At 66.2% G+C, this 54,480-nt stretch carries 60 protein-coding genes (2 of these 60 running past the window's edge); 27 read left to right on the plus strand and 33 right to left on the minus strand.

Annotated elements, in window-relative coordinates; all coding sequences use genetic code 11:
• Positions 1-28 carry the 5' portion of a cytochrome-c oxidase, cbb3-type subunit II gene (ccoO, locus tag AOA14_RS09500; RefSeq protein ID WP_003041545.1) on the minus strand. The gene continues 746 nt to the left of window position 1, outside the view, so the window shows 28 of its 774 coding nt (coding positions 1-28); the start codon lies at positions 26-28; its stop codon lies beyond the left edge, outside the window.
• 14 nt (positions 29-42) lie between these two features.
• Positions 43-1,701 carry a cytochrome-c oxidase, cbb3-type subunit I gene (gene ccoN / locus AOA14_RS09505; protein WP_003041542.1) on the minus strand — a complete coding sequence of 553 codons (1,659 nt, stop codon included), beginning with the start codon at positions 1,699-1,701 and terminating at the stop codon, positions 43-45.
• A gap of 171 nt (positions 1,702-1,872) precedes the next feature.
• Between ccoN and AOA14_RS09510 the strand changes: the two genes are divergently transcribed.
• Positions 1,873-2,544 carry an OmpW/AlkL family protein gene (locus tag AOA14_RS09510; RefSeq protein ID WP_003041537.1) on the plus strand — a complete coding sequence of 224 codons (672 nt, stop codon included), beginning with the start codon at positions 1,873-1,875 and terminating at the stop codon, positions 2,542-2,544.
• Between the two features lie 69 nt (positions 2,545-2,613).
• Here AOA14_RS09510 and AOA14_RS09515 read toward each other — a convergent pair whose 3' ends face one another.
• Complete coding sequence (locus AOA14_RS09515) at positions 2,614-3,306, minus strand: Crp/Fnr family transcriptional regulator (RefSeq protein WP_003041534.1); 693 nt, start codon at positions 3,304-3,306, stop codon at positions 2,614-2,616.
• Positions 3,307-3,487: 181 nt separating this feature from the next.
• Between AOA14_RS09515 and AOA14_RS09520 the strand changes: the two genes are divergently transcribed.
• Genes AOA14_RS09520 through AOA14_RS09535 form a run of 4 tightly spaced genes read left to right on the plus strand, consistent with a single transcriptional unit; the run spans position 3,488 to position 5,362 of the window.
• Positions 3,488-3,967, plus strand: coding sequence for a response regulator transcription factor (locus AOA14_RS09520; protein ID WP_231292865.1), 480 nt, complete (start codon positions 3,488-3,490; stop codon positions 3,965-3,967).
• A gap of 48 nt (positions 3,968-4,015) precedes the next feature.
• On the plus strand, positions 4,016-4,396 hold the full coding sequence (locus tag AOA14_RS09525) for a hypothetical protein (protein WP_062901618.1): 381 nt from the start codon (positions 4,016-4,018) through the stop codon (positions 4,394-4,396).
• Between the two features lie 27 nt (positions 4,397-4,423).
• Complete coding sequence (locus AOA14_RS09530; protein WP_003041525.1) at positions 4,424-4,837, plus strand: hypothetical protein; 414 nt, start codon at positions 4,424-4,426, stop codon at positions 4,835-4,837.
• Positions 4,838-4,867: 30 nt separating this feature from the next.
• Positions 4,868-5,362, plus strand: a complete 495-nt coding sequence (locus tag AOA14_RS09535; protein WP_003041520.1) for a MarR family winged helix-turn-helix transcriptional regulator — start codon at positions 4,868-4,870, stop codon at positions 5,360-5,362.
• Between the two features lie 54 nt (positions 5,363-5,416).
• On the opposite strand, the gene AOA14_RS09540 is transcribed toward AOA14_RS09535, so the two are convergent.
• From AOA14_RS09540 to AOA14_RS09565, 6 genes are all read right to left on the minus strand, one after another.
• Positions 5,417-6,163, minus strand: coding sequence for a sigma-70 family RNA polymerase sigma factor (locus AOA14_RS09540; RefSeq protein ID WP_062901619.1), 747 nt, complete (start codon positions 6,161-6,163; stop codon positions 5,417-5,419).
• Positions 6,153-8,273: a flagellar biosynthesis protein FlhA gene (gene flhA / locus AOA14_RS09545; RefSeq protein WP_058812245.1), complete on the minus strand. Its 2,121-nt coding sequence runs from the start codon at positions 8,271-8,273 to the stop codon at positions 6,153-6,155. Before flhA ends, AOA14_RS09540 begins: the two co-directional genes overlap by 11 nt.
• Positions 8,270-9,091, minus strand: a complete 822-nt coding sequence (locus AOA14_RS09550) for a transglycosylase SLT domain-containing protein (RefSeq protein WP_062901620.1) — start codon at positions 9,089-9,091, stop codon at positions 8,270-8,272. Before AOA14_RS09550 ends, flhA begins: the two co-directional genes overlap by 4 nt.
• Before the next feature lie 78 nt (positions 9,092-9,169).
• Positions 9,170-9,475, minus strand: coding sequence for a hypothetical protein (locus AOA14_RS09555; protein WP_058812243.1), 306 nt, complete (start codon positions 9,473-9,475; stop codon positions 9,170-9,172).
• Positions 9,475-9,780 (minus strand): flagellar biosynthesis anti-sigma factor FlgM, encoded by a 306-nt coding sequence (flgM, locus tag AOA14_RS09560; RefSeq protein ID WP_062901621.1) that lies wholly within the window; start codon positions 9,778-9,780, stop codon positions 9,475-9,477. Before flgM ends, AOA14_RS09555 begins: the two co-directional genes overlap by 1 nt.
• Positions 9,781-9,949: 169 nt before the next feature.
• Positions 9,950-10,456: a flagella basal body P-ring formation protein FlgA gene (locus tag AOA14_RS09565; protein ID WP_062901622.1), complete on the minus strand. Its 507-nt coding sequence runs from the start codon at positions 10,454-10,456 to the stop codon at positions 9,950-9,952.
• Positions 10,457-10,791: 335 nt separating this feature from the next.
• On the opposite strand from AOA14_RS09565, the gene flgB reads away from it, so the two are divergent.
• The 14 genes from flgB to AOA14_RS09635 all read left to right on the plus strand — a co-directional run bounded on the left by flgB (position 10,792) and on the right by AOA14_RS09635 (position 21,643).
• On the plus strand, positions 10,792-11,145 hold the full coding sequence (gene flgB / locus AOA14_RS09570; RefSeq protein ID WP_062766137.1) for a flagellar basal body rod protein FlgB: 354 nt from the start codon (positions 10,792-10,794) through the stop codon (positions 11,143-11,145).
• Positions 11,142-11,549 carry a flagellar basal body rod protein FlgC gene (flgC, locus tag AOA14_RS09575; protein ID WP_003041494.1) on the plus strand — a complete coding sequence of 136 codons (408 nt, stop codon included), beginning with the start codon at positions 11,142-11,144 and terminating at the stop codon, positions 11,547-11,549. The genes flgB and flgC overlap by 4 nt, the downstream gene beginning before the upstream one ends.
• A gap of 3 nt (positions 11,550-11,552) precedes the next feature.
• The gene (locus AOA14_RS09580; RefSeq protein ID WP_003041492.1) at positions 11,553-11,879 is read left to right on the plus strand and encodes a flagellar hook assembly protein FlgD; all 327 of its coding nucleotides are present in this window, start codon (positions 11,553-11,555) and stop codon (positions 11,877-11,879) included.
• Positions 11,880-11,883: 4 nt separating this feature from the next.
• Entirely contained in the window at positions 11,884-12,714 is an 831-nt protein-coding gene (locus AOA14_RS09585) for a flagellar hook-basal body complex protein (protein WP_003041489.1), read from the plus strand.
• Positions 12,715-12,746: 32 nt separating this feature from the next.
• Positions 12,747-13,490 (plus strand): flagellar basal-body rod protein FlgF, encoded by a 744-nt coding sequence (gene flgF / locus AOA14_RS09590; RefSeq protein ID WP_062901623.1) that lies wholly within the window; start codon positions 12,747-12,749, stop codon positions 13,488-13,490.
• A gap of 12 nt (positions 13,491-13,502) precedes the next feature.
• Positions 13,503-14,291, plus strand: a complete 789-nt coding sequence (flgG, locus tag AOA14_RS09595) for a flagellar basal-body rod protein FlgG (RefSeq protein WP_062901624.1) — start codon at positions 13,503-13,505, stop codon at positions 14,289-14,291.
• The gene (locus AOA14_RS09600) at positions 14,272-14,955 is read left to right on the plus strand and encodes a flagellar basal body L-ring protein FlgH (RefSeq protein ID WP_062901625.1); all 684 of its coding nucleotides are present in this window, start codon (positions 14,272-14,274) and stop codon (positions 14,953-14,955) included. Before flgG ends, AOA14_RS09600 begins: the two co-directional genes overlap by 20 nt.
• A 23-nt stretch (positions 14,956-14,978) precedes the next feature.
• Positions 14,979-16,091 carry a flagellar basal body P-ring protein FlgI gene (locus tag AOA14_RS09605; protein WP_062901626.1) on the plus strand — a complete coding sequence of 371 codons (1,113 nt, stop codon included), beginning with the start codon at positions 14,979-14,981 and terminating at the stop codon, positions 16,089-16,091.
• On the plus strand, positions 16,088-16,381 hold the full coding sequence (locus AOA14_RS09610) for a rod-binding protein (RefSeq protein ID WP_082819888.1): 294 nt from the start codon (positions 16,088-16,090) through the stop codon (positions 16,379-16,381). Before AOA14_RS09605 ends, AOA14_RS09610 begins: the two co-directional genes overlap by 4 nt.
• On the plus strand, positions 16,378-17,706 hold the full coding sequence (gene flgK / locus AOA14_RS09615; RefSeq protein ID WP_062766134.1) for a flagellar hook-associated protein FlgK: 1,329 nt from the start codon (positions 16,378-16,380) through the stop codon (positions 17,704-17,706). Before AOA14_RS09610 ends, flgK begins: the two co-directional genes overlap by 4 nt.
• A gap of 39 nt (positions 17,707-17,745) precedes the next feature.
• Positions 17,746-18,576, plus strand: coding sequence for a flagellin N-terminal helical domain-containing protein (locus AOA14_RS09620; RefSeq protein ID WP_062901627.1), 831 nt, complete (start codon positions 17,746-17,748; stop codon positions 18,574-18,576).
• A 93-nt stretch (positions 18,577-18,669) separates the two neighbouring features.
• Positions 18,670-19,533, plus strand: a complete 864-nt coding sequence (gene motA / locus AOA14_RS09625) for a flagellar motor stator protein MotA (protein ID WP_003041465.1) — start codon at positions 18,670-18,672, stop codon at positions 19,531-19,533.
• Complete coding sequence (locus AOA14_RS09630) at positions 19,533-20,393, plus strand: flagellar motor protein MotB (protein WP_062901628.1); 861 nt, start codon at positions 19,533-19,535, stop codon at positions 20,391-20,393. The genes motA and AOA14_RS09630 overlap by 1 nt, the downstream gene beginning before the upstream one ends.
• A gap of 179 nt (positions 20,394-20,572) precedes the next feature.
• On the plus strand, positions 20,573-21,643 hold the full coding sequence (locus AOA14_RS09635) for a sigma-54 interaction domain-containing protein (protein ID WP_120694154.1): 1,071 nt from the start codon (positions 20,573-20,575) through the stop codon (positions 21,641-21,643).
• A 152-nt stretch (positions 21,644-21,795) separates the two neighbouring features.
• Here the strand turns inward: AOA14_RS09635 and AOA14_RS09640 are convergent, their stop codons facing one another.
• From AOA14_RS09640 to fliE, 17 genes are read right to left on the minus strand one after another with little or no spacing between them, the layout of a single operon-like run.
• Entirely contained in the window at positions 21,796-22,185 is a 390-nt protein-coding gene (locus AOA14_RS09640) for a flagellar export chaperone FliS (protein ID WP_062766132.1), read from the minus strand.
• 11 nt (positions 22,186-22,196) lie between these two features.
• The gene (gene fliD / locus AOA14_RS09645; protein ID WP_062901629.1) at positions 22,197-23,579 is read right to left on the minus strand and encodes a flagellar filament capping protein FliD; all 1,383 of its coding nucleotides are present in this window, start codon (positions 23,577-23,579) and stop codon (positions 22,197-22,199) included.
• Between the two features lie 56 nt (positions 23,580-23,635).
• Entirely contained in the window at positions 23,636-24,775 is a 1,140-nt protein-coding gene (flhB, locus tag AOA14_RS09650) for a flagellar type III secretion system protein FlhB (protein WP_062901630.1), read from the minus strand.
• Between the two features lie 2 nt (positions 24,776-24,777).
• Complete coding sequence (fliR, locus tag AOA14_RS09655) at positions 24,778-25,557, minus strand: flagellar biosynthetic protein FliR (protein ID WP_003041447.1); 780 nt, start codon at positions 25,555-25,557, stop codon at positions 24,778-24,780.
• Positions 25,558-25,564: 7 nt separating this feature from the next.
• Complete coding sequence (locus AOA14_RS09660) at positions 25,565-25,834, minus strand: flagellar biosynthetic protein FliQ (RefSeq protein WP_058812234.1); 270 nt, start codon at positions 25,832-25,834, stop codon at positions 25,565-25,567.
• A 4-nt stretch (positions 25,835-25,838) separates the two neighbouring features.
• The gene (gene fliP / locus AOA14_RS09665) at positions 25,839-26,624 is read right to left on the minus strand and encodes a flagellar type III secretion system pore protein FliP (RefSeq protein ID WP_062766124.1); all 786 of its coding nucleotides are present in this window, start codon (positions 26,622-26,624) and stop codon (positions 25,839-25,841) included.
• Positions 26,614-26,892: a flagellar biosynthetic protein FliO gene (locus AOA14_RS09670; RefSeq protein WP_003041439.1), complete on the minus strand. Its 279-nt coding sequence runs from the start codon at positions 26,890-26,892 to the stop codon at positions 26,614-26,616. The genes fliP and AOA14_RS09670 overlap by 11 nt, the downstream gene beginning before the upstream one ends.
• Positions 26,892-27,230, minus strand: a complete 339-nt coding sequence (fliN, locus tag AOA14_RS09675; protein ID WP_003041437.1) for a flagellar motor switch protein FliN — start codon at positions 27,228-27,230, stop codon at positions 26,892-26,894. The genes AOA14_RS09670 and fliN overlap by 1 nt, the downstream gene beginning before the upstream one ends.
• A complete protein-coding gene (locus AOA14_RS09680) occupies positions 27,223-28,152 on the minus strand; it encodes a flagellar motor switch protein FliM (RefSeq protein WP_062901631.1) in 930 nt (309 codons plus the stop codon). The genes fliN and AOA14_RS09680 overlap by 8 nt, the downstream gene beginning before the upstream one ends.
• A complete protein-coding gene (locus AOA14_RS09685; RefSeq protein WP_062901632.1) occupies positions 28,149-28,766 on the minus strand; it encodes a flagellar basal body-associated FliL family protein in 618 nt (205 codons plus the stop codon). Before AOA14_RS09685 ends, AOA14_RS09680 begins: the two co-directional genes overlap by 4 nt.
• Before the next feature lie 20 nt (positions 28,767-28,786).
• On the minus strand, positions 28,787-30,211 hold the full coding sequence (locus AOA14_RS09690) for a flagellar hook-length control protein FliK (RefSeq protein WP_202988220.1): 1,425 nt from the start codon (positions 30,209-30,211) through the stop codon (positions 28,787-28,789).
• Positions 30,208-30,651, minus strand: a complete 444-nt coding sequence (locus tag AOA14_RS09695) for a hypothetical protein (protein WP_062901634.1) — start codon at positions 30,649-30,651, stop codon at positions 30,208-30,210. The genes AOA14_RS09690 and AOA14_RS09695 overlap by 4 nt, the downstream gene beginning before the upstream one ends.
• Complete coding sequence (locus AOA14_RS09700) at positions 30,648-31,979, minus strand: FliI/YscN family ATPase (RefSeq protein WP_062901635.1); 1,332 nt, start codon at positions 31,977-31,979, stop codon at positions 30,648-30,650. Before AOA14_RS09700 ends, AOA14_RS09695 begins: the two co-directional genes overlap by 4 nt.
• A complete protein-coding gene (locus AOA14_RS09705) occupies positions 31,976-32,572 on the minus strand; it encodes a FliH/SctL family protein (RefSeq protein WP_062901636.1) in 597 nt (198 codons plus the stop codon). Before AOA14_RS09705 ends, AOA14_RS09700 begins: the two co-directional genes overlap by 4 nt.
• Positions 32,565-33,611, minus strand: coding sequence for a flagellar motor switch protein FliG (locus tag AOA14_RS09710; protein ID WP_062901637.1), 1,047 nt, complete (start codon positions 33,609-33,611; stop codon positions 32,565-32,567). Before AOA14_RS09710 ends, AOA14_RS09705 begins: the two co-directional genes overlap by 8 nt.
• Positions 33,604-35,256 carry a flagellar basal-body MS-ring/collar protein FliF gene (gene fliF / locus AOA14_RS09715; RefSeq protein ID WP_062901638.1) on the minus strand — a complete coding sequence of 551 codons (1,653 nt, stop codon included), beginning with the start codon at positions 35,254-35,256 and terminating at the stop codon, positions 33,604-33,606. The genes AOA14_RS09710 and fliF overlap by 8 nt, the downstream gene beginning before the upstream one ends.
• 3 nt (positions 35,257-35,259) lie before the next feature.
• On the minus strand, positions 35,260-35,601 hold the full coding sequence (fliE, locus tag AOA14_RS09720) for a flagellar hook-basal body complex protein FliE (protein WP_003041419.1): 342 nt from the start codon (positions 35,599-35,601) through the stop codon (positions 35,260-35,262).
• 246 nt (positions 35,602-35,847) lie between these two features.
• Between fliE and AOA14_RS09725 the strand changes: the two genes are divergently transcribed.
• A complete protein-coding gene (locus AOA14_RS09725) occupies positions 35,848-36,666 on the plus strand; it encodes a flagellin N-terminal helical domain-containing protein (protein ID WP_003041418.1) in 819 nt (272 codons plus the stop codon).
• Positions 36,667-36,787: 121 nt separating this feature from the next.
• Here AOA14_RS09725 and AOA14_RS09730 read toward each other — a convergent pair whose 3' ends face one another.
• The 7 genes from AOA14_RS09730 to AOA14_RS09760 all read right to left on the minus strand — a co-directional run bounded on the left by AOA14_RS09730 (position 36,788) and on the right by AOA14_RS09760 (position 49,191).
• A complete protein-coding gene (locus AOA14_RS09730) occupies positions 36,788-40,072 on the minus strand; it encodes an error-prone DNA polymerase (RefSeq protein WP_062901639.1) in 3,285 nt (1,094 codons plus the stop codon).
• Positions 40,069-41,613 carry a Y-family DNA polymerase gene (locus tag AOA14_RS09735; RefSeq protein WP_062901640.1) on the minus strand — a complete coding sequence of 515 codons (1,545 nt, stop codon included), beginning with the start codon at positions 41,611-41,613 and terminating at the stop codon, positions 40,069-40,071. The genes AOA14_RS09730 and AOA14_RS09735 overlap by 4 nt, the downstream gene beginning before the upstream one ends.
• Entirely contained in the window at positions 41,522-42,307 is a 786-nt protein-coding gene (locus AOA14_RS09740; protein WP_062901641.1) for an ImuA family protein, read from the minus strand. The genes AOA14_RS09735 and AOA14_RS09740 overlap by 92 nt, the downstream gene beginning before the upstream one ends.
• A 79-nt stretch (positions 42,308-42,386) precedes the next feature.
• Positions 42,387-43,796, minus strand: a complete 1,410-nt coding sequence (locus tag AOA14_RS09745) for an efflux transporter outer membrane subunit (RefSeq protein WP_062901642.1) — start codon at positions 43,794-43,796, stop codon at positions 42,387-42,389.
• Positions 43,793-46,987: an efflux RND transporter permease subunit gene (locus tag AOA14_RS09750; RefSeq protein WP_062901643.1), complete on the minus strand. Its 3,195-nt coding sequence runs from the start codon at positions 46,985-46,987 to the stop codon at positions 43,793-43,795. Before AOA14_RS09750 ends, AOA14_RS09745 begins: the two co-directional genes overlap by 4 nt.
• Positions 46,988-46,993: 6 nt before the next feature.
• On the minus strand, positions 46,994-48,184 hold the full coding sequence (locus AOA14_RS09755; RefSeq protein WP_062901644.1) for an efflux RND transporter periplasmic adaptor subunit: 1,191 nt from the start codon (positions 48,182-48,184) through the stop codon (positions 46,994-46,996).
• Positions 48,185-48,288: 104 nt separating this feature from the next.
• On the minus strand, positions 48,289-49,191 hold the full coding sequence (locus tag AOA14_RS09760; protein WP_062901645.1) for a LysR family transcriptional regulator: 903 nt from the start codon (positions 49,189-49,191) through the stop codon (positions 48,289-48,291).
• Positions 49,192-49,292: 101 nt separating this feature from the next.
• On the opposite strand from AOA14_RS09760, the gene AOA14_RS09765 reads away from it, so the two are divergent.
• From AOA14_RS09765 to AOA14_RS09795, 7 genes are all read left to right on the plus strand, one after another.
• Complete coding sequence (locus AOA14_RS09765) at positions 49,293-50,789, plus strand: CoA-acylating methylmalonate-semialdehyde dehydrogenase (RefSeq protein WP_062901646.1); 1,497 nt, start codon at positions 49,293-49,295, stop codon at positions 50,787-50,789.
• Between the two features lie 87 nt (positions 50,790-50,876).
• Positions 50,877-51,452, plus strand: a complete 576-nt coding sequence (locus AOA14_RS09770; protein WP_238929623.1) for a hypothetical protein — start codon at positions 50,877-50,879, stop codon at positions 51,450-51,452.
• Positions 51,453-51,473: 21 nt separating this feature from the next.
• A complete protein-coding gene (locus tag AOA14_RS09775) occupies positions 51,474-51,782 on the plus strand; it encodes an I78 family peptidase inhibitor (protein WP_062901647.1) in 309 nt (102 codons plus the stop codon).
• Positions 51,775-52,176 carry a RidA family protein gene (locus AOA14_RS09780; protein WP_062901648.1) on the plus strand — a complete coding sequence of 134 codons (402 nt, stop codon included), beginning with the start codon at positions 51,775-51,777 and terminating at the stop codon, positions 52,174-52,176. The genes AOA14_RS09775 and AOA14_RS09780 overlap by 8 nt, the downstream gene beginning before the upstream one ends.
• The gene (locus AOA14_RS09785) at positions 52,173-53,318 is read left to right on the plus strand and encodes an acyl-CoA dehydrogenase family protein (RefSeq protein WP_062901649.1); all 1,146 of its coding nucleotides are present in this window, start codon (positions 52,173-52,175) and stop codon (positions 53,316-53,318) included. Before AOA14_RS09780 ends, AOA14_RS09785 begins: the two co-directional genes overlap by 4 nt.
• Positions 53,315-54,361, plus strand: coding sequence for an enoyl-CoA hydratase/isomerase family protein (locus tag AOA14_RS09790; RefSeq protein WP_062901650.1), 1,047 nt, complete (start codon positions 53,315-53,317; stop codon positions 54,359-54,361). Before AOA14_RS09785 ends, AOA14_RS09790 begins: the two co-directional genes overlap by 4 nt.
• A gap of 74 nt (positions 54,362-54,435) precedes the next feature.
• On the plus strand, positions 54,436-54,480 hold the beginning of the coding sequence (locus tag AOA14_RS09795; RefSeq protein ID WP_062901651.1) for an enoyl-CoA hydratase-related protein. It continues 738 nt past the right edge of the window; the window shows 45 of its 783 coding nt (coding positions 1-45); its start codon is at positions 54,436-54,438; its stop codon lies beyond the right edge, outside the window.

Genomic DNA, 54,480 nt, shown 5'->3' on the forward strand with positions numbered 1-54,480 from the left:
AGCGCTTTTCGGTGGATTGGGTGGCCATGGCCTGGAGGCTCCTTATTCGGCGGGAACGGGCGCCAGCGGGCGGTCCGCGGCGGCGTTATAGGGGGTCTCGGTCATCGGCTTCTCTTCGCGGACCTTGCCAGCAATCGTCGCCCAGACGTTGACGATCAGCAGGACAAAGCCGGCGAGATACATCGCCCCGCCGGCAGCGCGGATCAGATACATCGGGTGCATCGCCGCGACGGTTTCGGCAAAGCTGTAGACGAGGTAGCCGTCGGCGCCATATTCGCGCCACATCAGACCCTGCATGATCCCGGCGACCCACATCGAGGCGGCGTAGAAGACGATCCCCAGTGTCGCGAGCCAGAAGTGCCAGTTGACCATGCGCAGCGAATAGAGGCGCGGCCGTCCCCACAGGCGCGGCACCAGATAATAGACTGCGGCAAAGGTGATCATGCCGTTCCAGCCCAGCGCGCCGGCATGGACGTGCGCGATCGTCCATTCTGTATAATGGCTGAGCGAGTTGACCGCCTTGATCGAGAGCATCGGCCCCTCGAAGGTCGCCATGCCATAGAAGGCGAGGGCGATCACCATCATGCGGATGATCGGATCGGTGCGGATCTTGTCCCATGCGCCGTTCAGCGTCATCAGCCCGTTGATCATGCCGCCCCAACTCGGCATCCACAGCACAACCGAAAAGACCATGCCCAGCGTCTGCGCCCAATCGGGCAGCGCGGTATAGTGCAGATGGTGCGGACCCGCCCAGATATAGAGGAAGATCAGCGACCAGAAGTGGATGATCGACAGGCGATAGCTGTAGATCGGCCGTTCGGCCTGCTTGGGGACGAAATAATACATCATCGCAAGGAAGGGTACGGTCAGGAAGAAGGCGACCGCATTGTGCCCGTACCACCATTGCGTCAGCGCATCCTGCACCCCCGCGAAAGCCGAATAGCTTTTTGACCCGAAGATCGTTGCCGGCACCGACAGATTGTTGACGATGTGGAGCATCGCGATGGTGATGATGAAGCTGAGGTAAAACCAGTTGGCGACATAGATATGCGGCTCGCGGCGTTTGACGATCGTGCCGACGAACACGACAAAATAGACGACCCATACGATGGTCAGCCACAGATCGACATACCATTCGGGTTCGGCATATTCGCGCGCTTCGGTGACGCCCATCAGATAGCCGGTGGCTGCGAGCACCAGAAAAAGCTGATAGCCCCAGAAGACGAAGCGGGCGGCGCCCGGAAAGGCGAGCCGCGCGCGGCAGGTGCGCTGGACGACATAGAAGCTGGTCGCGATCAGCGCATTGCCGCCGAAAGCAAAAACCACGCCCGAGGTGTGCAGCGGGCGCAGCCGTCCGAAGGTCGTATATTCAAACCCCAGGTTAAGCGCGGGATAGGCAAGCTGGAGCGCGATATAAAGGCCCGCGATAAGACCCGCGGCGCCCCAGAAGATCGTCGCGATCACCCCCCAGCGGATCGGGTCGTCGTCATAGACGCCTTCGTCCGCGGGCATTTTCAATATGCCGCGCGCGATGCCGTCGAAATCGGCGCGCGAGACGGTGGCCCACAGGACGGCGAGGCAGGCGACCGCGACGATCCCCATATGCACCGCAAAGGGCGCATCGACCGCGAGCGCCGCCATCACGAGCGCGAGAAGGGCGAGGCCCAGCCAGCCGCCCGCTTTCAATACCACACCGTCCATAATGCTTGTCCCTGCTTGGCGCGGTCCCTTCGACCGCACGGCTGGGAACCGCTCATGGACGGGGACGGTGGCCAAAACATTGACCAGGATCAAGCAATTTTTTGCGTTCCATCAATGCGCGGTGCGGCGGGCAAGCGCAGGGAGGCGCTCGTCAACGCAAGGAGTCACGACATGAAGACGCATTATCTCTCCCTCGCCGCTCTGGCCGCCGCGATGGTGGTTCCGGGCCAGGCCCAGGCCAAGGCCGGGGACGTTCAGGTGAAGCTGCTCGCGACCCTCGTCGCGCCCGACGGCAAGATCACCGACGTTAAATATGACGGCCTCAGCCTGCCCGCCGGGACGCAGAGCAAGGCGAACGACAATGTCACGCCGACGATCGCGGTCGAATATTTCGTCACCGACAATGTCTCGCTCGAAACCATTGCCGGCGTGACCCAGCACGACGTCGATGGCGCCGGGGCGCTGGCGGGTGCCGAGCTGGTGTCCGACGTCAAGATCATCCCGGCGACGCTGACGCTGAAATATCATTTCGGCCGCGACGGCGGGATTCAGCCCTATGTCGGCGCCGGCCCGAGCTATTTCTTCTTCATCGACGAAAAGCCGGGCGTGACGACGCGCGGACTGGGCGCGACGCGGCAGAAGATCAACGACAAGTTCGGCGCCGCGGTGCAGGCCGGGATCGATATTCCCGTGAATGACAAGGGGCTGGCGGTCTCGTTCGATGCGAAGCGCTATTTCCTGCGTCCGACCGCGACCTGGTATGCGGGTACGACCGAAGTGCTGCAAACCAAGCACAAGCTCGACCCGTGGGTGATCAGCGCGGGGGTGGCGTTCCGCTTCTGAAGCGGCGCGCGGCGCTGATCGGCGACATGTCCCCGCCGGGTGGTGGGGGTGTGTCGCCGACGCCGCCGGCTATCCCGCCATCGCTTCCATCGCGTCGCGATCGGTAATCACGATCTCGCGGCGCGAGGGGAGGTCCAGAAGACCGTCGGAGCGCATCCGGGTGAGCTGACGGCTCGTCGTTTCGATCGTCAGCCCCAATATGTCGGCGATTTGCTGGCGTCCGAAGGGTAACTCGAAACCGTTACGCGTGCCGCCGACCTGGCATCCCTGCCCCGAAAGCCGTTCGGACATTTCGAGGAGGAAGGAGGCGACCTTTTCCGACGCCGATTTGCGACCGAGCAGCATCATCCAGTGCCGCGCCCGGTCGAGTTCGTCGAGCGTGCGGCGCAAGAGCTTCTGTTGCAGGTCGGGATGGTTGCCTGCAAATTCGTCGAAGGCGTTGCGGTTGAAAATGCAGACTTCGGCATCGGTCATCGCGGTGACGCTGTACGGGCTTTCCTTGCCGAACGGGCGGCCGATGAAATCCGACGGAAAAACGATGCCGACGATCTGCTCGCGCCCGTCGGCGGTCGCGACGACCAGTTTAAGTACGCCTTCGAGGACATTGGCGACCACCGGTGCGTCGTCGCCTTCCCAGAGCAGCGTCTGGCCCGCCTTGACGCGCTGCTTGCGCCCCATCTTGCCGAGCAGCAACAGCTCCTCGGGATTGAGGCTCGCACAGATCGCGCGGTTTCGCACGACGCAGGATGCACAGTCGGTCACGCCGTTCGCCTAGCCGAATGCGCGGCATTTGGAAATAGCGAGAGCTTCCGCTCTGGCGGGATGAGGCGCCGTCGCGGAATCCCGGAAATTCGCGCCTCGGGCGTGCCGGTGACGCAGGATGATACGCCTATCGCGCCCCTCGTAACTTGATTTCGAATCATGATCCTCTATGCCCTTTTGTGTGCAGGGTGACCCAGACAATTACATCAGTCTCCTTTCGGCCGCGCAAATCGAAACGCTGCGGCTGGTTTTTGAGCACAAAAATTCCAAAGAGATTGCTCGCATTATGGATGTATCCCCGCACACGGTTGATGAGCGTGTGCGGCGCGCTTTGAAAAAACTCAATGCATCCAACAGGATAGAGGCTGCGACGATTTTGGCACGTAACGGTGTATTCGACCAAGTTACTCCCTATCAGCCATTGAGATATCAATTGATCAGCCTAGGCGACGAGGCGCCCGCCGATGAAGCCGGTGTGGGGCGCAGTTCGATCCGGCGGCTTTTCGATATCGGTTCGCCATTTCCTACCGCGTCCCAGCCGGCCAACCGGCACGGGTTGATGGAAAGGATTATCTGGCCAATCCTGATCGCATTTGCGACCATTTTGGCTTTTTCCGCCCTCTATTCGATCCTTGTCGGTCTTGGTCGTGTGTTGACCTGAATGCTGCGGGGGGGATTCCGTCGGCATTCGTATACAAGGACCAGGATTATGCTGAATGAACGCATGTCTGCCGCCAAGAAGATCGCCTCGGACCTCCATCAGGCCGAAGATGCGATCGACGATACGATGATCAGCATCGCGCGTCTCGCCGCGACGCTGCCCACCGCACGGCGCGATACCAATATGTCGGCGATCGTCGGCCAGGAAGCGATGGCCAAGGTTGCGCAGGCGCTTGCCGCGGCCGGCGAAGTCCGTCAGCTGCTGACCGACGCGCATCTCGCGCTCAGCGTCACGCAAAAGCAGGTCGGTCTCGGCACGCGCATGTTCGGTGCAGGCGTCAAGCCGCCGGCGGCAACGCTGGTCGAGGATGGCAGCAACGATCACGGCGATCCCGCGGTGGCGCATCTGCCGCTCGCCAAAGCGTCGTAAGTTCAAGAGCGGGGGTGGACGAACCACATGTGGACCGTAGCGGGCTATTATGCGGTTCTGCTGACCACGGTGGCCGTCGCGATGTGGCGCGGCGGTCCCCTCGAGCGCTGGGCCGCCTATACGGCCCTGCTCGCGTCGGTGTGCACCACCCTCCTCGCACCCAATCCGGATTGGTCGCATATTGAATATAATATCTTTGCGATAGACCTGGTCGCGCTCGCGAGCTTTTGGTTCATCGCATTGAAAACGCAGCGTTTCTGGCCCTATTGGATCACGGGATGGCAGTTGATCGCCATTTTCGGCCATGTCCAGAAGCTGATGTTTTCGGAGATATTGGCGCGTCCCTACGCGCTGCTTTCAATGTATATCTCTTACCCGATCTTGTTCGTCATTCTGTACGCATCGGGTTCGACCAGGCGGAGGGGTGGTGTCGGAGTGTAGCGCCTGAAGGCGCACCAGGGGTCCCATCACATGCAGCAATTTTCCAACCAAGAAATTGCCGATCTGAAATCGCGTATCGACGAAATTCACGAGCTGCTCGCCGCGCGCGGCGGCGACGAGTCGGCGGCGCCGGTCCGCGTCGAGCTCGAACCGCGCAGCGACGTGGCGGCGCCGCGGCTGGTCGACCAATTGTCGTTCAGTATCCAGGCCCGCCGTATGCGGCGCCATCATTTCGGCAGCGCGCAGATGTCGGGCCCGACGTGGGACATGATGCTCGACCTGATGCTGGCCAATGCCAATGGCCGTATCCTGAGCGCGAGTGACCTCGCGACGGGGGCCGGCGTGCCGTTGTCGTCGGGGCTGCGGATGATCGCCTCGCTCGAGGCGATGGGGCTCGTCAAACGGTCGATCGACGAACGCGACCGCCGCCGGACCATCGTCCGCCTGACCGATGCGGGGACCGAGCGGATGGCCAGCTATTTCGAGAAAGTCGGCCTGGCGTTGCGGAGCAATCGCGCAGGTTGACCGGCGCGGCCGGATGCGGCTTCTGCTGGTCGCCGCCGCATCCGGCCGTTCGCGTCATTCGGTCATTTCGCGCATCATGCGGTCGATCCTGGCCATCGCGTCGCGCTTGATCTGGCAGACCCGCGCCGCGCTGACGTCGAGCGTCAGCCCGATTTCCTGCAGATTGAGCTCTTCGAAGAAATAGAGCTGCAGGACCATCTGTTCGCGGTCCGACAGGCGCCCGATGCAGGCGCGCAGCGCGTCGAGCATTCCTTCCTGTTCGAGCAGCTCGCCGGCGCCGAGCCGGTCGTCGGCGAACAGGAAATCGCCTTCGTTCATCATTTCGTCGAGCGAGGTCGAGCGGCCGTGCGTCGCGCTGCGTTCGAACTCGAAATATTCCTCGGCACCCATCCCCATCGCTTTGGCCATTTCGGCGGCGCCCGGCGCCCGCATCAGCTGTTGTTCGAGCGCGGCGCGCGTCGCCGCGAGCCGCTTGGCGGCCGCCATCGCGGCGCGCCCGACATCGGCCTCGCGCCGCTGCTGGTCGATCATTGCGCCGCGAATCCGCGTGGATGCATAGGTGGTGAAGGCGAAGCCGCGCTCTTCATAGGTACGGCTCGCTTCGATCAGCGCGATCAGCCCGACTTGGATCAGATCCTCAAGATCGCTCGTCCGCGACACGCGCGAATGAACCTGCCAGGCGATCTTGCGCACGAGCGGCGCATGTTCGGCGATCAGCGCCTCGACATTCTCGCCATAGCCTTGCGGCCGCAGGGCGTGCGCGGTCTTTCCCGCAAATTGCTCGGCGGGCTCAATTTTCATGGGGCTCGTCCTTCTGATAGGCTTCTTCGCCGCTGGTCAGCCGCGGTTGATCGGCACCGATCGTCGCGACGATTTCGGTTGCCTTGGTCGCCGGGATTTCGAGGTAGGAGATCACCGCAACATCGGGGAATGTCGCGCGCACCAGCCGCGACAGCGCCGGGCGACAGATGGGGGAGGCGACGAGCGCGAAGCTACGCGTCTGGAGCAGCAGCGGCTCGACCGCCTGGCCGATCTGTTCGACGATCTTCATCGCCATGCCATGTTCGAACGGCCATTCGGCGCCCGGATTTGCGCGCACCGCCTGATTGAGCAGCACTTCGATATCGGGGGTGAAGGTCACGACAGGCAGCGGCATGCGGCTCGGCACGATCGTCTGGACGATCAGCGCGCCGATGCGCTGGCGCACCGCTTCGATCAGGTCGCCATCGCCGAGCTGCTGGCCGACGAGCGCGACCATAGCCTCCGCAATCTTGCGGAAGTCGCGCAGCGGCACGCGCTCGATGAGCAGCGCCTTGCACAGCGCGGCGACGCGCGGCAGCGCATAGCCCTGGGGGCTGAGGTTCGCCGCAAGCTGCGGATAATGGGTCTTGAGATTGTCGATCAGCGACTGGGCATCGTCGATGCCGAACAGTTCGGCGGCCGAAGCGATGATGCTGTTGTTGAGGTGCGTCGCGACGACCGTGGCGGGATCGACGACGGTATAGCCCGCCGCGATCGCGTCATTCTGCGCGCTTTTGGGAATCCACAGCGCGTCGAGGCCGAAGGTCGGATCCTTGCAGGGGCGGCCCGTCACCTTGGTCACCAGTTCGCCCGAATCGAGCGCGAGCATTTCGTTCGGGAAGACCTCGTCCTCGCCGACGATCACCCCGGCGATCGAGATGCGATAGACGTTGCCGGGCAGCGACAGGTCGTCGGCGACCTTAACCGGCGGCACGACGAAGCCGAGTTCCTTCGACAACTGGCGCCGGATACCGGTGATCCGCGTCATCAGCGGCGCGCCCTTGCGTTCGTCGACCAAGCTGACGAGTGCATAGCCGATTTCGAGCTGGCACGGGCCGATGTCGCTGACATCCGCCCACTCGATATGATGAGGGTCGGGCGCCGGGGCCGCGGGTTCGGGCTGGGCAGCGACTTCGGCCGCTGCGCGCCGGAGTTGCCAGCCGATGGTGAAGGCCAGCGCCGCAGCAGGCAGGATCAGCATCTGCGGCATTGCGGGGACAAGGCCGAGGATGAACAGGATACCGCCGACCGCCATCCATACATGGGGGGAAGCGAACTGGCTGCCGATCTGGCCCGACAGGTTGTGGGGCGACGACACGCGCGTGACGATGGCGGCGGCCGCGATCGAGAGCAGCAACGCCGGAATCTGGGCGACGAGCGCGTCGCCGATCGCCAGCGTGACATAGGTGCTGCCCGCCTGCGAGAAGGACAGGCCGTGGCTGAACATGCCCAGGATCAGGCCGCCGACGATATTGACGAACAGGATGAGCAGGCCGGCGACCGCGTCGCCCTTCACGAATTTCGACGCACCGTCCATCGAGCCGTAGAAATCGGCCTCGGTAGCGACTTCCTGACGCCGCGCCTTGGCTTCGTCGGGGGTCAGCAGGCCGGCGTTGAGATCGGCGTCGATCGCCATCTGCTTGCCAGGCAGGGCGTCGAGGGTGAAGCGCGCCGACACTTCGGACACGCGCCCTGCGCCCTTGGTGATGACGACAAGGTTGATGATCATCAGCACGCCGAAGACGAACAGGCCGACGACATAGTCGCCGCCGATCAGCACCTGGCCGAACGCTTCGATCACATGGCCCGCCGCTGACGTGCCTTCGTGGCCGTGGACCAGCACGACGCGCGTCGAGGCGACGTTGAGGGCGAGACGGAACAGCGTCGCGAGCAGCAAGACGGTCGGAAAGGCGGAAAAATCGAGCGGCTTCGACGCAGACAGCGCGACCATCAGGATCGCGAGGCTGATCATGATATTGCCGATGAAGCTGATGTCGAGGATGATCGGCGTGACCGGGATCACCATCAACGCGACGAGAATCAGCATCGCCGCGGGCAGTGCCGCGGCAGTCGCGAAGCGCGCCGCATTGCGGACGTCGAGCCCGGTCATGCGGTGTCTCCCGACAGCGAAGCGAGCCGCTGATAGGCACTGGCGGCAAAGTCCATCGACAATTTCCTGGGCATGGGTTGAATATCCATCATCGGTAGCGGCGGCCGTCCGGCGGCTTCGCCCGAAAAACTGGTTGCGGCGCTGCGCCATGTCGAAACGGGCGCTGCCGCGGCGGGCAGCGGTGCCCCGCCGCCGGCGTCGAGCTTGGCGCGGAACAGATGGCGGATCTCGCCGACGCTGCGCATGCTGCCGTCGGGCGCATAAAAGATCGGACGGTTTGCCGCAGCGGCTTCGGGCAACAGCGTGGCGCCCGGCTGGTCGGGGTTCGCGTCGAGCGCGGTCAGAAAGCGCGCGGCCCCCGCGCTGCCAAGGAAATGCGCGAGGTAGAGATCGACCGGTTCGGCGGTGCGGCCCATCCGGCTTTCGAGGAACTCGCGATTATCGGCGGTCAGCGCCGCCGCCATGTTCGATGCGGCAAAGGGATCGTCGCGCAGCGCCATGATCTGGTTGCGCAGCGCCGGATCGCTGACCGACAGGCGGCCCGCGCCATCGCGGCGGATCGCGTCGGCCGCCCAGGCGAGCCCGTGATTGGCGCCGTGGCGTTCGAGCGTTGCGAGCCAGGTCTGATTGGTGAACTGATAGAGGCCGCGCGCCGACGAGGTTGCGGCCTTGGCGCCGGGATTGAAGCGGCTTTCGACGCGGGCGACATCGACCAGATAGTCGAAATCGACCCCCGTGCGCGCCGACGCCGTCTGCACCGCATCCATGACGGGTGCGGCGATCCGGTTCGCTGCCTGGGGGTTGTTGATTGCGTTCATTGCCTCTGTTCCGCTGTTTCAGCAGGAGAGAAGCAATCATCGTGCCATTTCCAGGAAAGCCCCCGAAAATCTTGCTTATCAATAGGTTAAAGCGGGGCCTCTGGGTTGCGTGCCGCGGATTGCATGGTTCATGTCAATCCTCTGACGCGTCCAGTTCTTCAGGACATTGATACGGATCGCGGCCGCTTCGAGCTGGCCCAGCGTCTTGCCGATCAGCGCCCGTGCCTGCATTTCGCTGCCCGCCGGAACGCCGGCGCCGCGAAACAGGATGACCGCCGTCGCCAGATCCTCGGTCGCCGACACGATCGCCCCGGCATCATGCCCGTCGAGCGCGCCGACGAGCAAATCGAGCTTGGCCTGAACTTCGTGCATCTGTTCGATCATCACGAATTGCCGCCCGTGCTGTGGAAAAGCGCCATCGACTTGGCGATCGCGACGGGATCGACGCTATATTCGCCGCTCGCAATGGCGGCGCGCAGCGATGCGATACGGGCATAGTCCACCGGCGGCTCCTGCGCGGCCATTTCGTTGGCAAGGCTGATCAGCCGCGCGACGGGCACCGCCGTCGGAGCGGGCTGGGCCGTCGTGCGCGGATTCGCCGAAGCGATGGAACCGCTTGCCGTCCTGCGCACGGGTGTCGCTCGCGTGACACCGCCGACCTGCAGGACGAGTTTGTCGTCACCTGCCATCTTAGCCTCCATCATGCACCGTCGGAAAATCGACGGCACTGCTTCAGAGCCTTTAACGGCGGGTGGGGCGGCGCTTTAAGGGGCGGGTTGCCAAAAAATTAAAAAAAGAGGCCCGGCGGCGTCGAAAAATCGACAACCACCGGGCCAGTGGGGCTTAACTGATTGAAAATCAGTCCTGAAGGCTCGCGCGGCCCGGACCGGTGACGGTGGCGCTGATCATGTTTTTCGCGTCATTGCCGCGCAGGGCAATCGTTTCGCCGACGCGGCCGTCTTCGGTCGCGATGGCGTTGTAGCTTACCGAAAAGCTGTCGGTGTCGATCGAGACGCGGACATTGTCGCCGCGGCGGATGACCGGCGCGGCGGCCGGGGCGGAGCGGGCGAAGACGGCGGAGGTCGCCGCGCCCGCCTGCGCCGCCATCGGCACCCGCAAGCGCCAGCCAAGCGATTCGCAGCGCACAGCGAGCGTCTGGCTGTCGATCGCGGTGATCGATGCCTGTTCGGGGCAGCGCGCCAGCTTGATGCGCCGGTCGATCGGTGTCGCGGTACGCCCCATCGCATTTGCGACCATCGCGGTCAGCGTGTCGATGGTCTGCCAATCCTCGGTCGCCTGCTGCGCGGTTGCGGCGGGCGCCATCGCGATGCCGGCGGCGAGGGCAGCGATCGTCCTGCGATACATGACCCAATCTCCTTTGCTGGTCCTTTGTCGCCGGTCACGGTGCAGGATGCGTGCCAATCGCGGGCAACCGCCGAATTTGCGGCCTGCGCACCCATTGCCGTCAATCTTTTGACGAGCGCCTGGCGGGCCGGGCCTGCTCCCGCCGCCACGTTGCCCCAGAGCACTGAAAAACAAGCGATAATGCAATTTGGCACGGCGATTGCATCATGCCTTGGTGATTCATCGCGCCCCTGCGCCGGACCGCCGGCAGCGAGGCGGGGCGACGGATCGAAGCCCGCCACTTGATGGCGGCAAGCGAAGGCCCGCTACCGAAAGGTGGCTTGCGAAGGAAAGTGATGATGGCATCCGAGAAGCTCTTTGGCCTGCATGCGACAGCGCTCCAGCTGCGCAGCCAGCGCATGATGATGCTCGCGTCGAACATCGCCAACGCCGCGACCCCCAATTACAAGGCGCGCGACCTTGATTTTACCAAGGCGCTCGATCTGGCCCAGCAGGGCGCATCGACCGACGGCGCGATCGAAGGCGCCATCGCCTACCGCGTGCCGGTGCAGGCCTCGCTCGACGGAAACACCGTCGAAATGGCGACTGAACAGACCGCCTTTGCCGAAAACGCGCTCGCCTACCGCTCGAGCCTGTCCTTTCTGCAGGGCCGGATCGGCACGTTGACGCGCGCGCTGAAGGGCGAATGACGATGAGCGCGCTCTCGATCTTCGACATCAGCGGCCGCGCCATGTCGGCGCAGCTAGTCCGCCTCAACACAACGGCATCGAACCTGGCCAACGCCGGCACGGTCGCGGGCAGCGAAAAGGAAGCCTTCCGTTCGCTGAAGCCCGTGTTCCGCACCGTCATGGACGGCGCGGGGCGCGCGACCGTCGCGGTCGACCAGGTGACGGTCAGCAAAATGGCCCCGTCGAAACGGCACGACCCGTCGAACCCGCTCGCCGACAAGGACGGCAACGTCTGGGAGGCCGCGGTCGATAGCGCCGCCGAACTGGTCGAGATGGTCGAGACGGCTCGCCAGTATCAGAACAACGTCCAGGTCCTCGAAACCGCAAAGGGCCTGATCAACGAAACGCTGCGGTTGGGACAATAAGCCATGACGACCACCTCTGCCGTTAACGGAAGCAATATCACGGTGGTGCCGAAGAACAGCGGCACCCAGCTCGGCCAGCAGGATTTCCTGCGGCTGATGACCGCTCAGCTGTCGCAGCAGGACCCGTTCAACCCCGTCGACAACCAGCAGATGGTTGCGCAGATGGCGCAATTCTCGAGCCTGGCCGGCGTCACCGAAACCAACACGACGCTGAAGACGATCTCGGACCAGCTCACGGCGCAGACCGCGCTGCTTCAGGACATCAAGACCGCTCAGGACGCCGCCGCGGCGGCCGCCGCAGCCACTCAATCGACCACGCAGGAAGGATAAGTCCATGTCATTCTATACTTCGCTTTCGGGCCTCAAGGGTGCCCAGACCGACATGTCGGTCATCTCGAACAATATCGCCAACGCCAGCTCGACGGGCTTCAAGCGCAGCCGCGCCCAGTTCGGCGATCTGTTCGCCTCGTCGCCGACCCAGTCGACGCGCATGGTCGCAGGTCAGGGCCAGCGCCTGAACGGCATCATCCAGCAGTTCACGCAGGGTACGCTCGAGGCGAGCGAAAAGACGCTCGATCTCGCGATCGCGGGCGAAGGCATGTTCGTCGTCAAGGGCGAGCCGCCGCGCGAGCAGGTGACCTACACCCGCAACGGCGCCTTCACCCCGACTGATGACGGCCATATCGTGGACACCACCGGCCAGAAGCTGCAGCTGCTCCCGGTAGATGCGTCGGGCAATGTCACCGACCGCACGCTTGCCGGCATGACCGACTTCGTGCTCCCCGCGGGCGCGCCGTCGGATCCGACCTCGGCGCTGGTCAATGTGTCGGTCGGCCTCGACGGCCTTGTGACCGCGACCTTCGCCAATGGCGAGGGCCAGGTGCTCGGCAAGGTCGCGATGGCGAGCTTCCCCTCGATGGAAGGGCTGCGCCCCGTCGGCGACGCGCATTACCAGTCGACGGGCGAAAGCGGCCAGCCGACGATCGACGCCGCGACCAACGGCCCGATGGGTACGATCCGCTCGGGCGCGCTCGAACGCTCGAACGTCGACATCACCGAAGAGCTGGTGCTGCTGATCGCCGCCCAGCGCAACTTCCAGGCGAACGCGAAAGCGATCGAGGGCGCGTCGACGCTGACGCAGACCCTGATCAACATGCGTTCGTAATTTCCGATTAGCCGTCTGCCGGGAGCCAGAAGATGGACCGTCTCATCTACACCAGCCTCACCGCGATGCGGGGCAGCCAGGCCCGGCAGACGGCGATCGCCAACAATCTTGCCAATGCTCAGACGCCCGGCTTTCGCGGCGACATGGCGGAGGCGCAGTCGCTCTGGCTTCAGGGCAGCGGCGTCAATGCCCGTGCCATGTCGTCGGAGGAAGTGATCGGCGCCGACATGCGCGCCGGTGCGGTATTCGCCACCGGCCGCGACCTCGACGTCGCGGTGACCGGCGACGCGCTTCTCGTCGTGCAGGCCGAAAATGGCGAAGAAGCCTATACGCGCCGCGGCGATCTGCAGGTTTCGGCGAGCGGGCTGCTCACCACCGGCGACGGCCACCCCGTCCAGGGGGCGCAGGGCCCGGTGACCATTCCGCCCGCCGACAAGGTCAGCATCGACAGCGAAGGGCGCATCTGGGTCGTGCCCACGGGCGGCGATCCGCAGAACCCGCAGGAAGTCGACCGACTGCGTCTGACGACCCCCGCGGGATCGGACATCGTCAAGGGGCTCGACAATCTTTTCCGCGTCAAGGGCGGCGGCATCCTGCCCGACGATCCCGAAGCGCGCGTCGTCACGCGGTCGCTCGAGGGATCGAACGTCGCCGCCACCAGCGCTCTCGTCGAGATGATCGAGGCGAGCCGCAGCTGGGATTCGCAACTCAAGCTCATCAGCGACGCGCGCGACATGGACAGCGCGACCGCGAACCTGATGCAGCTCCCCCGTTAAGGAGAATAGACAATGAGCTTCGGTGCCTTGCACGTCGCGCGGACCGGTCTGGATGCCCAGGGCTTCCGGATGCAGGTGATCGCGAACAACCTCGCCAACGTGAACACCACGGGCTTCAAGCGCGACCGCGCCAATTTCGAAACGCTGGGCTATCAGATGATGACCCAGCCGGGTGCGCCGTCGTCGTCGGAAAACCGCTACGCGACCGGCCTCAACCTCGGCACCGGCGTCGAACTGGGTGGCACCGCGCGCATCGATACGCAGGGTTCGCTCAACGCCACGGGCAACGGGCTCGACATGGCGATCGAAGGCGCCGGCTTCTTTCAGGTGCTGCTGCCCGACGGCCGCACCGGCTATACCCGCGCCGGCAATTTCACCATGTCGGCCGATGGCACGATCGTCACGCCCGACGGCAAGCCGCTGCAGCCCAACATCCAGGTTCCTGAAGGCGCGACCGGCGTGTCGGTCGGAGCCGACGGCACCGTCTCGGCGACCGTTCCCGGCCAGGCCGAGGCAACCGAGCTCGGCCGCATCGAAATCGCGCGCTTCGTCAATCCGTCGGGCCTGCAGGCGATCGGCGACAATATGCTCGTCGAAACCGCCGCTTCGGGCGCACCGCAGGTCGGCGCTGCAGGCGAGGAGGGCCGCGGCATCCTGCGGTCGGGCATGCTCGAAGGATCGAACGTCAATGTCGTCGAGGAACTGGTCGACATGATCGAGACGCAGCGCGCCTACGAAGTCAATTCGAAGATGATCCAGGCCACCGACGAGATGATGAAAAATGCCACGCAAACGCTCTAAGGCCCTGCTCCTCGCATCGGCGCTGCTGCTGCCCTTCGGCACGCTGGCACCGGGCGCTGCGCAGGCGAAGGACAAGCTTGCACCCGACGCCTTTGCCGTCGCGATGCCCGTCGATCCCGCGCCGCCGCCGACGCCCAACGGTGCAATCTTCCAAGGGGGCTATACGCCGCTCACCTCGGGTGGCCGCGCCGGCCGGGTCGGCGACATCGTCACGATCCAGCTCGTCGAACGCACCGCGGCGACCAAGAGCAACAGCGCGACGACGCAGCGCGGCGGCAGCATCGGCCTGACCCCGCCATCGACCGGTCCCCTGTCGCTCTTTTCGCCCAGCGACATCGGCGCGAGCGGCGACCAGCAGTTCAAGGGCAAGGGCGATGCCGCCCAGTCGAACGCGCTGTCGGGCGAGATCAGCGTCACCGTCGCCGAAGTCTATCCCAACGGGATGATGCTGGTGCGCGGCGAAAAGCTGCTGACGCTCAATCGCGGCGACGAGCGCGTCCAGATCTCTGGCCTCGTGCGGCCGATCGACATCGGCCCCGACAACCGCGTCCTGTCGACCCGCGTCGCCAACGCGACGATCCGCTACGTCGGCAAGGGCGAGATCGCCCGCGCCAGCAAGCAGGGCTGGCTGCAGCGTTTCTTCTCGATCATCAGCCCCTTCTGAACGCCTTTTTAAAGGATAGTGCCGTGACCAAGCGTCCCACCCTTCTCGCCCTCTTCCTCCTGCTGATCGCGGGCTTCGCCTTCGCGGCGCCGGCGTCGGCCGAGCGGATCAAGGACATGGGCCAGTTCCAGGGCCTGCGCGCCAACCAGCTTACCGGCTATGGCATCGTCGTGGGCCTCGCCGGAACGGGCGACGACAGCCTCGATTATTCGACGCTAGGGATGAAGGGCGCAATGTCGCGCTTTGGCATGACGCTTCCTGCAGGGGTTAACCCGGCGCTCAAAAATGCGGCTGCGGTGATGGTCACCGCCGAACTTCCGCCCTTTTCCAAGCCTGGTCAACGGCTCGACATCACCGTGTCGGCGATCGGCAAGGCCAAGAGCCTGCGCGGCGGCACGCTGGTGCTTGCGCCGCTCTATGGCGCGGACGGACAGATTTACGCGATGGCGCAGGGCAACCTCGTCATCGGCGGTCTGGGGGTCGACGCCGCCGACGGTTCCAAGCTGACGGTCAATGTGCCGTCGAGCGGACGGATCGCCGGCGGCGCGACAGTCGAGCGCGCGGTCGATACGGGATTTGCCTATGGCGACCAGCTGACCTTCAACCTCCACCAGTTCGATGCGACCAACGCGCAGCGCGTAACCGATGCGATCAACCGTGCGGTCGGGCCGGGTGCGGCGACGATGCTCGATGGTGCGAGCATCTCGATTCGCGCCGGCGGCAGCGGCGACGATCGCATGCGCCTGATGTCCCGAATCGAGAATCTCGAGGTTATCCGCGCCGAACCGCCCGCCAGAGTCATTGTTAATGCGCGCACCGGAACGGTCGTTATCAACGGTGCGGTTCGGGTCGGCACCGCGGCGGTGACGCAGGGCAAGCTCTCCGTCTCGGTCAAGGAATCGCCCACGGTGGTGCAGCCTGCACCGTTCAGCCGCGGGGAAACGACGGTCGAACAGTCGAGCGAGATCGGCGTCGACCAGGAATATCGTCCGGTGATGATGGTGAAGCCCACCGCATCGCTTTCCGAGCTCGTCGATGCGATCAATCGCATGGGCGTTCCTCCCGGCGACCTTGTCGCCATCCTCGAGGCGCTGAGCCAGGCCGGCGCGCTCACTGCGGAACTGGTGATCATATGACGACACCTCTTTCTTCGATCGGCGCCCCCGCCGCCAGCGCCGCCCCCGGCAGCGGCGACGGCGGACTGCGCAAGGCGGCCGAATCCTTCGAGGCAGTCATCCTGCGTCAACTCCTCTCGTCGATGCGGCAGGCCAAGCTGGGCGACGACATCTTCGGATCGAGTGCGACTGACAATTTCCGCGAAATGGCCGACGCCAAGACCGCGGACAGCATTGCCTCAATGCGCCAGTTCGGCATCGCCGACATGGTCGAGGCGCAGTTCCGCGCCCGGGTCGGAGGCGCGCAGTGAGCGACCTTCTCAATATCGGCGCCAGCGGCCTGCGCGCCTATTCGCGCGCGCTGTCGACGATCGGCGACAATATCGCCAACGCGCAGACGCCCGGCTATGCGCGGCGTACACTTGAACTGGTCGAGAATCAGGCGGCGAGCAACATGCCGCTCTATCGCAGTTCGATCAAGCCGGGCGGCGTGGCGATCCAGGGCGTGACGCGCTCGGTCGACCAGTGGCTCATTCAGGATTCGCGCATTTCGTCGGGCGACGCCGAGCGCTCGGCGACCAAACTCGACTGGATGAACAAGGTCGAGGCCGCAATGAGCGACGATTCGAACGGGATCGCGACCGGGCTGGGCAAGCTGTTCAACACTGCCGATCTGCTCACCGCCGATCCGTCGAACCCGACGCTGCGGGCGCAGTTTCTGCAATCGGTCGACGATGTCGCGTCGGGCTTCCGCACCGCGGCGGGCCAGCTTTCGAGCATGGCCGACGGGATTTCGAGCGCCGCGGCGGGCGAAGTCGATAGCTTCAACACCAATTTGAACGCCCTCGAACAGATCAACATCGGGCTGCGCAAGGCGCGCCCGGGATCGACCAACGAGGCATCGCTGCTCGACGAGCGCGACCGGTTGCTCGACGAGCTTTCGACGCAGGCCGGCGTCACCGCGAGTTTCGACAGCCATGGCGCGGTGACGCTGACCGCAACGGCGACCGGCGATACGCTGGTCGGCGGCGGCGTCGTGACGCCGATTTCGGTCAGCGCTGCGGCCGACGGCCGGCTGTCCTACAGTATCGGCGGATCGCCGTTCACGACCGCGACGGGCTCGCTCGCCGGACTGGCTGAGGCGGCGAACCATGTCGCTGACCAGCGCGCAGGGCTCGACACCATGTCGGCGCAGTTCGCGAACCAGGTCAATGCCGCGCACCAGGCGGGCGTCGATGCCAATGGCAATCCGGGCCAGCCGCTGTTCGCTGGCGTCGGCAGCGCTGCGACACTGGCCGCGGCGCCGTTGACGACCGCACAGGTCGCGGCGGCCGATGCGACGAGCAGCAACGGCAATATGCTTGCGATCGGCGGGATGCGCGGGTCGAACGATCCCGAAAGCGCCTGGGCGGCGCATATGGCGACGCAGGCGCAGGCGACCGCATCGGCGCGCGCGCAGGACGCCGCTGCGACGACCCGCCGCGACGCCGCCTCGGCGGCACGCAGCGCGGTCAGCGAAATCGATCTCGACCGCGAGGCGGCCGATCTGCTGCGTTTCCAGCAAGCCTATTCGGCGGCGGCGCGCACGATCCAGGTCGCGCGCGACACGATGCAGGCGCTGCTGAACGCGGTGTAGGCGAAGGATTTGGGGCCATGAGCCACAAGGGGCAGAACGATGATTAACGCCACCGGCAACCGCATGACGCGCGAGATCGCGCGCCAGTCAAAGCTCGCCGAACAGATCGAAAAGCTGCAGATCCAGGTTTCGACCGGCAAGCGGCTCCAGCGCATGTCCGACGATGTCGTGGCGTCGAAACGGATCGCGACGATCGGCAAGACCCAGGCGGCGATGGACACCTGGGCGACCAACATCAACACCGGCAAGGCGCTCGCTGCGCAGGCCGACGGTGTTCTGCAATCGACGAGCGATCTGCTCACCCGCGCTCGGGAACTCACGCTCAATGCGGCGAGCGGCACCGCGAGTCCGGCGGATCGCGCGACGATCGCCGCGGAATTGAGCGCGATTGCCGACCAGATCGACGGGCTGGCCGCGACGCGCGATGCGAACGGCGAACCGCTTTTCGCAACCGGCAATGCGCGCGCAATGCGGTTCGATTCGGACACGGTATTCGTCCCGGTGCCATCTGCGGCCGATGCCCTGGCCGTCAGCGGGACGAGCCTGTCGACTTTCGTCCGCGATGCCGCGGCCGCGGTGGCGGCAGGCGACAAGACGGCGATGGGTGGGGCGATGACCGCTCTCGACACCGCAATCAACCACACCGCAGACCAGAACGCGGCCATAGGCCTCGGCGCCGGCCGCCTCGAGCGGATCGGCGACAGTCTTGCGGCGCGCGGCGTGACGCTGGCCGATGAACGCTCGTCGGTCGAGGATACCGATCTTTCGGTTGCGATCGCGCAGCTCAACGCTGCCGATTTGACGCTCGGCGCCGCGCAGGCGGCCTTTGCCAAGATCAACCGGCAGAGTTTGTTCGATCTTTTGAGCTGAGCGGCCTCAAGTTTCCGGCGCCGCTGCCGTTAAGCATAAGAGACGTCCCTGTTTAGGCGGACCCCGGGCGGGTCCGGATGGAGTTGAGCGCGCATGTTTCCCGTAATCGGCATCGTCGTACTGATCCTGCTGGTGTTCGGGGGTTTTGCGCTGACGGGCGGCAATCTTGGTCCCGTCATGCACGCGCTGCCGCACGAAATGCTCATCATCGGCGGCGCCGCAGTCGGATCGCTGATCATCGGCAATTCGGGCGCCGACCTGAAGGCGCTCGCCGGCGGGCTCGGCAAGGTGTTCAAGGGGCCGCAGTACAAGAAGCAGGATTATCTCGACGTCATCCTGCTCGTGTCCTCGCTGATGAAGATGATGCGCACCGAAGGCCCGGTCGCGGTCGAACCGCATATCGAAGACCCCAAAAGCTCCCCCATCTTCCAGCAATATCCCAGGCTGCTCAAGGACAGCACGCTCGTCCACCTGATCTGCGATACGTTGCGCCTGGTCGTCGTGTCGTCGGGAACGCTCGATCCGCACGCGGTCGAGGACGTGATGGACAATGCGGTGAAGAACCACCACCACCACGCGATGAAGCCGGCCGACGGCTTGCAGAATCTCGCCGACGCGCTCCCCGCGCTCGGCATCGTCGCGGCGGTGCTTGGCGTGGTGAAGACGATGGGCTCGATCGACAAGCCGCCGGAAATTCTGGGCGGAATGATCGGTTCGGCGCTCGTCGGCACCTTCCTCGGCGTGTTGCTCGCCTACGGGCTCGTCGGCCCGTTCGCGACGCGCGCGAAAAGCGTGATCGAAAGCGACGGCGCCATCTATCACACGGTGAAGCAGCTCATCATCGCATCGCTCCACGGCCACCCGCAGCCGCTCGTCATCGAAGCAGCGCGTTCGGGTGTCGAACATTCGAACCAGCCGAGCTTCGCCGAGGTCTTTGACGGAATGCGGGGCCGCTGATGGCCGCGCGTCCCAACACGCCGCCGCGGCCGATCATCGTCAAAAAGGTGATCGAGGGGGGCCATGGCGGCCACCATGGCGGTGCGTGGAAGGTCGCCTATGCCGACTTCGTGACCGCGATGATGGCCTTCTTCCTGCTCATGTGGCTGCTCGGCGCCACCACCGAAAAGCAGCGCAAGGCGCTTGCCGACTATTTCGCGCCGACGATCGTCCAGACCAAGCAGGAAAGCGCCGGGTCCAACGGCATGTTCGGCGGCGATTCGATCGTTTCGGCCGACAATTATCCGCATCGCGCCGGGCAGACGGGAACGCGGTCGATCACGATCCCGCGCGACGTTGTCGGCGGACCCAAAGAGGCTTCGGGCCGCGAACAGGAAACCAAGAAGTTCCAGCAGGTCGCGAAATCGCTCGCCGAGCGCGTCCAGCGCAAGGGTGATCTGCGCCGCCTCGCGCGCAACCTGCGCTTTACCCAGACCATCGACGGCATGCGCATCGACGTCGTCGACGATGCCGACTTCTCGATGTTCACGATGGGAACGAGCCAGCTCACCCCTGAAGGCGTGCGGCTGTTCCAGGAAGTGGCCGAGGCGATCGGGGGCGTGCCGAACCAGCTGATGATCCGCGGTCACACTGATGCGGCACCCTGGTCGGCAGGCGCGGGCACCAACAACTGGCGGCTGTCGGTCGACCGGGCGGAGGTGGTGCGCAACTATCTCCAGTTCCGCGGGATCGATTCAAACCGCTTCTCGCGCATTGAAGGGGTCGCCGATCGCGAACCCTATGTCCCGTCGAATCGCTTCGACCCGCGCAACCGGCGCATTTCGATCACGCTCGGCTGGGGCAGCGCGGCCAAATATTAGTGCCAGATTGGCAGTAAGATAAATCCTTAACAGCGCAATTGCGCCACCATTGCTACCATATTGGCAATAACGCTTTATTTTCAATGGGTTGTAATAGTCTGGATAATCTTTCGTTTACCATTTTCCTCAATCTCTCGGCTCATCGGAAAGGCGCCATGGGGGGCGCCATGGAGACGAAAATGACTGAGGTGGGGCAGAACAAGGGCAATAACGCAGCGCTCGAAGCGCTGATCATCGGCAACAGCCCGGCGGTCAGCCAGCTGCGCGAGATGATCCGCCGGGTGGCGCGATCGAACGCCTCGGTCATGCTGTGCGGTCCATCGGGATCGGGCAAGGAACTGGTTGCCCGCGCCATCCACGACGAAGGCGTCCGCGCTGGCAAGGCCTTCGCCGCAATCAACTGCGGTGCTATCCCCAGCGAACTCATCGAATCCGAACTTTTCGGTCACGAAAAGGGCTCGTTCACTGGCGCCACGGCGCGCCGTATCGGTCATTTCGAAGTCGCCAGCGGCGGTACGCTCTTCCTCGACGAAATCGGCGACATGCGCTTCGACATGCAGGTCAAGCTGCTCCGCGTGCTCGAGGAACGCACCATCGTTCGCGTCGGCAGCAGCGAGGTCCGCCCGGTCGATGTCCGCGTCATTTCGGCCACGCACCAGGATCTGGGCGCGGCGATCGCCGAGGGCAAATTCCGCGAAGATCTTTTCTTCCGCCTGGGCGTCGTCGTCCTGCAGGTGCCGAGTCTCGCAAGCCGCGTCGAGGATATTCCCGCGCTGATCCGCCATTTCCAGCGCAAGATGCCGGCCGACGCCAAGTGCCGCTATGATGACGCTGCGATCGCGATGCTGATGCAGCATCGCTGGCCGGGCAATGTCCGCGAACTGCGTAACTTCGTCGAGCGTGCCAGCGTCCTGTTCGGCGGAGAAACGCTCGGCTGCGACGATGTCGCGATGCTTTTGAACCCCACCGCAGCGCTGGCACCGCGGCCGATCCTCCCCACGGGTACGGTCGCGGTACCAGCCGGCGGGCTGGACATCCCGGCGGCCGCCGGCGCGCAGGCGAAAAAGCCCGCGCCGGGTCAGCCGATCGACCTCAAGCGCGAGATCGAGACGATCGAACTGGAACAGATTCACGTCGCGCTCGACCTTGCCGACGGCATCATTTCGGAGGCTGCCCGCCTCCTGTCGCTCAAGCGCACGACGCTGATCGAAAAGATGCGCAAATATGGAGTTCAGCAGCAGGCCGCCTGAAAACTACCCCACCAGTTTCGGCGCCGCTGAATTCGGCACCGGTCGCACCCCACCCCAGTCGTCGCTTGTCCCCACTTATAGCGACGGCGCGGGCCGCGGCCGGTGCCGAACCCTTTTTTACCGATCGATAATGAAGAGACGACGCGGGCGCGTCAGCGAAGCTGGCGCCAAGCCTCGGCAATCGTACGGATGCCGTCGAGTACCTCGGCAAAACCGTCTTCGCGATTGGCGGCGATCGCCTCATCGAGCTTGCGGCGCATACTGCGATAGACGCGCGACAGCGCCGCGGCGACATCGCCGCCCGCGCTATGATCGAGATTGGCGTCGAGTCCGATCAGGATCGCGCGCGCGCGGTGCGCGGGGTCGGTGGCGGAGACGCGCTGTCCCTGCCGCGCCATCGATCCGAGCACGCCAACGGCCGTTTCGAGCTCGTCATAGAGCATGGCGACGAGCTCGACCGGGTCGGCGCCCTCGGCACGGCTTTCCTGCTGCAGCCGGCGGTAGGTGCCGGTGGCGCGGACGATCGAGGCGGTGGCAGGCACGGCGAAAACCCTTAGTTATTGCTGTTCTGGTTGTTCCACATCTGGATCTGCTGTTCCAGATAGGCCTGGGTCGCCTTGAAGGCTGCCAGCTTTGCGTCGAGCGTGCTGTATTTTTTCTCCAGCCGCGCGCGATAGGCGTCTTCGCGCTCGTTGACCTTGTCGAGCTCGTCGGCAAGATCCTTGCTCTTGGCATCGAGCGTCCTGGTGACGCGATCGATCACACCGCCTGTCCCCACGGCCTTGTCGCGCAGAGCGTCAAGCACACCGGCGATGCCCGGATCGCTGACGTCGGTATGCGCGCCATCGCGCGGCGGATTGAACAATGCTTCGACCGCGCCGGCGTCGGTCGTCAGGGCGGTTTCCAGCCGGGTTTGATCGACGGCAAGCAGGCCGTCCTTGTTCGTGTAGATGCCGATGTCGGCGAGCGTCGTATAGGTGCCGCTGCTGGTCAGTGTTTGCGACATCATGCCGCGCAGCTGGCCCTCGAGCTCGCGCAGGCCGCGCGTGTCACCCGACATCGCGGCGGCATCGGTGATGCTCTTCTTGAGCTGGTTGTAGACGTCGACAAAATCCTTCACCGTCTGCCGGATCATATCGAGCGGGCGACTTGCCCCTACATCCACCTCCTGGCCTGGCGATGCCTTTTTAAGCGTGAGCGACATGCCGGGAATCACGTCGTCGACGATATTGGAACTGCGGCTATAGGCCACGCCGTCGATCGTGAATTGGGCATCGGTCGCCGATTGGCCCAGCGTCATGCCGCCGCCCGCACCATAGCCGAACGCCGCGAGCGCCGGATCGGCGCCCGCGTCGGCAGTCAGCGTGAAGCTGTTCGCCGCTCCCGTCGCGCCCTTGAGCACGATCCGGCTGCCGCCAGTGTCGGACACGATCGAGGCCGATACGCCGCTGCCGCTGGCGTTGATCGCTTTTGCCAGCCCTTCGAGGCTGTTGTTCGTGCCGTCGATTGTAATCACATGGTCGGTGCCGCCGACGCTGAGCGTCATCGTGCCGGTCCCGATCGCCGCCGTCTTGTCGGCGACCACCGCCGAATAGGCGGTCTGCGCCCGGGCAAGCTGGTCGACGACCACCGTCGCCGAGAAGCTGTCGGCGTTGATACCGGCGCGCGTCGTTGCCGAAATCACGCTTTCGTCCGAAACCGTCGGCGTACTGCGCAAGGTGCCGTCGGACACCATCTGCGCCAGCGAATCGGCAAAGCCTTCAAGGTTCGATCGCGCCTGCGATACGGCGCTGATCCGCGCCTGATTCTGCTGCGCCAGCGTCGAGAGCCGCGTAACCTTGGGCTCGCGCGAGGCAGCCGCAAGATCATCGACAAGCTTGGGAATGTCGATCCCCGACCCGGCGCCGAGCGAACTGGCAATGGAAGTGAGAGCCATGGCAAATATCCTTCGCTCTTCTTAACGGCCGCACGCGCGCGACATTAAGCGCGAAATCAGCCCTGCCGGCGCCCGTCGGGATCGAATTGGTGCGATACCGGAATCTCGACATCGGGCTGGCTGCGTCCTTCGGCAACCGCGCGTTCGAGCTGGAACACGAAGGCCAGGATCGTGGCGACCGCGATGAACAATTCTTCGGGGATCGTCCGCCCGGCGCGCACGGTGAAATAGATGGCGCGGGCGAGTTGCGGATATTCCAGGATCGGGATGTCGGCGCCGCGGGCAAGCTCGCGGATTGCCAGCGCGACATCGCCCCGCCCGCGGGCGACGACGACCGGCGCCGCATCGACGCCCGGGCGATAGCGCAGCGCGACCGAGAAATGCGTCGGGTTGGTGAGCACGACCGTCGCGTCGGTCACCGCCTTGCGTGCCGACCCGCTCAATATTTCATGCGCCCGCTGGCGCTGCGCCTGCTTGAGCTCGGGAGCGCCGTCCGACTGGCGCATCTCCTCTTTGACTTCCTGCTTGGTCATCATCAGCCGCCGGTTGCGCTGATACCATTGGGCGGGAACGTCGATCAGCGCGATCACCACCAGCCCGCCCGCCATAGCGAGCATCGAATGGCCGATGGCGCTGCCTGCGAGCCCGATCGCCGCATTGAGGTCGGTCGACGCCATGGTCATGATCGCGGGCAGATTGACCGCGATCAGCCAATAGCCGATCGTTCCCAGCAGCAGAACCTTGGCGATCGACTTGACCAGTTCGATCAACCCCTGCGGCCCGAAGATGCGCTTGAGGCCGTTCAGCGGATTGATGCGGTTACCCTTGAAATTGAGCGCCTTGCCGCGCCAGCCGAGCGAACCGAGCATCGCGGGCGCGGCGATCGCGGCGACGAAGGCGAGCGCGAACAGGCTGCCGAGCGGCAGCAGAATCTCGACCCCGTTGCGCATCACTGCTTCGCCCGGCGCAAAATGCGCGACATCGTCGGCGTTGAGCGTCAGGCCGCGTTTCATGAGGTCGCCCGCTGACTGAACGAGCCAGCCGCCCGCAGCAAAAAGCCAGCCGGCACCCGCGAGCATCATCAGCGCGGTCGCAAGTTCGCGCGACATCAGCACATCGCCCTCGCGTGCGGCATCGGCGCGCTTTTTCGGGGTTGGCTGTTCGGTTTTCTGGTCCTTGTCCGACTGTTCGGCCATCGTCAGCCCCCCGCGAGCAGGCGCGCCATGTCGAGCGCGTCGGAGAGGAAGCGGGCGATCGCCTCGGCCATTGCGGGGGTCGCGATGCCGAGCAGGATGACCCCGGCAAGCAGCGTCGCCGGCAGGCCGACGGCGAACAGGTTCATCGCCGGAGCCGAGCGCCCGATGACGCCCATCACCATCTGGACCATGATCAGCACGAAGCCGACAGGCAGGGCGATGGTCAGCCCCGCCGCGAACATCAGGCTGCCGAAGCGCAAGATGCCTTCGATCGCGCCATAGGAGGGAAAGGCGTTGCCCGGCGGCAGCGCATTATAGCTCTGCACGATGATCTCGATGAGCAGCAGATGGCCGTTCGCCGCCAAAAACAGCGCGGTGGCCAGCATCGAGAGGAACTGGCCGACCGCCGAGCTCATCTGTCCGCTCATCGGATCGACCATCGCCGCAAAGCCGAGGCCCATCGCGTTGCTGATCGCCTCGCCCGCGAGCAGTGCCGCGGCGAGACCCATTTGGAGCACGAAGCCGATCGCGAGGCCGATCACGACCTCGCCCGCGACGAGAAGCAGGCCGGTGAAGGACACGAGCCCTTCGGGCGGCAGATGGAGCCCCGACGCCGCGACCGCGGGAACGCCGACCGCGAGCGCGATAACGAGGCGCAGCTGCACCGGCACGTTGGTCGCCCCGAACACCGGCGCGGCCAAAAAGGCGGCGCCGGGGCGGATCATCCCCAGCATCCAGAGCTGGAGCATCGCCTCGATATTCGGGATATCGGCCGGGTTCATCGCGGCCCTATCGGACCAGATTGGGTATCTGGGCGAACAGGTCGCGGGTGAAATCGGTAAGCAGGACCAGGATACTGCTGCCGAAGATCGCCAGACAGATGGCGGTGATGATGAGCTTTGGTACGAAGCTGAGCGTCTGTTCGTTGATCGAGGTCGCCGCCTGGACCATGCCAAGCAGCACGCCGATGACGAGCACCGGAATCAGGATGGGCGCCGAGGCGAGCGCGAGAATCCAAAGCGCCTGCTGTGCGACACCGATGAAATAATCGGCCTCCATCGCCCTATGTCCCGAACGATGAGGCGAGCGACCCCATCGTCAGCGCCCAGCCGTCGACGAGGACGAAGAGCAGCAGCTTGAACGGCATCGATATGACCGTCGGCGACAGCATCATCATGCCGAGCGACATGAGCGCCGAGGCGACGATCAGGTCGATGACGAGAAAGGGCAGAAAGATCAGGAAGCCGATCTGGAAGGCGGTCTTGAGTTCGCTGGTGACGAAGGCGGGCAGCAGGATCGAAAAGGGGACGTCCTTCGGGCTCGCATATTCGGGCGCCTTGGCGATCTTGGCGAACATCATCAGGTCGGTCTTGCGCGTCTGCTTCATCATGAAGCCGTGGAGCGCGTCGCCCGACCGGACGACCGCCTCGCCGATGTCGATCTGTTCCTGACCATAAGGGGTGATCGCGACGCGGTTCACCTCGCTGAGCACCGGCTGCATCACGAATAGCGACAGGAAGAGGCTGAGCCCGACGAGTACCTGGTTGGGCGGCGTCTGTTGCAGGCCGAGTGCGTGGCGCAGGATCGACAGCACGATGATGATGCGGGTGAAGCTGGTCATCATCAGGAGCAGCGACGGCAGCACCGTCAGCAGGCTCATCAGCAGGAGGATCTGCAGCGACAGGCTCAATGGGCGGCCGTCGCCGCCGATTTCGCCGACCGCGCGGGTCAGTCCGTCCGCCGCCTGCGCATGCGCCGCGGGCGCCGCGGCGACGAACAGCGCGATGCCGCCGGCAACCGCCGCGCGGCGCAGCCAGCGGCTGCGCGCCGGGGCGGCGTCAGTCGACATGAAAATCGCCCTGGCTGTTGTCGGCAAGGCGCGTGATGCCGTTGCGCGATACCGCGATCAAAATCTGTTGCCCGGCAAATTCGACCACCGCGAGCTTCGACCCCGGACCGAGGGGGAGCACGCCGACAAGGTCGACCGGCCGATCCTGTTTCGCGCCGCCGCCCAGCGGCACGCCCATCTGGACGCGCTTCCACAGCCACAGGCTGCCCCAGGCCATGCCGCCGACGATCGGCAGCAGGATCAGCAGGCGCAGGATATATTCGAGCATCAGGCCCTCCGGTCGAAGCCGGCGATGCCGCGGTCGGGCGCGACGACTTCGGCGACCTGGATACCGTAGCGGCCCTCGACGCTGACGATCTCGCCCTTCGCGATCAGCGTGCCATTGGCATAGATGTCCAGCAGGTCGGTCGCCGCGCGGTCGAGTTCGATCACGCTGCCTTCGGTCATCGTGAGCAGCTCGGCGAGCGTCATCGAAGTCGATCCGACCTCGACCGAGACACGCAGCGAAACGCCGGCGAGCAGGTCGAAATTGGGGGCGGCGGCAATCGTCTTGCCTTCGCGGCGGTCGCGCTGCGGCGCTGCGGGCGCGTCGCTGAGGTCAGTCATTGTCCGGTCCTTTTTCGATTTGATCGATCATGATGGCGGCGTTGCCATTGGCTTCGCCGATGCTGCCGAGCGCGAATTTGCGTCCGGCGACGGTCACCGGCACCTGGCGCGGCATGGTGATGGGGATGATGTCGCCGACTTCGAGCGACAGAAGTTTGACAAGGCTGATCTCGGGACGCGCGAGGACCGAACGCACGGGCAGGCGGACGTCCTTGAGTGCCTTGTTGAGCGCGTTCGACCAGACGGGATCGGTCTGCGGCAGGTCGCGCATTTCGGGCACCGGTTCGGCCCCCGCGATTCCGCGCAGCGCCGCCTGCGGATAAGCGCACATTACGGTCTTGCCATCGAAAGGCGCGCCGCGCAGCGTGAAGCGCTGGACGAGCAGTTCGTCGTCGGCGCGCACCGCGGCGAGCTTGGCGCTTTCGGTGGTGACGAAATCGAGTTCGGGATCGATCGGGTGCTTGTCGCGCCACGCGGCGGCGAGCTGCAACCCCATGTCGCGGCCGAGGCGCGCGGCAAAGCGTTCTTCGGCGTCGGTCAGATCCTCGCGCTCGCCCGCGGGCTGACCCTTGCCGCCGTAAAAGATGTCGACGAGCTGGAGGACAAGCGCGCGGCCGCCGGTGATCAGCACCGGCCCCTTGAGCGGCGGCGCGTGATAGCGCCAGAAAATCGCCGGTTCGACGACGGCGCACCAGTCGGCAAAGCGCATCGCTTCGGCGGGCGCGCGCTCGATCTGCACGAGCGGCGCGCCGAGAGCGCGCACCAGATCGCGCAGGCTGCGCGCGAACTGGTTGCTCACGGCGTCGAGCAGCGGAAAGGCATAGCTGCCCTCCGACCGGCGGAGCAGCAGCGACGCCTGCGCGTCGGCCTCCTGCCGCGCCGCGGCGTCTGCGGCCGCTACGGGTTTGGCGTTTAGCGTCACTGAATCACCAAGCTTGTGAAATAGACATTGTCGATGCCCCCGAACCCCTCCTTGTCGCGCAGTACTTGGTTAATCGCATTGGTCAACTGGCGTTGAAGCCGCTGTTTGCCCTGCGACGTCGAAAGCAGCGCCGGATCCTGTTCGGCAAGCGTCATCAGGACGGCCGACCGGATCGGCACCTCCTGCCGCTTGATGTTGGTGATCAGCTTGCCGTCATAATAGGTCGACAGGCTGATCCCGACCTGAAGAAAGCCCGATCCGTCGGCCAGATTGGTCGTGAAGGGCTGTTCGATCGGATAATAGGTGATCTCATATTTGCGGGGATCGACCTTGTAATGATCGTTGGGAACGGAGACGGTGCCGACCTTCAGCGGCGGCGCGCCGCCGCCTTCGCCGCCCTCGCCCGAGGCCGCTTCTTCCTTTTCGCTGCGCTCGACCAACTTGGGGTAATTGTCCTGCGGCGTCGCCTTATGCTCGCCGAGGCCGCCACCCAGATAGATGCCCGCGCCCGCGCCGGCGCCGATCAGCGCGGTTCCGCCGACGCCGACCACCAGCAGCTTCTTCATCTTGCCGCCCTTCTTGGGCGCTGCTTCGGGGGCCTTGTCCTTGCTCATCTCGTCGGTTCCTTTCGATATCAGGCAAAGCGGCCGCGGCGGTTCGCGGCGCTGTCGTCGTCGCGCGCGTCGGCGCGATCATTGGCGGTTTCGATCAAATGGCTCGCGTCGGGCGCAGCGCCGCGTCCCTGGTTCTGGCCCTGTCCCTGACCCTGGGCAAGCGACGGGCGCCCGGCCTGATCGGGGGTGCAGGTCACTTCGGCGCCGGCAACGCGGACGCCCTGCTGGCGGAGATCCTCGACCAGTCGCGGCTGTGCGGCGGCGACGATCGCGGCGGTGCTTTCATGCTGGGTGTCGAGCTTCATCGACACGCTGTCGCCGTCGAGTTTCATCGCGACGTCGAGCCGGCCGAGGTGGCGCGGCATCAGGCGGAAGCTGAGGTCGCCCTTGTCCGATTTGGTCGCGGCGATATCGGCGGCGAGCTGCGCGATCCAGCGATCATCGCTCGTCAAGTCGAGCGTGCGTTCGGCGAGCGGCGCCGCTTGTGCCGGGGCGCCGTTGCTTGTGGCGCCGGGCGTGGCGGGCTGATTGAACAGCACGGTCATGGAAGCGCCGCCTTCGGCACGGATCGGCTTGGCCGCGGGTTCGGCGGCGGGCGCCGGCGTAGCGGTGGCGCTCTCGGCCTTCGCAGGCGTTACCGCGGGTGCGGTGGGGGCGTCGCGGCCTTGCGGCGCGGCCGGGGCCAGCACAGGCTTGGCAGCCTTCGCGGGCTTGTCGGCAACCGGCGCGGAGGCTTCGGGCACCACGCCATTCGCGGCGGCAGGCGCCGGATTGAGAGGCAGGGTCACGGCGGGAGGCGTCGTTCTCGCCGTCGCGGCAGCGTCGGCCGTAGGCGCGGCGTCGGTCGCTTCGGCATCGGCGTCGTCGGTGCCGGTCTTCGCCGGATCGACGGCTGGCTTGGCGGGCTTGCCGGTCAGGGCGGCGAGCAGGCTGGCGGCATGTGCCGCGGCATCCTGCGCATCGGGTTGCGGGACCTCCGGGCCACCGCGCTTGGGCGCGGCCTTGGGCGACGTGTCGTCGGCCGGGATCGCGGGCGCGGCTTCGGTATCGGCGGCGGGTGCCGTCTTGGCCTCGGTAGCGGGCTTTTTGCCGCCGACGATGGCGGCGAAATCGGGTGTCACGACGTGCGGCGTCCCGGCCGCGGTGGTGCCGTCGGGGTTGGTGGCCGTAGGCGGCAGGGCATCCGCTGTCGGCGCTACCGCGCCCGCCGCTTCGGCGCCTGCGAGCGCGATCACGCTCGCGGCCGTCGCCGTCGCCTGAGTATCGCCGGTCGGCGCAGCGCCGGGCGTGCCGGTCTTGCCAATCGTCGCGGCTCCGGGAAGCGCGGCGAGGAGCTGGCTGAAGCCGCCGTCCTCGCCGGCGCCGCTGGCGGGCGCCTGGCCGATATTGGACAGAAAGGCCGCGAAGCCGGGCTGGCTCGCGCTCTGGGGCAGGCCGGGCATCATTGCGGGCCGCCTTCGACCAGGCGCAGGCTCATCGTGCGGCGGCGGTGCGGGCGGTTAGCGTCGGCGCGGCGTTCCATCTCGACTTCGGCCGACTTGCGGCTGCGTTCATAGAGGCGCACCGCCGATTCTTCCTTCATCAGCGCGCTCTGCGCAAGCACGCCCATTTCGTCGCGGCGCGCGCTGGCGTTGACCAGCGGGGTTGCAAGATTTTCCTTCGCCATGTCGAGCCGCATGCCAAGTTCGCCGACCGTATTGAGCGCGCGGCCCGCGACGACGCCGCGGGCGACCGCGAGGTCGGCGCGCAGCGCCTCGAGGCGGCGCGACAGCTCGACGAGGCTTGCAAGCTCGCCATTGGCGCGCGCCAGATTGGCCTCCGCCATCTGATGTTCGACGGTGCGCACGCGAATGATACGTTTGCGGCGTGCGGTGCGGGCGGTCATGCAGAATATCCTTCGATGAGTGACTGGCGTGCGGTCTGGAAATCGACCTGGGTGCCGGCGGGCTGGGTAACGAATGCAAGCTGGTCGGCGCGCCGCGCGATGGCGGTGTCGAGCACCGGATCGGTGCCGGCGACATAAGCGCCCATCAGCATCAGGTCGCGATTCTCTTCATAGGCGGACCAGAGCTGGCGGAAGCGCGCGGCGGCGGCGGCGTGATCGGCATCGACCGAATCGGCCATGGTGCGCGACAGCGACCGGGCGATGTCGATCGCGGGATAGACCCCCTGTTCGGCAAGCTGGCGCGAGAGGATGATATGCCCGTCGACGATCGCGCGCGCCGAATCGACGACCGGATCCTCGATGTCGCCGCCATCGGCGAGTACGGTATAGAGCGCGGTGATCGACCCGCCGGTGAGGCGGTCGTTGCCGGCGCGTTCGACGAGCGAGGGGATAAGCGCGAAGGTCGAGGGCGGATAGCCCTTCATCGTCGGCGGTTCGCCCAGCGTCAGCCCTATCTCGCGCTGCGCGTGCGCGACACGCGTCAGGCTGTCGATCAGCAGCAGCACCTTCTTGCCGTCCTGACGAAAGGCTTCGGCGATCGCGGTCGCGCGCATCGCGGCGCGCAGGCGAAGCAGCGGCGGATGGTCGGCGGGAACCGCGACCACCACCGATTTCTTGCGGACGGCGGGCGGCAGCTTGGTCTCAACGAAGTCGCTGACCTCGCGGCTGCGCTCGCCGATCAGGCCGACGACGATCACGTCGCATTCGGTGCCCGCGATCATCTGGCCCATCAGTACCGACTTGCCGACGCCCGACCCCGCGATGATCGCGACGCGCTGGCCTTCCCCGACGGTGAGCAGGCCGTTGATCGCGCGCACGCCCATGTTGAGCGGTTTGGTCACCCGGCCGCGGCGCAGCGGATTGACCTTGCGGCCGGCGAGCGGCCACTGGAACTGCGACTTGACCGGCGGGCGGCCGTCGAGCGGATTGCCCTGCGCGTCGATGATGCGGCCGAGCAGCGCCTTGCCGACGGTCACCATGCTCGACGCGCCATGCGGTTCGACCGGCGCGCCGGTGACGAGAGGCATGTTGGTGTCGAAGGGCAGCACGAGACTGCGGTGCCCGCGAAAGCCCACGACCTCGCCGTTCACATATTCGTTGTTCGCCGACTTGATGCGGACATTGCTGCCGAGCGGCTGGGGAAAGCCTGATACTTCGAGCATGATGCCTTCGTGCGCGACGAGCGTGCCGATGCGGCGCGGCGATGCGTCACTGAGGTCGACGGGGTCGAGCAACTGGCGGGCGGACATGGCGAGGCGGCGCGTCATGCGGCGCCGCCCTGGCCGCCGAGTGCGGCACGCAGCTCGTCGAGGTAGACCGCGCGGCCATGTTCGATCCAGCCGGCCGAGGTTTCGACACGGACGGTGCCGCGCGCCATCGACGGATCGCTTTCGATCGGCAGCGCGATCGGCGCGTCGACGAGGAGCACTGCGTCGGCGGGATTGACCCACAGGGTGCGCGCCTTGTCAGCTTCAGCGACCAGCGCGGCGGCGGTTTCGGCCTGCGCGCGCAGCCAGTCGGCCTCGATCGGCGCCGCCTCGACGATCTGGCGGACGAGCCGCTCGACCGTTTCGGCGATCAGCTGCGCGAGTTCCTCGCTGGGTTCGTCCTGCAGCGCTTCGGCGGCGGCGACCATCGCGAGCAATTGCTGGCGTTCGACCGCAAAGGCGGCTTCGGCCAGGCGCTGGCCTTCGGCAAGCCCGCGCGAAAAGGGGTCGTCGGCTGGCTCGGCCGCCACTTCGGGGGCCGGCGCTAGCGGAGCGCTGCGCGGTTGGCCGAACTGCAGCGGGCGAAAGCCGCCGTCGCGCGCCATCGCATGCGCCAGTGCGGCGACGGTCGATTCGGACGCGAGATCAGACATAATCGTCGCCCCCGCCCGCGAGCATGATTTCGCCCGATGCTGCCATCTGGCGGACGATCTGCATGATCGACTTCTGCGCTTCGTCGACGTCGGTGCGCTTGACCATCGTCATTTCGGCCATTTCGTCGCGGATCGTTTCCGATGCGCGCTGCGACATCGTCGACAGGCACAGATCGACCATGTCGGCGTCGGTACCCTTGAGCGCGACCGCGAGGATCGCTGCATCGACCGAGCGCAGCACGGTGCCGATGCTCTTCTTGTCGAGCTCGCGCAGATTTTCGAAGATGAACATCTCTTCCTCGATCGCCTGTGCCAGCAGCTTGTCCTGCTTCTTGAGCGCGCGGATCGTGCGTTCGGACAGCGACTTGGGCATTTTCTTCATGATCTTCGCGACGTCGCTCGGGCCGCCGATCGGCTGCTTGGCGACGCGCTGGCCGCCGACATTGGCGGAAGCGAGCACCGATTCCAGATCCTCGATCGCGGCGGCCGGGACGGTGGTGAGCTGCGCCGCGCGCAGCACCAGATCGGCCTGCAGCACCTCGTCGAGCGTTTCGATGGCGCGCGCGGCGACGTCGGGGATCAACACCGACAGGATCAGCGCGCCGACCTGCGGATGTTCGCTGGCGAGCAGCGCGCTGATCGCCTCGACATCCATCCAGCGCAGCATCTCGAGCGACGCGGCGCTCGACTGCGGCGCGACGGCGGCCAGGATATTGTCGGCGCGGACATTGCCTACCGCCTGATTGATGACGGTGCGGATACGCGTTTCGGCGCCGATGGCGAGCGCGCTGACGTCGCGGCTGCGCACGACGAACTGGTCGAGCGCTTGTTCGATCTGGGTTTCGCTGGCGTTGGCGGCGTCGAACATGCCCTTGGCAAGCAGGCGCACCTCATCGGGATCGAGATGCTTGAGGATGGTGGCGGCGTCGCCTTCCTCGAGCAGCATCAGCAGGATCGCGGCGGCGGCCGATCCTTCGATGGCGGGGCGCAGGCCGACCGCGGGTGCGATCTCGCCGGCGACGTCGGTGTCGTCAGCCATGGGTGCCCTCCTGCATCAGCTGGCGCACGACGAGCGCGGCACGCGCCGAGTCCTGGCGGACGAAGGCGCGGACCAGATTGGCGCGCGCTTCATAGCTTGGCGCGGCCTCGATCATCTCGAGCGTGATTGCGCTGTCGCCACGCGGCGCGTCGAGCGCGGCGCGGCTTTCGGTGGCGGTGAGCAGCGACTGTTCGATTTCGGCATCGCGTTCGGCGCGCGCGGCGGCGCGCTGTTTGGCCGACTTGATCATCGGACGGCCGATGAACAGAAAGGCGAGCAGCGCGGCGAGCACGGCGCCGATCTGCTTGGCGAGCGGCATGAACCACGGCTGGTCATAGAAGGCGGGAGCGACATCGTCGACCTTCGCAAAGGGGCGCTGGCTGATCGCGACGACGTCGCCGCGCGTCTGATCGTATCCGACCGCGCCCTTCACCAGCCCCTCGATCTTCGCGAGGTCGGCCTGGGTCAGCGCCTTCTGGCCCTGGTTCAGCGCGACGGCGATCGACAGGCGCCTCAGGCGGCCCTGCGGTTGGTGCGTAACCGAGATTTCGCGGCCGACCTCATAGGCGCGGGCCGAATTTTCGTTGCTCTGCGTGTCGGTGGTCGGGGCGCCGGCGGGCGTCGGCGCGGGGGCATTGTTCGTCACCGTAGTTGCCTGCGGCGGCTGGTTCGACAGCGCGCCGGGGATGCCCACGGCGGGCGGCGTGCTCTGGCCGCTGACGACCCGGCTCACCTGTTCGGTGCGCAGCGCGCGGTCGTTTTCGGGGAAGCTTTCGCGCGTCGCCTGGCTTTCCGACATGTCGACGTCGGCGTGGACCTCGACCGAATAATTGCCCGAGCCGAGCATCGGACCGAGCAGCGTTTCGAGCGCGCGGCGGAAGCGATCCTCCATCTGCATCTGGAGCTGGAAGCTCTTCATGTCGCCGCTGCTGGCGCCGTCGGAGAGCAGCGCGCCGCGCTGGTCGATCACTTGGACCTCGTCGGCGTTCATGCCGGGAACCGAGGAGGCGACGAGGAAACGGATCCCCTGAACCTGCGCGTCGCTGAGGTTGCGGCCGTTCTGCAACGTCAGCATCACCGACGCGGTTGCGGGCTTGTCGTCGCGGACGAACAGGCTGGGTTCGGCGGCAGCGATGTGGACGCGCGCGGTCTTGACCGCGTCGATCGTCTCGATCGTACGCGACAGGTCGGCTTCGCGCGCCGAGCGCAGCGTTTCGCCTTCGATCGCGCGGCTCGACCCCATCGGGAGCGAGGCGATCAGGCTGTCGCCGCTCGGCTGCGCCTTGGGCAATCCCTGCCCGGCGAGCGCGATGCGCGCCTGATACAGCTTGTCGGCATCGACGGTCAGTGCGCCGGTCGTCGGATCGATGGTGTGGCCGATCCCCTGCGACTGGAGCGCATCGGCGACGGCGGCCTTGTCGCTGTCGTCGAGCCCCGCGAAAAGCTGCGCCTGCGGCGCCGACTGGGTCATGAAATAGGCGAGCGCGGTCAGGCCGATCGCGGTCGTCGTGGCGATCGCGGGCAGCGCGCGCTGGACGGCGGGCTGGCGGACGAACTGCTGGACCGGCGCAAAGCGGCCGCCCATCGCAGGGAGGGGCAGCCGGTTCGTATCGGCAACGGGGGCGAGGAGTTGAGCTTCGGCCATGGATTACACCGGCATGTTCATGATGTCGCGATAGGCGGACAGCAGCTTGTTGCGGACCTGCAACGTGGTTTCGAAGCCGAGCGAGGCCTTCTGGCGTTCGATCATCACGCTGACGATGTCGTGCGTGTCGCCGCGTTCATAGGCTTCGCTGAGGTCGCTTGCCTTCGCCTGCTGGGTATTGACCTGCTGCAATGCGCTGGCGATCGCCGATCCGAAATCGGGTGCCGCACCGGCACCCGCGGCGCCGCCCGCAGCCGCGCCGCCGGCGGCGCGCTGCAGCGCCTGGTTCTGATTGAGAATCGAACTGCGCATTTGCAGCAGTCGGCTCTGGTCAATCGTGCTCATAAGCTTTCATCCGTCCTGGTGCGCGGCGGTTCGCCGCACGCACAAAGAGTAATGCAAAGCTCGTGCCAAAAATTCTTTTCGTTGAAAAACAGCTATTTGATAGAGTGATCCTATCGCCGCCTGCGCTCCGCGGCGTTTTTTTGACGCGCCGGCTTAATCCGCCGCCGCCGCCGCCGTTACAGCTTTCGTGACCGCTCGCTGAGCCCTCACACCACGGGAATGGCCAAGGGGCCGGAAAGGAACATTATGACTGTCATCAACACCAATGTGAGCGCGCTTCGCGCCCAGAACAGCTCGCGTGTTGCCAATCGCATGCAGTCGCAGGCTATGGAACGTCTGTCGAGCGGCAAGCGCATCAACAGCGCCAAGGACGACGCCGCCGGCCTCGCCGTCGCAACTCGCATGCAGGCTGCCTCGCGCGGCTTCACCCAAGCGATCCGCAATGCCAACGACGGCATTTCGCTGGCGCAGACCGCCGACAGCGCTGCGGGCAGCGTTTCGGACATCCTGGTTCGTATGCGCGACCTGGCGATGCAGGCTTCGACCGGCACTCTCAGCGATGCCGACCGCGGTCTGGTGCAGAAGGAAGTTACCGCACTTATCTCGCAGATCGGCGACATCGTCGGCCAGACGACGTTCAACGGCAACAAACTGCTCGACGGCAGCGTCACCGCAGGCTTCGATATCCAGACTGGCATCAACACCGGTGAAAACGTGAACATCACGATCGGCAAGCTTGATGCGACGACGCTGGGCGTCAACGCGCTTTCGGTTGCCACGGCTTCCGGCGCGACCGGTGCACTGGCGACGCTCGACACCGCGATCACCACGGTCGCCGGCGAACGCGCCAACCTCGGTGCGCAGCAGAACCGTCTTGAAGCGGCTGTCGATAATTTGACGTCGCGTGTCACCAATCTGGACGAATCGCGCTCGCGGATCGAAGATGCCGACTTCTCGGCTGAATCGACGAAGCTGGCGGCGGCGCAGATCCTGTCGCAGGCTTCGACCGCGATGCTCGCCCAGGCGAACCAGAGCGCCCAGGGTGTGATGAACCTGCTGCGCTAAGCGCGGAACATCGCAAACATCTCAGGCTATATTTGGTTGGTCCCTTTAATAGCCTGATCGGATGCCCCGGCTCCCCACAGCCGGGGCATCTTTTTGCGTACGGGGCGGAGGCCTCCCCGCTTCAATGAAAATCGCGTGACTTGGGCAGGATGCGGACATTGCGGGGATGGCCGTGCCGCGCGCCCGGCGCGCGGTCGCGCGGCATTTGCGGGTGCTTGACCTCGTCGGCCCGGCACAAGTCGGGATCGAAGCCGCGATCGCTGCCCAGTGCGTCGAGCATCGCGGTGCGATCGACGATGCGGGTCGCCATCAGGTGGATGACGCCCTCCTTGCTGCGCTGCACCTCGCCTTCGGCCAGCATCAGCCGCGACGCCATGACGGCGCGGCGATAGCGTTCGAAATGGCGCGCCCATAGCAGGATGTTCACGATCCCGCCCTCATCCTCAATGGTGATGAAGATCGCATTGCCCTTGCCCGGCCGCTGGCGGATCAGCACGACCCCCGCGGTGCAAACGATCGACCCGTTCTTTGCCCCCGCAACTTCGCCCGCGCTCAGCACGCCTTCGCGCGCGAAGGCGGGACGCAGAAAGGCCATCGGATGGCCCTTCAGCGACAGGCGCGTCGTCTGATAATCGGTCAGCACCTGTTCGACCGGAGGGATCGGCGGCAGGCGTGCATCGTCTTCGGTGCCCAGTTCGTCGGCGCCCGCCGCACCGAACAGCGGCAACACCCCCTGACGGACGCGCCGCGCGTCCCATAGCGCGGGGCGCCGATCGAGTCCCATCGACCGGCATGCATCCGCATCGGCGAGCAGGCGCAACGCCCGCGGAGGCAGGTTCGCGCGGCGCGCGAGTTCCTCGACCGACGCGAAGGGCGCGGCATTCCGCGCGTCGGCGATCAGCTTCGCCCACTCCTGGCGAAACCCGTCCACCTGCCGAAAGCCGAGCCGCAGCGCGAGGCTGCCGTCGGCGCGGGGTTCAAGGCTGCTGTCCCAATCGCTGGAATTGACGTCGACCGCGCGCACCTCGACGCCATGCTCGCGCGCATCGCGGACAAGCTGCGCCGGCGCATAAAAACCCATCGGCTGCGAATTGAGCAAGCCGCAGGTGAAGACGGCGGGGTGGTAATGCTTGATCCATGACGAGACATAAACAAGCCGCGCAAAGGACTGCGCATGGCTTTCGGGGAAGCCATAGCTGCCAAAACCCTCGATCTGCTTGAAACAGCGTTCGGCGAAATCCTGCGTGTAGCCGCGCCGCACCATGCCGCCGATCATTTTGTCCCGGAAATTCTCGATCGTCCCGACGTTGCGAAAGGTCGCCATCGCGCGGCGCAGGCCATTGGCCTCGTCGGGCGTGAAATCGGCGGCCACCATCGCCAGCTTCATCGCCTGTTCCTGGAACAGCGGCACGCCGAAAGTCTTGCCGAGCACGTCGTGCAGTTCGTCGGGCGGGTGCGGCGGGGCAGGCTCGGGGAATTCAACCGGCTCCTCGCCGCATCGCCGGCGCAGATAGGGGTGCACCATGTCGCCCTCGATCGGGCCCGGCCGGACGATCGCGACCTGCACGACAAGGTCATAGAATATCCTGGGTTTCAGGCGCGGCAGCATGTTGATCTGGGCGCGGCTCTCGACCTGAAAGACCCCGATGCTGTCGCCGCGCTGGAGCATTTCATAGACGGCCTCGTCGCCGCAATCGATGTCGACCTCCAGCGTATGGTCGCCCAGCCCGTGCGCCCGCATCAGGTCGAAGCATTTGCGGATGCAGGTCAGCATGCCGAGCGCGAGGACATCGACCTTCATCAGGCCGAGTGCGTCGATATCGTCCTTGTCCCATTCGATGAAGGTGCGGTCCTCCATTGCGGCATTGTGGATCGGCACCAGTTCGTCGAGCCGCCCTTGGGTCAGCACGAAGCCGCCGACATGCTGCGACAAGTGACGCGGCGCCTTCAGCAATTCGCCGACGAAGCGGTGCAATCGCTCGATTTCGCCATTATGGGGGTCGAGCCCGGCTTCGGCCAGCCGTTCGACCGGCACCTCGTCGCCCCAGCTTCCCCAGCTCGTATCGGCGAGCCGCGCGGTCACATCCTCACTGAGGCCCAGCGCCTTGCCGACCTCGCGGATCGTGCTGCGCGGGCGATAATGGATGACGGTCGCGGCGATCGCGGCGCGGTCGCGCGTGTAGCGGCGGTAGATATATTGGATCACTTCCTCGCGCCGCTCATGTTCGAAATCGACGTCGATGTCGGGTGGCTCGTCGCGCTCGGCCGAGACGAAGCGCGAGAAGAGCAGGTCGTGCTGCATCGGATCGACCGAGGTGACGCCGAGCAGGAAGCAGACGATCGAATTGGCCGCCGATCCGCGCCCCTGACAGAGGATCGGGGGTTCTTGCGCGCGCGCGAAACGGACGAGATCGTGGACGGTGAGGAAATAATAGACGTAATTCCGCCGCCGGATCAGCCGTAGTTCGTTGCCTATCAGCTTGCGGACTTTCGCCGACAAGGGCGTGCCATAGCGCGCTTCGGCCGCTGTCTTCACCAGATGGTGCAGATAGTTGAAGGGCTTCCATCCCGGCGGTACCGGCTCGTGCGGATATTCATAGCGCAGTTCGTCGAGCGCGAAGCCGATGCGGTCGAGCAGCCGCGCGCTTTGCTCGACCGCTCCCGGACAGGCCGCGAACAGCCGGCGCATCTCGGCCGGCGCTTTTAGATGGCGTTCGCCATTGGCGTGGAGACGCCGGCCTGCCCTGTGCAGTGTCGTGCCCTCGCGGATACAGGTGACGATGTCGTGGAGCGGGCGCTGCGCGGGGGTTGCGTAAAGCGCATCACAGGTGGCGAGCAGCGGGACGTTCACCGCCGCCGCCAGACGGTGTAGTCGCGCCAGCCGCCGCGCGTCGGCACCTCCCCGGGGCATGGTCGCGGCGAGCCAGAGCGATTTGGGCCGTGCGTGCTTGAGCTGGCGCAGCAGGGTCTCGTCGCCCTCCGTCGCGATCAGCAACAGATCGTCGCAATAGGCGAGCAGATCTTCGAGGTGAAGGATGCAGTCGCCCTTCTGCGCGCGCAGATTGCCGGTCGACAACAGGCGCGTCAGGCGGCCCCAGCCATGGCGGCTGACCGGATAGGCGACAATGTCAGGGGTGCCGTCGGCGAATGCGAGCCGGGCGCCGACGACCAGCCGGAATCTCGCCACCGCCTCCGGCTGCTTGATCTGCAGCTCTTTCAGGAAGGCCCAGGCCCGCACCACCCCCGCGACGCTGTTGCGGTCGGCGATGCCGATGCCCGTCATGCCGAGTTCGAGCGCGCGCGCGACCATTTCGGCGGGGTGCGAGGCGCCGCGCAGGAAGCTGTAGTTGGTCGCAGCGATCAGCTCGGCGAAACCGGGATCGGCGTCGGGACAAGGCGCGCTCATGCAAAGACCCCATGGATATACCAGCGCGGGTCGGGCTTTTCATCGTAGAGGCCGTGGCGGAACAGCCAGTAACGGCGACCCTGCGCATCCTCGACGCGGTAATAGTCGCGCGTCAGCCCGGCATTGTCGCGGCGGCGCCACCATTCGGCCGCGATGCGTTCGGGGCCTTCGAAGCGGCGTACCGCATGGAGCGTGCGGCGCCAGCGGAAGCGCTGCGGCGGGCCGTCGGGGACTTCAGCGATCACTTCGATCGGCTGCGGCGGGTCGAACAGGTGAAAGGGGCGCAGCGGCGGTTCGCCCGGCTCGGTCGCGGTCCAGGGCGTCGGCGGCGGCGCCTCGACCGCGGGCAAGGCAAGCTGCGCCTGTTCGGGGATATGGGTATCGGCGCTGCGCAGCCGCCGGACGCGCCCGCGCCCGAGCCGGGTCGCCAGCCGGTCGGCGAGTTCGTCGACGGCGGCGGCGCCCGGCGCGGTGTTCGCCGCGCCGCCCTCGAGCCTGAGCTGACCGGCACCCAGCGCCTCGATCCGCGGCACGGCGAGGCGGATCATGTCGAAACCGAAACCGGGGTCGATCGGATCGCGCAGGCTGTCGATCCGTTCGGCGAACAGACGCATGACCAGATCGGCGTCGCGCGTCGGCTGGCCGGTTTCGATTGCGATGCTGCGCGCCAGCCCGTCGCTGCGAAAGAAGGTCGCGCGAAAATGGCGCCCGCCCTTGCCGCGTTCGCCGAGCGCGACGGCGGCCTCGGCGGCAAGCTCGGCGAGCACAGCAGCGGCATGGGCGCTGCTGCCTAGCGGTTCGGCGAAACGGCGCTCGACGACGATCGGCGGGGGCCGGATGCGCGGGTCGAGCGGGCTCGGTGCATCGCCGAGCAACCGGCGCAGCGCGTTCGCCGCCTCGGCCCCGAAGCGCGCGGCGATCGCGGCGACCGGGCGGCCCGAAAGATCGCCGATCGTCTTGAGCCCCGCGCGGACGAGCGCGGTCGTCGCCTCCGCCTCCAGCCCCAGCGCCGCGACGGGCAGGCGGCGCACCGCCGCCGCCTCGTCGGGGGCGGGGAGCGCCTGGTAGCGGGCGAGCGCGCGCGCCGCATCGGCGGTGCCGGCAAGCGCGCTGCGCAGCGTCATCCCCAGCCGGTCCATGCGCTCTTCGACATCGGCGACAAGTTCTGCTTCGCCGCCGAACAGATGCGCCGCGCCCGCGATGTCGAGGATCAGCCCGTCGGGGGCATCGAGCGCGACGAGCGGCGTGTAGCGCGCGCAGCCCTGCGCGAGCCGGTCGAGCCAGGCGGCATCGGCGACGGGATCGTGCGGCACGACGGCAAGGTCGCCGACCTGCGCGCGGGCATCGGCGAGCGGCATGCCGGGGCCGAGCCCCAGCGCCGCGGCGTGCGGATCGACGCTCGCAAGACGGAGTGCCCCGCGCTGCTTTTCGGCAAAGACGATCGGAGCGTCAGGCGGCGGCGCGGCGCGGCACAGCCGTTCGGCCGGGAGCCACGGGAAGAAGAGCGCCAGATAGCGCCGCCCCCCGGAAGACTTGCTCATCGCGATTCCATTCCATCTGCCAGCGGGCGCCCGCGGGGCCGCCGCGCCAGCGTATCAGGTCGAGGGTGAAGCCCGGCGCGCCCGGCGCATCGGCCTCGAGCGCCGTCGAGGGCGCGGCGGCGACCGTCCAGCGCGTTTCCGCCACGCTGGGAGCGGGAAGCGTATTGAGTCGCAGCATCAGGAGCACGGTCCCCGCATCGCGTGCGCCGAGTGCCAGCCGCCGCCCCGCGGTCAGGTCGAGCGCGGGCCACGCTCCCCAGCTTTCGACGATCACCGCCGCCGAGCCGCCGCACTGCACCGCGTCATTGGCGCAGGCGAGGAGCATTTTGGGGTCGGCGGTTTCGACGAGCAGCAGCCGGTCGGGGTCGCCGCCAAGCTCGGCGATGCCAGGCGCATAGATATGCCCCGCGCGCCGTGCGGCATCGGCGGTGCGCAGCCACAGCAGCGGCGCCGCGCCGGGCGTACGCAGCGCGAGCAACGCGGCAAAGGCCGCGGCGCTCGTCGCATCGAGCGCGTTGGCTGCGAAAAATTCATGCGTCTTGCCGATCGCCAACCCGCCGCCGATCGCCGCATCGAAATCCGCATGGCCACTCGCCAGCCAGCCGCCATCGCCCCCGCCGGACGGGGCGCCGCTATCGGCGAGCCGGGCGACGCGTTGGCGCAGCGCGGCGAGAGAGGAAGACGACTCGCGCATAATGTTCCTGATTTGTTCTATTAGCGCGCGAGCGGATGGGGTTGTCAAGCGGAGTCGGGATTCGCTTCTGGATGGCGCTCTAAGGCGCCGCGGACCCCGCGCTGCTGTCGCCGCCGAGCGCGCGGAACAGGGCGATGCGGGTCTGGACGAGCAGCAGGCCTGTCGCGATTTCGCTGCGCCGCGCGGCATAGAGGCTGCGCTGCGCGTCGAGGCTGGCGAGGAAACTGTCGACCCCGCCCTTGTAGCGCGCATCGCTGAGTCTCGCCGTGTCGGCTGCGGCTTCGGTGTTGGCGGCGGCGGCGCGGACCCGCTCGGCGATCGTCCCTTGCACCGCGAGCGCGTCGGCGACTTCGCGAAAGGCGGTCTGGATCGCGCCTTCATAGCTGGCAAGCGCGGCATCGCGCTGCGCCTCGCTCACCGCCACCCCGGCGCGGCGGCCACCGAAATCGAAGATCGAGGCGCTGGCATCGCCGCCCGCCGACCAGGCGAAGGAACCCTTGTCGAACAGGCTCGACAGCGCGTCGCTGGCAAAGCCCAGCAGGCCGGTCAGCGAAATCGTCGGGAACAACCGCGCGCGCGCGACGCCGATATCGGCATTGGCGGCGCGCAGCAGATATTCGGCCTGGATCACGTCGGGCCGCCGCAACAGGATTTCCGACCGCATCCCGGCCGGGGGCGCCGCAACCGCGGGCGTCACCTCGGCCAGGCTGGCGGGGAACAGCGCCGGATCGACATCGCCGCCGACGAGCAGGCGGATCAGATTTTCGTCCTGCGCGATCGCAGTCTGCTGCTGCGCGATCGCGTCCTCGGCGGTCGCCAATATCTGTTCGGCTTGCCTGAGGTCGGTGCGCGGCGCGACGCCGCCGTCGAGCCGCGCCTTCGTCAGCCGGACATTTTCGCGCGCATTGGTCGCGGTTTCCTGCGCAATGGCGAGCAGGTCGCGGTCGGCGCCATAGGCGGCCCAGGCATTGGCGAGATCGGCGATCAGGCTCAGCCGCACGGTGCGCGACGCGGCCTCGGTCGCCAGCGCGCGGTCGCGGTCGGCGGCATTCGCATTGGCGAGGCGCCCGAACAGGTCGAGTTCGAAGGCGGTGACCCCGCCTTGAAGCGCGAAACTACTGCCCGCGCCGCCGGAGCCGCCGGTGCCGCCGCGGTCGGCATAGTCGCCGCTCGCGCTGACGCCAATCGCCGGGAATTGCGCCGCCCGGCTGACCCGCACCTGCGCGCGCGCCGCCGCCAGATTGGCATAGGCGGTGCGCAGGTCGCGATTGTTCGCGAGCGCCTGTTCGACGAGCGACTGGAGCCGCGCGTCGGTAAACAATTGTTTGTAGGACAGGATCGGCAGCGCCGCCTCGCTCTGGATCAGATAGGCGTCGCCGACCGGCCAGCCTTGCGGTACCGGGGGCGGCGGTAACGCCGTCTTCGGCGCAAGCGAACAGCCCGCGAGCATCAGCGGCGCTGCGATCATCAGGAAGGGCGCGCGTTTCATGCCGTCACCTCCGCGTCGCCGTCCTTTTTGCCGAAGCGCTGGCGCAGCGCGGCAAGCCCGTCGCGCACGCCGCGGCGGACGAGCACGAAGAAGAGCGGAATGAAGAAAATGGCGAGCAGCGCGGCGGTCAGCATGCCGCCGATCACCGACGTGCCGATCGCGACGCGGCTGTTGGCCCCCGCACCGGTCGCAATGGCGAGCGGCAGGACGCCGAAGATGAAGGCAAAGCTGGTCATCAGGATCGGACGCAAACGGATGCGCGCCGCCTCGACCGCTGCCTCGATAACGCGGCGACCCTTGCGTTCCTCCTGTTCGGCGAACTCGATCATCAGGATCGCATTCTTCGCCGCCAGTCCCATCGTCGTCAGCAACCCGATCTGCAGATAGACGTCGTTTTCCAGCCCGCGCAGCGTCACCGCGAAAACCGCGCCGACCAGCCCGAGCGGAATGATGAGCAGCACCGCAAGCGGGATCGACCAGCTTTCGTAAAGCGCGGCAAGGCAGAGGAAGACGACGAGCAGCGACAGGCCATAGAGCAGGGGCGCCTGCCCCGATGACAGGCGTTCCTGATAGGACGCGCCCGCCCAGGCGACGCTGGTGCCGGGAATTTCGGCCGCCATCCGCTCCATCTCATCCATCGCCTCGCCCGAACTGACGCCGGCGGCTGCCTGCCCCGAAATTTCGAACGCCGGGACGCCCTGAAAGCGCGACGTGCTTGCCGGGGTGGTTGACCAGCCGATGCTCGAAAAGGCCGAGAAGGGCGACATCTCGCCATCGGACGATCGGACATACCATTGCCCGATATCGTCGGGCTTCGCGCGATAGGGGGCGTCGCCCTGGACATAGACGCGCTTGACGCGGCCCTTGTCGATGAAGTCGTTGACGTAGCGGCCGCCCCAGGCGGTCGCCAGCGTGTTGTTCACATCGCCGTTGCTGAGGCCATAGGCGGTCAGCCGCTGCGTATCGATATCGACCTTCAACGTCGCGACATCGGGAAGATCGCTGAGCCGAACCGAGGTGAGCTTGGGATTGGCATTGGCCATGTCGAGCAGCCGGTCGCGCGCCGCGATGAATTCGGCGCGGCTCATCCCGCTGCGGTTCTGGAACTCCATCGTAAAGCCCGACGAATCGCCAAGACCCCGCACCGCGCCGGGAACGAGGGCGAAGACCTGCGCGTCGCGCAGGCCCGACAGCGCCTTGCGCGTCCGGTCGGCGATCGCGTCGGCGGTGTTTTCCTTGCCGGGACGGTCGTCCCAGTGGACGAGATTCAAAAAGCCCTGGCCGGTATTCTGGCCGGTAGCACCGCCCCCGCCGCCGCCCGCGACGAGGAAGAGCGCGCCGACATTGGCCTTTTCCTGGCTCAGCAGATATTTTTCGACGCTGTCGCGCACTGCGAGCGTGCGTTCCTGCGTCGCGCCCGCGGGCAAGCGGAACTGCACCGAAACGCGGCCCTGATCCTCATTGGGAAGAAAGCCGGTCGGCAGGCGCACGAACATCAGCACCAGCAGCACCAGAATGATGGCGTAAATGCCAAGGAACAGCCATTTGCGATCGACGACGCGGGTCACGCTGCCGACATAGCCGCGAACCGTGCGGTCGAACCGCGTGTTGAAGCCGTCGCGGGCGCGGATCATCGCGGCGTGCACGCGCGGGAAACGGTGCGGCCGATCCTCTTCCCCGCCATGGCTGCGCGGCTTCAGCAGGGTCGAGGTCAGCGCCGGGCTGAGGATCAGCGCGACGAGTACCGACAGAGCCATCGCCGACACGATGGTGATCGAGAACTGACGATAGATGACGCCCGTCGATCCGCCGAAAAAGGCCATCGGCAGAAACACCGCCGACAGCACCATCGCGATCGCGATCAAGGCGACCTGCAATTCCTTCATCGACTGGATCGTCGCCTCGCGCGCCGACATGCCGGGATTCTCTTCCATCAGCCGCTCGACATTCTCGACCACCACGATCGCGTCGTCGACGAGCAGGCCGATCGCGAGCGTCAGGCCGAACAGGGTGAGCGTGTTGATCGTGAAACCGGCGATATAGAAGACGCCGAAGGTGCCAAGCAGCACGACCGGCACAGCGATCGCCGGGATCAGCACCGCGCGCCAGCTTTGCAGAAAGACGAACATCACCAGCACGACAAGCAGGATCGCCTCGAACAGCGATTTCTGCACTTCGCTCACCGACAGCTTGATGAAGGCGGTGGCGTCGTTGGCATAGGCATAGGTCAGGCCGTCGGGGAAATCCTGCGCCAGTTCGGCAACGCGCGTCTTGACCCGGTCGGCGGTTTCCAGCGCGTCGGAGCCGGGCGACAGCGAGATCGAGATGCCCGCGCCCGGATGGCCGTTGATGCGCACGATGGTGCCGTAATTTTCGGCGCCGACCTCGACCCGCGCGACGTCTCTGATCCTTACGGTCGACCCGTCGGGCAGCGTCTTGAGCACGATATTCTCGAACTCTTCGGGCGTCTGCAACCGCGACTGGGCGGTTACGGTCGCATTCAGCATCTGTCCCTCGGGCGCCGGGGTACCGCCGACCTCGCCCGCCGCGACCTCGCTGTTCTGCGCGGTGATCGCGGTGACGACGTCGCCGGGCATCAGCGACACCGCGGCGAGCCGCTGCGGGTTCAGCCAGATGCGCATCGCATGCGGCGAGCCATAGACATTGACGTCGCCTACGCCTTCGACGCGCGACAGCGGATCCTGCACGTTCGACGACAGATAGTCGGACACATCCTGGTTCGATCGCGTGTCGGTGGTGTCATAGACGCCGACGAGCAGCAGCGAATCCGAATTGGACTTGGTGACGCGCACGCCCTGACTCTGCACCTGTTGCGGCAGGCGCGAGATGGCGGAGGCGATCTTGTTCTGCACCTGCACCTGCGCGATGTCGGGATCGGTGCCCTTGGCGAAGATGGCAGTAATCGTCGCCTGCCCGCGCGAACTCGACTGCGAGCTGAAATAGAGCAGGCCGTCGATACCGGTGAGCTGTTGCTCGAGCACCTGCGTGACGCTGTTCTCGATCGTCTCGGCGGAGGCGCCGGGATAGCTGGCGCGGATATTGACCTGCGTCGGCGCGATGTCGGGATATTGTTCGATCGGCAGCGAAAACAACGCGCCGAGCCCGCCGAGCATGACGACGATCGCCAGCACCCAGGCGAAGATCGGCCGATCGATGAAAATGCGCGACATGGGGCGTTATTGTCCTTTCGTCGCGGCGCTCTTGTCGGCGCTCTTCCCCGCGGGCGCCCCCACCCGCTGCGGACTGGTCGCGGGCACTGGCTTGATCGCCGATCCCTGCTTCAGGTTGCCGACACCCTGCGTGATGACCCGGTCGCCCGGTTTCAGCCCGCCGGTGACGACCCAGTTCGCGCCGACCGTGCGGTCCGCGTCGACCTTGCGCCGTTCGGCCTTATTGTCGTTGCCGACCAGATAGACGAAAGCCGATCCGTCGAAATCGCGCTGCACCGCGGCCTGCGGCACCAGCATTGCCGCGGGGTTCACCGCCTGGTCGAACAGCGCGGTCACGAACATGCCGGGCATCAGCAGGCCCGAGGGGTTGGGGAAGCGCGCGCGCAGCGTCACCGTCCCCGTCGCTTCGTTCACCGTCACTTCGGAAAACTGCACGGTGCCGGACAGGCCGTAATCGCTGCCGTCCTCCAGCTTCAGCCGCACGCTCGTGCTGCCGGCGGTCACCCCGCCGCTGGCAAGCGACTGGCGCAGGCGCGTCATGTCGGCGGCCGATTGCTGGATGTCGACATACATGGGGTCGGTGCGCTGGATCACCGCGAGCGGCGTCGCCTGGCTGGCGCTGACGAGCGCGCCGGGAGTAACGAGCGAGCGGCCGATATGGCCCCCGATCGGCGCGGTGATCGTCGAATAGCGCAGGTTGATCCGCGCAGTTTCGAGCGATGCGGCGCTCTGCGCGACGGCGGCGCGCGCGACGCGCGCCTGTGCCAGCGCGTCGGTATAATCTTGTTCGGCCACCGCCTGCATCTTGGCGAGCGGCTCGAAGCGCTTGGCCTTTTCCTCGGCCGCCTGCGCGCTCGCGCGGGCGCTCGCCAGATTGGCCGCGGCCTGATCGACCGCCGCCTTGTAAAGGCTCGCGTCGATCTGGAACAGCGGCTGGCCGGCGCGCACCGTCCCGCCCTCGGTAAACAGGCGCTGGCGGACAATGCCGTTTACCTGCGGCCGGACTTCGCTCGTCTCGAAGGCGACGGTGCGGCCGCCGAGCGCGGTGGTGATCGGCACGGCCTCCTCGCGCACCACGACAAAGCCGACCTGCGCGGCGCGGTTGCCGCCCTTGTCGTCCTTGCCCGAACAGGCGCCCAGCGAAAGCGTCATCGCGCACAGCGCTCCGGCAAGGAGCAGCGGCTTCTTGTGCAGCATAGTCTGTTGTCTCGTGTCGAAACCGCCGGGGAGGGCGGGGGGAAGGGCGCCTATTCAACCTATTGCGCCGCACCATGCAAGCCCCGAGGCTGCATTGCGACAAATTACGACAATTTTCCTGGCTCGGGGACGAACAGCGTGCGTGCGGCCTGCACTTCGGCGTCGAGCCAGTCGATGAAGGCGCGAATCCGCGGCTGCGGCGCGATGTCGCGGTGCAGCGCCAGCCAGAAGGCGCGCGCGATCGTCTGGTCGCGGCGGACGCGGACGAGCGCGGGGTCACCCGCAGCAAGGAAGCAGGGCAGGACGCCGACTCCGGCACCGCCCGCGATCATCCGCCGCTGCGCGAGGATCGAAGAGGATCGGATGCCAGCGCGCAACCCCGGTTCGATCTCGCCCAGATAGTCGAGTTCGGGGGCATAGAGGATGTCGGGGACATAGCCGGCGACGGGAATACCGGTACGCGAGAGGGGCGCCGCTTCGACCGCCCGATGCCAGTCGCGGCGGTCGGCGGGGGCGTAGAGGCCGAGGCTGTAGTCCGCGAGCTTGCGCGTGATCAGCGGGCCCTTGCGGGGCCGCGCGAGCAGCACCGCCATATCGGCCTCGCGCCGCGAGGGGTTGAGGAAACCCGACGAAGCGACAAGGTCGATCTCGAGCTCGGGGTGCGCCGCGACGAAGGCGGCGAGGCGCGGCGCGATGAAGCTGCCCCCAAAACCTTCGGAGACGCTGATCCGCAATTGCCCCGAAAGCGCCGTGCCGCCATCGCCTGCCGAATGGATGCGCGCGGCCGCTGCCGCCATCGCTTCGGCATGCGGAACGAGCGCCCGACCGGCGGCGGTCAGAACGAAACCCGTCGGCGCGCGTTCGAACAGCGTCTGCTGCAAGGCGCTTTCCAGTGCACTGATGCGGCGGCTGACCGTCGTGGCGTCGACGTGGAGCGCCTGGCCGGCTCGCGCCAGCGTGCCATGACGCGCAACCATCTGGAAATATTGCAGGCTGTCCCAATCCATATGCTGCAAATATGCAGGATATGGCTGCAAGTCTATCCCTTGCAATCGCGCTGGTTTTGGTTTGTGGCTGCGACACGTCAGAAACGGGAGACTCGACCCTCATGCGACAGATCGATCATCACATCGTCGGCGGTGCCGGCGGCAATACGGGACGGCTCGGCGACGTGCTCGATCCGAACAATGGCGGCGTTCAGGCGCAGGTGGCGCTTGGCGACAAGGCGCTCCTCGATCGCGCGGTCGCGGCGGCCAAGGCGGCGCAGCCGGCCTGGGCCGCAGTGAATCCCCAGCGCCGCGCGCGGGTGATGTTCGAATATAAGCGGCTGGTAGAGGCCAATATGGACGAGCTTGCTCAGATGCTCTCGGCCGAACATGGCAAGGTGATCGCCGATGCCAAGGGCGACATCCAGCGCGGGCTGGAGGTCGTCGAATTCTGTTGCGGCATCCCGCATGTGCTGAAGGGCGAATATACGCAGGGCGCCGGCCCCGGCATCGACGTCTATTCGATGCGCCAGCCGCTCGGCATCGGCGTCGGCATCACGCCGTTCAACTTTCCCGCGATGATTCCGTTGTGGATGGGCGCGGTCGCCACCGCGGTCGGCAATGCCTTCATCCTGAAGCCCAGCGAACGCGACCCGTCGGTTCCCGTCCGCCTGGCCGAACTGTTCCTCGAAGCCGGAATGCCCGAGGGGATTTTCCAGGTCGTCCACGGTGACAAGGAAATGGTCGATGCCATCCTCGATCATCCCGACATCGCCGCGGTCAGCTTCGTCGGCTCGTCGGACATCGCCCATTATGTCTATGAACGCGGCGTGCGCGCGGGCAAGCGGGTGCAGGCGATGGGCGGCGCGAAGAATCACGGCATCGTCATGCCCGACGCCGATCTCGACCAGGTGGTCAGCGACCTGACCGGCGCCGCCTTCGGCTCGGCGGGCGAACGCTGCATGGCGCTGCCCGTCGTCGTCCCGGTGGGCGAGGATACGGCGCAGCGACTGCGCGACAAGCTGGTCCCGGCGATCGAGGCGCTGCGCGTCGGCGTATCGACCGATCCCGACGCGCATTACGGCCCCGTGGTGACGCAGGCGCACAAGGAAAAGGTCGAAGGCTGGATCGCGAAATGTGCCGACGAAGGCGCCGAGCTGGTCGTCGACGGGCGCGGCTTTACCTTGCAGGGGCATGAAAAGGGCTTCTTCGTCGGCCCGACGCTGTTCGACCATGTCACCCCCGAGATGGAAAGCTACAAGGAAGAAATCTTCGGCCCGGTGCTGCAGATCGTCCGCGCGCCCGATTTCGAAACCGCGCTCGAACTGCCGTCGAGGCATCAGTATGGCAACGGCGTCGCCATCTTCACGCGCAACGGCCACGCCGCGCGCGAATTTGCCGCGCGCGTCAATGTCGGCATGGTCGGCATCAACGTGCCGATTCCGGTGCCCGTCGCCTATCACACCTTCGGCGGCTGGAAGCGCTCGGCGTTCGGCGATACCAACCAGCACGGCATGGAGGGGGTCAAATTCTGGACCAAGGTCAAGACCGTGACCGCGCGCTGGCCCGATGGGTCGCTTGACGGCGGCAACGCCTTCGTCATCCCGACCATGGGCTGACGGCGCGCTGGCGATGAAACCGGCCCCCGTCATCGGGCATTTCCTGTTGGGGCGCCGGCCGGTCGCTGGCGCCGTGCAGGAGATCGAATGATGACGCGCTGGCTGTTTTCCGCTCCCTTGCTGCTGCTTGCCGGGTGCAGCGGCGGCAGCGACGGCACCGATGGCACCGATGACAAGGCACCCGCCGCTGAGGAACAGGCGGCCGATGCGCCGGCCGGGCCTTCGCAAAACGCGCCTGCTCAACCGGCGCCCGCCGCGGGCGGCGCCAGCGATGCCGACCTCGCCTATGTTGCCGATCCGTCGGTGGCCCCGCCGAAGGCACCCGAAGCGGGGGTCGGTATCGGCGAGCAGGCGATTCCGGTTGCCATCCGCGGTCGCTGGGCGCTGAAGGCGGAGGATTGCGGCGCGCGTCCCGGCACCGACCTGACCGCGCTGGTGATCGACGCAAAGACGCTGCGCTTCTTCGAATCGGCGGGCGATCTGGCGCGGGTGCGCGACCGCGATGTAAACCGCATCGTCGCCGATTATAAATTCAGCGGCGAAGGGCAGCAGTGGGACCGGCTGATGCTGCTCGGCCTCGCCGACGGCGGCAAGACGCTCGTTCGCCGCGATTATGGCGATGGTGCCGCGCCCGACGCGATGCGCTATACCCGCTGCGCCTGACTTGCGAAGAAAGGGAGATATATGATGGATATCCGTTTTCTGACCCTCACCGCCGTCCTGCCGCTCGCCGCCTGCGCCAGCGCCGGGGACGGTTCTCCCTCCGATGCCGCGCCGCCGCCGGCCGCGATGACGTGCAGCGCCGATGCGGCGCAAAGCTATGTCGGCCAGACCGCGAGCCCCGAGCTGGGCGGCGCCATCCTGAAAGCGACCGGCGCGCGCACGCTGCGCTGGGGCCCGCCGCGCAGCGCGATGACGATGGATTATCGGCAGGACCGGGTGAACGTCATGTACGACGACGCCTACAAGATCACGCAGGTTACGTGTGGCTGACGGTTGGCGGCGCAATCACGGCTCGGCGTCGCCCTTTGAGCCCGTGTACGGTTACAGCCGCGCGGTCCGGGTCGGCAATCGCATCGACGTCGCCGGCTGCGCGCCGATCGAGCCCGACGGTTCGTCGACCGTCGGCGACGCCGGAGTGCAGGCCGCGCGCTGCCTGACGATCATCGGCGAAGCGCTCGAAGCCCTGGGCGGCAGCTTCGCCGACGTCGTGCGCACCCGCATGTATATCACCGACGCCGCCGATGCCGATCGCGTCGGACAGGCGCATGGCGCCATATTCGGCGCGATCCGCCCGGCCGCCACGATGCTCGTCATTCCGGCGCTGATCCGCCCCGAATGGAAAGTCGAAATCGAGGCCGAGGCCATTTTAGAGACAGGGATATGACCGACCAGTTCCAGCTTACCGACGACCAGCGCGCGATCCAGGACATGGCGCGCAAGTTCACCGCCGACGCCATCACGCCCTTTGCGGCCGAATGGGACGAAAAGGCGCATTTCCCGCGCGACGTGATCAAGCAGGCGGCCGAACTCGGCTTTGCGGCGATCTATGTCAGCGAGGAATCGGGCGGTATCGGCCTCGGCCGGCTCGAGGCGGCATTGATCATGGAGGCGATGTCCTACGGTTGCCCGGCGACGAGCGCCTTCATCTCGATCCACAATATGGCGAGCTGGATGATCGACAGCTTCGGCGGCGCTGCGGTGAAGTCGAAATATCTTCCCGATCTCGTCACCATGGACCGCATGGCCAGCTACTGCCTCACCGAACCCGGTTCGGGGTCCGACGCTGCGGCGCTCAAGACCACCGCGACGCTCGACGGCGACCATTATGTCGTCAATGGCACCAAGCAGTTCATCTCGGGCGCCGGCGTCAACGACCTTTATGTGACGATGGTGCGCACCGGCCAGCCGGGACCGAAGGGGATCAGTTGCCTCGTCATCGAAAAGGACATGCCCGGTGTCAGCTTCGGCGCGAAGGAACGCAAGCTCGGCTGGAACGCCTCGCCGACCGCGCAGGTGATCTTCGACAATGTGAAGGTGCCGGTCGAAAACCGCGTCGGTGCGGAAGGCGACGGCTTCCGCTTTGCGATGGCGGGGCTCGACGGCGGCCGCCTCAACATCGGCGCCTGCTCGCTCGGCGGGGCGCAGCGCTGCCTTGACGAGGCGATCGCCTATACCAAGGACCGCCAGCAGTTCGGCCAGCCGATTTCGGATTTCCAGAACACCCAGTTCATGCTTGCCGACATGGCAACCGACCTCGAAGCCGCGCGTGCCCTCCTCTATATGGCGGCGGCAAAGGTCACCGCGAACGCGCCCGACAAGTCGCGCTTCTCGGCGATGGCGAAGCGGCTTGCGACCGACAACGGCAGCAAGATCGTCAACGACGCGCTGCAATTGTTCGGCGGTTACGGCTATCTGAAGGATTATCCGATCGAGCGTTTCTGGCGCGACCTGCGCGTCCATTCGATCCTCGAAGGCACCAATCAGGTCATGCGGATGATCGTGGGAAGGGATTTGCTGCGCCAATGACCGAAGATGTTCTGATTTCGATCGACGGCCATGCCGGCCGCTTGTCGCTCAATCGTCCGAAGGCGATCCACGCGCTCAACCTGCCGATGTGCCGGGCGATGATCGATGCGCTGCTCGGATGGCGCGATGACGAGGCCGTCGAGGCGGTCATTATCGACCATAGCGAAGGCCGCGGCTTCTGCGCCGGGGGCGACATTCGCATGCTTGCGGAAAGCGGCGCCAAGGACGGAATGGAGGCGCGGCAGTTCTTCCACACCGAATATCGCCTCAACCATCTGCTTTTCACCTATGCGAAGCCCGTCGTCGCCTTCATGGACGGCATTACCATGGGCGGCGGGGTCGGCATTTCGCAGCCGGCGAAATATCGTGTCGCGACCGAACATACGCGCTTTGCGATGCCCGAAACCGGGATCGGCCTGTTCCCTGACGTCGGCGGCGGCTGGTATCTGCCGCGGCTGGAAGGGCGCGTCGGCGCGTATCTCGCGCTCACCGGCGCGCGGCTCGACGGGGCCGAATGTCTCGCGCTGGGCCTCGCGACCCACTATCTGCCGTCCGAAAAGCTCGCCGAGGCAAAGGCGCGCATCGCGCAGCACCCCGACCGCATTGGCGGCATATTGGGCGAGCTGTCGGTCACCGCGCCGCCCGCCGCGATCATGCAGCATATCGACCGGATCAACCGCCTGTTCGCCAGCGACAGCTATGAAGAGATTCTTGCCGCGCTCGAAGCCGATGGCGGAGAATGGGCCGAAAAGGAACTGGCGACGCTCCACGGCAAATCGCCGCAAACCTGCAAGGTCGCGCTCCGCCAGCTCAAGGAAGGCGGTGCGATGCACGACTTCGCCGCGCAGATGACGCAGGAATATGCGATCGGCAGCCGGGTGGTGCAGATGCACGATTTCATCGAGGGCGTCCGCGCGCTGATCATCGACAAGGACAACAGCCCGAAATGGGACCCGCCGACACCAGAGGCAGTCACCGACGACTGGATCGACGCGATCTTCGCGCCGCTGCCCGAGAATGAGAAATGGACCCCTCTAGCCTAACCGTCACCCCGGCGAAGGCCGGGGTCTCACCGTTGAGATTCCGGCCTTCGCCGGAATGACGAAGGAGATACCGAATGACTTACGAAACCCTCCTCGTCGAACAGCGCGGCGCCGTCACG

Origin of the sequence: Sphingopyxis terrae subsp. terrae NBRC 15098, from assembly GCF_001610975.1 — a bacterium.
Taxonomy (GTDB): domain Bacteria; phylum Pseudomonadota; class Alphaproteobacteria; order Sphingomonadales; family Sphingomonadaceae; genus Sphingopyxis; species Sphingopyxis terrae_A.

What these genes read in the sequence shown, in the direction of transcription:
- AOA14_RS09635 (WP_120694154.1), top strand. Translation starts at nt 20,573, where the DNA reads ATGACTGAGGTGGGGCAGAACAAGGGCAATAACGCAGCGCTCGAAGCG.
- fliD (WP_062901629.1), bottom strand. Translation starts at nt 23,579, where the DNA reads ATGGCTCTCACTTCCATTGCCAGTTCGCTCGGCGCCGGGTCGGGGATC.
- flhA (WP_058812245.1), bottom strand. Translation starts at nt 8,273, where the DNA reads ATGACCGGGCTCGACGTCCGCAATGCGGCGCGCTTCGCGACTGCCGCG.
- flgB (WP_062766137.1), top strand. Translation starts at nt 10,792, where the DNA reads ATGATGGCATCCGAGAAGCTCTTTGGCCTGCATGCGACAGCGCTCCAG.
- AOA14_RS09585 (WP_003041489.1), top strand. Translation starts at nt 11,884, where the DNA reads ATGTCATTCTATACTTCGCTTTCGGGCCTCAAGGGTGCCCAGACCGAC.
- AOA14_RS09540 (WP_062901619.1), bottom strand. Translation starts at nt 6,163, where the DNA reads ATGAAAATTGAGCCCGCCGAGCAATTTGCGGGAAAGACCGCGCACGCC.
- AOA14_RS09750 (WP_062901643.1), bottom strand. Translation starts at nt 46,987, where the DNA reads ATGTCGCGCATTTTCATCGATCGGCCGATCTTCGCCTGGGTGCTGGCG.
- fliN (WP_003041437.1), bottom strand. Translation starts at nt 27,230, where the DNA reads ATGACTGACCTCAGCGACGCGCCCGCAGCGCCGCAGCGCGACCGCCGC.
- flgC (WP_003041494.1), top strand. Translation starts at nt 11,142, where the DNA reads ATGACGATGAGCGCGCTCTCGATCTTCGACATCAGCGGCCGCGCCATG.
- AOA14_RS09745 (WP_062901642.1), bottom strand. Translation starts at nt 43,796, where the DNA reads ATGAAACGCGCGCCCTTCCTGATGATCGCAGCGCCGCTGATGCTCGCG.
- AOA14_RS09730 (WP_062901639.1), bottom strand. Translation starts at nt 40,072, where the DNA reads ATGAGCGCGCCTTGTCCCGACGCCGATCCCGGTTTCGCCGAGCTGATC.
- AOA14_RS09620 (WP_062901627.1), top strand. Translation starts at nt 17,746, where the DNA reads ATGATTAACGCCACCGGCAACCGCATGACGCGCGAGATCGCGCGCCAG.
- AOA14_RS09760 (WP_062901645.1), bottom strand. Translation starts at nt 49,191, where the DNA reads ATGGATTGGGACAGCCTGCAATATTTCCAGATGGTTGCGCGTCATGGC.
- AOA14_RS09525 (WP_062901618.1), top strand. Translation starts at nt 4,016, where the DNA reads ATGCTGAATGAACGCATGTCTGCCGCCAAGAAGATCGCCTCGGACCTC.
- ccoN (WP_003041542.1), bottom strand. Translation starts at nt 1,701, where the DNA reads ATGGACGGTGTGGTATTGAAAGCGGGCGGCTGGCTGGGCCTCGCCCTT.
- AOA14_RS09600 (WP_062901625.1), top strand. Translation starts at nt 14,272, where the DNA reads ATGCCACGCAAACGCTCTAAGGCCCTGCTCCTCGCATCGGCGCTGCTG.
- AOA14_RS09580 (WP_003041492.1), top strand. Translation starts at nt 11,553, where the DNA reads ATGACGACCACCTCTGCCGTTAACGGAAGCAATATCACGGTGGTGCCG.
- AOA14_RS09535 (WP_003041520.1), top strand. Translation starts at nt 4,868, where the DNA reads ATGCAGCAATTTTCCAACCAAGAAATTGCCGATCTGAAATCGCGTATC.
- motA (WP_003041465.1), top strand. Translation starts at nt 18,670, where the DNA reads ATGTTTCCCGTAATCGGCATCGTCGTACTGATCCTGCTGGTGTTCGGG.
- AOA14_RS09755 (WP_062901644.1), bottom strand. Translation starts at nt 48,184, where the DNA reads ATGCTGCACAAGAAGCCGCTGCTCCTTGCCGGAGCGCTGTGCGCGATG.
- flgM (WP_062901621.1), bottom strand. Translation starts at nt 9,780, where the DNA reads ATGGCAGGTGACGACAAACTCGTCCTGCAGGTCGGCGGTGTCACGCGA.
- flhB (WP_062901630.1), bottom strand. Translation starts at nt 24,775, where the DNA reads ATGGCCGAACAGTCGGACAAGGACCAGAAAACCGAACAGCCAACCCCG.
- AOA14_RS09550 (WP_062901620.1), bottom strand. Translation starts at nt 9,091, where the DNA reads ATGAACGCAATCAACAACCCCCAGGCAGCGAACCGGATCGCCGCACCC.
- fliF (WP_062901638.1), bottom strand. Translation starts at nt 35,256, where the DNA reads ATGGCCGAAGCTCAACTCCTCGCCCCCGTTGCCGATACGAACCGGCTG.
- AOA14_RS09565 (WP_062901622.1), bottom strand. Translation starts at nt 10,456, where the DNA reads ATGTATCGCAGGACGATCGCTGCCCTCGCCGCCGGCATCGCGATGGCG.
- flgG (WP_062901624.1), top strand. Translation starts at nt 13,503, where the DNA reads ATGAGCTTCGGTGCCTTGCACGTCGCGCGGACCGGTCTGGATGCCCAG.
- AOA14_RS09690 (WP_202988220.1), bottom strand. Translation starts at nt 30,211, where the DNA reads ATGATGCCCGGCCTGCCCCAGAGCGCGAGCCAGCCCGGCTTCGCGGCC.
- AOA14_RS09610 (WP_082819888.1), top strand. Translation starts at nt 16,088, where the DNA reads ATGACGACACCTCTTTCTTCGATCGGCGCCCCCGCCGCCAGCGCCGCC.
- AOA14_RS09765 (WP_062901646.1), top strand. Translation starts at nt 49,293, where the DNA reads ATGCGACAGATCGATCATCACATCGTCGGCGGTGCCGGCGGCAATACG.
- flgF (WP_062901623.1), top strand. Translation starts at nt 12,747, where the DNA reads ATGGACCGTCTCATCTACACCAGCCTCACCGCGATGCGGGGCAGCCAG.
- AOA14_RS09695 (WP_062901634.1), bottom strand. Translation starts at nt 30,651, where the DNA reads ATGACCGCCCGCACCGCACGCCGCAAACGTATCATTCGCGTGCGCACC.
- AOA14_RS09740 (WP_062901641.1), bottom strand. Translation starts at nt 42,307, where the DNA reads ATGCGCGAGTCGTCTTCCTCTCTCGCCGCGCTGCGCCAACGCGTCGCC.
- AOA14_RS09510 (WP_003041537.1), top strand. Translation starts at nt 1,873, where the DNA reads ATGAAGACGCATTATCTCTCCCTCGCCGCTCTGGCCGCCGCGATGGTG.
- AOA14_RS09630 (WP_062901628.1), top strand. Translation starts at nt 19,533, where the DNA reads ATGGCCGCGCGTCCCAACACGCCGCCGCGGCCGATCATCGTCAAAAAG.
- AOA14_RS09685 (WP_062901632.1), bottom strand. Translation starts at nt 28,766, where the DNA reads ATGAGCAAGGACAAGGCCCCCGAAGCAGCGCCCAAGAAGGGCGGCAAG.
- fliE (WP_003041419.1), bottom strand. Translation starts at nt 35,601, where the DNA reads ATGAGCACGATTGACCAGAGCCGACTGCTGCAAATGCGCAGTTCGATT.
- AOA14_RS09705 (WP_062901636.1), bottom strand. Translation starts at nt 32,572, where the DNA reads ATGTCTGATCTCGCGTCCGAATCGACCGTCGCCGCACTGGCGCATGCG.
- AOA14_RS09530 (WP_003041525.1), top strand. Translation starts at nt 4,424, where the DNA reads ATGTGGACCGTAGCGGGCTATTATGCGGTTCTGCTGACCACGGTGGCC.
- AOA14_RS09775 (WP_062901647.1), top strand. Translation starts at nt 51,474, where the DNA reads ATGATGGATATCCGTTTTCTGACCCTCACCGCCGTCCTGCCGCTCGCC.
- AOA14_RS09735 (WP_062901640.1), bottom strand. Translation starts at nt 41,613, where the DNA reads ATGAGCAAGTCTTCCGGGGGGCGGCGCTATCTGGCGCTCTTCTTCCCG.
- fliR (WP_003041447.1), bottom strand. Translation starts at nt 25,557, where the DNA reads ATGAACCCGGCCGATATCCCGAATATCGAGGCGATGCTCCAGCTCTGG.
- AOA14_RS09660 (WP_058812234.1), bottom strand. Translation starts at nt 25,834, where the DNA reads ATGGAGGCCGATTATTTCATCGGTGTCGCACAGCAGGCGCTTTGGATT.
- AOA14_RS09725 (WP_003041418.1), top strand. Translation starts at nt 35,848, where the DNA reads ATGACTGTCATCAACACCAATGTGAGCGCGCTTCGCGCCCAGAACAGC.
- AOA14_RS09700 (WP_062901635.1), bottom strand. Translation starts at nt 31,979, where the DNA reads ATGACGCGCCGCCTCGCCATGTCCGCCCGCCAGTTGCTCGACCCCGTC.
- AOA14_RS09710 (WP_062901637.1), bottom strand. Translation starts at nt 33,611, where the DNA reads ATGGCTGACGACACCGACGTCGCCGGCGAGATCGCACCCGCGGTCGGC.
- fliP (WP_062766124.1), bottom strand. Translation starts at nt 26,624, where the DNA reads ATGTCGACTGACGCCGCCCCGGCGCGCAGCCGCTGGCTGCGCCGCGCG.
- AOA14_RS09555 (WP_058812243.1), bottom strand. Translation starts at nt 9,475, where the DNA reads ATGATCGAACAGATGCACGAAGTTCAGGCCAAGCTCGATTTGCTCGTC.
- AOA14_RS09790 (WP_062901650.1), top strand. Translation starts at nt 53,315, where the DNA reads ATGACCGAAGATGTTCTGATTTCGATCGACGGCCATGCCGGCCGCTTG.
- AOA14_RS09770 (WP_238929623.1), top strand. Translation starts at nt 50,877, where the DNA reads ATGATGACGCGCTGGCTGTTTTCCGCTCCCTTGCTGCTGCTTGCCGGG.
- AOA14_RS09670 (WP_003041439.1), bottom strand. Translation starts at nt 26,892, where the DNA reads ATGCTCGAATATATCCTGCGCCTGCTGATCCTGCTGCCGATCGTCGGC.
- AOA14_RS09785 (WP_062901649.1), top strand. Translation starts at nt 52,173, where the DNA reads ATGACCGACCAGTTCCAGCTTACCGACGACCAGCGCGCGATCCAGGAC.